The 56060-nt window shown below is 72.0% G+C and carries 55 protein-coding genes (2 of these 55 cut by a window edge); 33 read left to right on the top strand and 22 right to left on the bottom strand.

What is annotated here, in order from left to right; genetic code table 11:
* From HHX37_RS02815 to HHX37_RS02790, 6 genes are all read left to right on the top strand, one after another.
* Positions 1-261, top strand: the 3' portion of a protein-coding gene (locus tag HHX37_RS02815; RefSeq protein WP_182884398.1) for a sensor histidine kinase. It extends 1014 nt beyond the left edge of the window; only the last 261 of its 1275 coding nucleotides appear in the window; its start codon lies off the left edge, out of view; it ends in the stop codon at positions 259-261.
* Positions 249-908, top strand: coding sequence for a response regulator transcription factor (locus tag HHX37_RS02810; RefSeq protein WP_182884397.1), 660 nt, complete (start codon positions 249-251; stop codon positions 906-908). The genes HHX37_RS02815 and HHX37_RS02810 overlap by 13 nt, the downstream gene beginning before the upstream one ends.
* 495 nt (positions 909-1403) lie before the next feature.
* A complete protein-coding gene (locus tag HHX37_RS02805; protein ID WP_182884396.1) occupies positions 1404-2249 on the top strand; it encodes a DUF222 domain-containing protein in 846 nt (281 codons plus the stop codon).
* A gap of 495 nt (positions 2250-2744) precedes the next feature.
* Positions 2745-3194 carry an HNH endonuclease signature motif containing protein gene (locus HHX37_RS02800; protein ID WP_182884395.1) on the top strand — a complete coding sequence of 150 codons (450 nt, stop codon included), beginning with the start codon at positions 2745-2747 and terminating at the stop codon, positions 3192-3194.
* Positions 3195-3291: 97 nt separating this feature from the next.
* A complete protein-coding gene (locus HHX37_RS02795; protein WP_182881956.1) occupies positions 3292-3816 on the top strand; it encodes a DUF1697 domain-containing protein in 525 nt (174 codons plus the stop codon).
* A 13-nt stretch (positions 3817-3829) separates the two neighbouring features.
* The gene (locus tag HHX37_RS02790; RefSeq protein WP_182881955.1) at positions 3830-5458 is read left to right on the top strand and encodes an ABC-F family ATP-binding cassette domain-containing protein; all 1629 of its coding nucleotides are present in this window, start codon (positions 3830-3832) and stop codon (positions 5456-5458) included.
* Between the two features lie 4 nt (positions 5459-5462).
* Here the strand turns inward: HHX37_RS02790 and HHX37_RS02785 are convergent, their stop codons facing one another.
* Positions 5463-5975: an NUDIX domain-containing protein gene (locus HHX37_RS02785; protein WP_310740244.1), complete on the bottom strand. Its 513-nt coding sequence runs from the start codon at positions 5973-5975 to the stop codon at positions 5463-5465.
* A gap of 65 nt (positions 5976-6040) precedes the next feature.
* Positions 6041-7252, bottom strand: coding sequence for a cytochrome P450 (locus tag HHX37_RS02780; protein WP_182884393.1), 1212 nt, complete (start codon positions 7250-7252; stop codon positions 6041-6043).
* A gap of 159 nt (positions 7253-7411) precedes the next feature.
* On the opposite strand from HHX37_RS02780, the gene HHX37_RS02775 reads away from it, so the two are divergent.
* Positions 7412-8944, top strand: coding sequence for an MDR family MFS transporter (locus HHX37_RS02775; protein WP_220499370.1), 1533 nt, complete (start codon positions 7412-7414; stop codon positions 8942-8944).
* 37 nt (positions 8945-8981) lie between these two features.
* On the opposite strand, the gene HHX37_RS02770 is transcribed toward HHX37_RS02775, so the two are convergent.
* Positions 8982-10013, bottom strand: a complete 1032-nt coding sequence (locus HHX37_RS02770) for an aldo/keto reductase (RefSeq protein WP_310740243.1) — start codon at positions 10011-10013, stop codon at positions 8982-8984.
* 142 nt (positions 10014-10155) lie between these two features.
* Between HHX37_RS02770 and HHX37_RS37505 the strand changes: the two genes are divergently transcribed.
* Positions 10156-11010 (top strand): helix-turn-helix transcriptional regulator, encoded by an 855-nt coding sequence (locus HHX37_RS37505; protein WP_220502544.1) that lies wholly within the window; start codon positions 10156-10158, stop codon positions 11008-11010.
* Between the two features lie 51 nt (positions 11011-11061).
* Here HHX37_RS37505 and HHX37_RS02760 read toward each other — a convergent pair whose 3' ends face one another.
* The 4 genes from HHX37_RS02760 to HHX37_RS02745 form a co-directional block, all read right to left on the bottom strand.
* On the bottom strand, positions 11062-12552 hold the full coding sequence (locus tag HHX37_RS02760) for a flotillin family protein (protein ID WP_182884392.1): 1491 nt from the start codon (positions 12550-12552) through the stop codon (positions 11062-11064).
* A gap of 48 nt (positions 12553-12600) precedes the next feature.
* Positions 12601-12801 (bottom strand): hypothetical protein, encoded by a 201-nt coding sequence (locus HHX37_RS02755; RefSeq protein ID WP_182873007.1) that lies wholly within the window; start codon positions 12799-12801, stop codon positions 12601-12603.
* A gap of 52 nt (positions 12802-12853) precedes the next feature.
* Positions 12854-13984 (bottom strand): acyltransferase family protein, encoded by a 1131-nt coding sequence (locus HHX37_RS02750; RefSeq protein WP_182884391.1) that lies wholly within the window; start codon positions 13982-13984, stop codon positions 12854-12856.
* Between the two features lie 80 nt (positions 13985-14064).
* Positions 14065-14841 (bottom strand): SDR family NAD(P)-dependent oxidoreductase, encoded by a 777-nt coding sequence (locus tag HHX37_RS02745; protein ID WP_182884390.1) that lies wholly within the window; start codon positions 14839-14841, stop codon positions 14065-14067.
* Positions 14842-15016: 175 nt separating this feature from the next.
* Between HHX37_RS02745 and HHX37_RS02740 the strand changes: the two genes are divergently transcribed.
* Positions 15017-15877 (top strand): helix-turn-helix transcriptional regulator, encoded by an 861-nt coding sequence (locus tag HHX37_RS02740; RefSeq protein ID WP_182884389.1) that lies wholly within the window; start codon positions 15017-15019, stop codon positions 15875-15877.
* Here the strand turns inward: HHX37_RS02740 and HHX37_RS02735 are convergent.
* Entirely contained in the window at positions 15869-16681 is an 813-nt protein-coding gene (locus HHX37_RS02735; protein ID WP_182884388.1) for an SDR family NAD(P)-dependent oxidoreductase, read from the bottom strand. The genes HHX37_RS02740 and HHX37_RS02735 overlap by 9 nt on opposite strands.
* A gap of 235 nt (positions 16682-16916) precedes the next feature.
* Between HHX37_RS02735 and HHX37_RS02730 the strand changes: the two genes are divergently transcribed.
* The 4 genes from HHX37_RS02730 to HHX37_RS02715 are packed head-to-tail and all read left to right on the top strand — an operon-like array spanning position 16917 to position 20718.
* Positions 16917-19379, top strand: coding sequence for a sensor histidine kinase (locus tag HHX37_RS02730; protein WP_182884387.1), 2463 nt, complete (start codon positions 16917-16919; stop codon positions 19377-19379).
* Positions 19376-19783 carry a roadblock/LC7 domain-containing protein gene (locus HHX37_RS02725; RefSeq protein ID WP_030507694.1) on the top strand — a complete coding sequence of 136 codons (408 nt, stop codon included), beginning with the start codon at positions 19376-19378 and terminating at the stop codon, positions 19781-19783. The genes HHX37_RS02730 and HHX37_RS02725 overlap by 4 nt, the downstream gene beginning before the upstream one ends.
* 31 nt (positions 19784-19814) lie before the next feature.
* Positions 19815-20162, top strand: a complete 348-nt coding sequence (locus HHX37_RS02720) for a DUF742 domain-containing protein (RefSeq protein WP_244301666.1) — start codon at positions 19815-19817, stop codon at positions 20160-20162.
* Positions 20143-20718: a GTP-binding protein gene (locus tag HHX37_RS02715; RefSeq protein ID WP_111700339.1), complete on the top strand. Its 576-nt coding sequence runs from the start codon at positions 20143-20145 to the stop codon at positions 20716-20718. Before HHX37_RS02720 ends, HHX37_RS02715 begins: the two co-directional genes overlap by 20 nt.
* Positions 20719-20737: 19 nt before the next feature.
* On the opposite strand, the gene HHX37_RS02710 is transcribed toward HHX37_RS02715, so the two are convergent.
* The 3 genes from HHX37_RS02710 to xylA all read right to left on the bottom strand — a co-directional run bounded on the left by HHX37_RS02710 (position 20738) and on the right by xylA (position 24076).
* A complete protein-coding gene (locus HHX37_RS02710; RefSeq protein ID WP_111700338.1) occupies positions 20738-21385 on the bottom strand; it encodes a DUF998 domain-containing protein in 648 nt (215 codons plus the stop codon).
* 140 nt (positions 21386-21525) lie between these two features.
* Positions 21526-22896 (bottom strand): xylulokinase, encoded by a 1371-nt coding sequence (xylB, locus tag HHX37_RS02705; protein WP_138459572.1) that lies wholly within the window; start codon positions 22894-22896, stop codon positions 21526-21528.
* A 34-nt stretch (positions 22897-22930) separates the two neighbouring features.
* Complete coding sequence (gene xylA / locus HHX37_RS02700; protein ID WP_182884386.1) at positions 22931-24076, bottom strand: xylose isomerase; 1146 nt, start codon at positions 24074-24076, stop codon at positions 22931-22933.
* A 133-nt stretch (positions 24077-24209) separates the two neighbouring features.
* Here xylA and HHX37_RS02695 point away from each other — a divergent pair, with 133 nt between their 5' ends.
* The 5 genes from HHX37_RS02695 to HHX37_RS02675 all read left to right on the top strand — a co-directional run bounded on the left by HHX37_RS02695 (position 24210) and on the right by HHX37_RS02675 (position 31945).
* Positions 24210-25355, top strand: coding sequence for an ROK family transcriptional regulator (locus tag HHX37_RS02695; protein WP_244301667.1), 1146 nt, complete (start codon positions 24210-24212; stop codon positions 25353-25355).
* A 39-nt stretch (positions 25356-25394) separates the two neighbouring features.
* Complete coding sequence (locus HHX37_RS02690; protein ID WP_111700334.1) at positions 25395-25898, top strand: VOC family protein; 504 nt, start codon at positions 25395-25397, stop codon at positions 25896-25898.
* A gap of 189 nt (positions 25899-26087) precedes the next feature.
* Complete coding sequence (locus HHX37_RS02685) at positions 26088-26927, top strand: SAM-dependent methyltransferase (protein ID WP_310738211.1); 840 nt, start codon at positions 26088-26090, stop codon at positions 26925-26927.
* Positions 26928-27126: 199 nt separating this feature from the next.
* Entirely contained in the window at positions 27127-27474 is a 348-nt protein-coding gene (locus tag HHX37_RS02680; protein ID WP_182884385.1) for an STAS domain-containing protein, read from the top strand.
* 139 nt (positions 27475-27613) lie between these two features.
* The gene (locus tag HHX37_RS02675) at positions 27614-31945 is read left to right on the top strand and encodes a cation-translocating P-type ATPase (protein ID WP_182884384.1); all 4332 of its coding nucleotides are present in this window, start codon (positions 27614-27616) and stop codon (positions 31943-31945) included.
* Here the strand turns inward: HHX37_RS02675 and HHX37_RS02670 are convergent, their stop codons facing one another.
* On the bottom strand, positions 31946-34045 hold the full coding sequence (locus HHX37_RS02670) for an MMPL family transporter (protein ID WP_182884383.1): 2100 nt from the start codon (positions 34043-34045) through the stop codon (positions 31946-31948).
* 104 nt (positions 34046-34149) lie between these two features.
* Between HHX37_RS02670 and HHX37_RS02665 the strand changes: the two genes are divergently transcribed.
* A complete protein-coding gene (locus HHX37_RS02665; protein ID WP_220502543.1) occupies positions 34150-34632 on the top strand; it encodes a MarR family winged helix-turn-helix transcriptional regulator in 483 nt (160 codons plus the stop codon).
* A gap of 28 nt (positions 34633-34660) precedes the next feature.
* On the opposite strand, the gene HHX37_RS02660 is transcribed toward HHX37_RS02665, so the two are convergent.
* The 4 genes from HHX37_RS02660 to HHX37_RS02645 all read right to left on the bottom strand — a co-directional run bounded on the left by HHX37_RS02660 (position 34661) and on the right by HHX37_RS02645 (position 38258).
* A complete protein-coding gene (locus HHX37_RS02660; RefSeq protein ID WP_182884382.1) occupies positions 34661-35215 on the bottom strand; it encodes a hypothetical protein in 555 nt (184 codons plus the stop codon).
* A gap of 133 nt (positions 35216-35348) precedes the next feature.
* On the bottom strand, positions 35349-36035 hold the full coding sequence (locus tag HHX37_RS02655; protein WP_220502542.1) for a siderophore-interacting protein: 687 nt from the start codon (positions 36033-36035) through the stop codon (positions 35349-35351).
* A gap of 93 nt (positions 36036-36128) precedes the next feature.
* Positions 36129-37559 (bottom strand): aldehyde dehydrogenase family protein, encoded by a 1431-nt coding sequence (locus tag HHX37_RS02650; RefSeq protein ID WP_220502541.1) that lies wholly within the window; start codon positions 37557-37559, stop codon positions 36129-36131.
* Positions 37560-37643: 84 nt separating this feature from the next.
* Positions 37644-38258, bottom strand: coding sequence for a pentapeptide repeat-containing protein (locus tag HHX37_RS02645; protein WP_182884381.1), 615 nt, complete (start codon positions 38256-38258; stop codon positions 37644-37646).
* 159 nt (positions 38259-38417) lie between these two features.
* Between HHX37_RS02645 and HHX37_RS02640 the strand changes: the two genes are divergently transcribed.
* From HHX37_RS02640 to HHX37_RS02590, 11 genes are all read left to right on the top strand, one after another.
* A complete protein-coding gene (locus tag HHX37_RS02640) occupies positions 38418-39506 on the top strand; it encodes a L,D-transpeptidase (RefSeq protein WP_182884380.1) in 1089 nt (362 codons plus the stop codon).
* A gap of 66 nt (positions 39507-39572) precedes the next feature.
* A complete protein-coding gene (locus HHX37_RS37500) occupies positions 39573-40187 on the top strand; it encodes a trimeric intracellular cation channel family protein (RefSeq protein WP_138459579.1) in 615 nt (204 codons plus the stop codon).
* A gap of 329 nt (positions 40188-40516) precedes the next feature.
* Positions 40517-41395: a CDP-alcohol phosphatidyltransferase family protein gene (locus HHX37_RS02630; RefSeq protein WP_182881938.1), complete on the top strand. Its 879-nt coding sequence runs from the start codon at positions 40517-40519 to the stop codon at positions 41393-41395.
* Positions 41396-41470: 75 nt separating this feature from the next.
* Positions 41471-41929: a hypothetical protein gene (locus HHX37_RS02625; protein WP_182884379.1), complete on the top strand. Its 459-nt coding sequence runs from the start codon at positions 41471-41473 to the stop codon at positions 41927-41929.
* A 101-nt stretch (positions 41930-42030) separates the two neighbouring features.
* Positions 42031-42516: a DUF1992 domain-containing protein gene (locus HHX37_RS02620; protein ID WP_182884378.1), complete on the top strand. Its 486-nt coding sequence runs from the start codon at positions 42031-42033 to the stop codon at positions 42514-42516.
* A 110-nt stretch (positions 42517-42626) separates the two neighbouring features.
* Entirely contained in the window at positions 42627-44123 is a 1497-nt protein-coding gene (locus HHX37_RS02615; RefSeq protein ID WP_182884377.1) for a serine hydrolase domain-containing protein, read from the top strand.
* Positions 44124-44145: 22 nt separating this feature from the next.
* Positions 44146-44829 (top strand): response regulator, encoded by a 684-nt coding sequence (locus HHX37_RS02610; RefSeq protein WP_182882041.1) that lies wholly within the window; start codon positions 44146-44148, stop codon positions 44827-44829.
* Positions 44830-44832: 3 nt separating this feature from the next.
* Positions 44833-46380, top strand: coding sequence for a sensor histidine kinase (locus tag HHX37_RS02605; RefSeq protein ID WP_182884376.1), 1548 nt, complete (start codon positions 44833-44835; stop codon positions 46378-46380).
* 77 nt (positions 46381-46457) lie between these two features.
* Entirely contained in the window at positions 46458-47015 is a 558-nt protein-coding gene (locus HHX37_RS02600; RefSeq protein WP_182884375.1) for an RNA polymerase sigma factor, read from the top strand.
* Positions 47012-47899, top strand: a complete 888-nt coding sequence (locus HHX37_RS02595) for a hypothetical protein (protein WP_182884374.1) — start codon at positions 47012-47014, stop codon at positions 47897-47899. The genes HHX37_RS02600 and HHX37_RS02595 overlap by 4 nt, the downstream gene beginning before the upstream one ends.
* A gap of 110 nt (positions 47900-48009) precedes the next feature.
* Positions 48010-48579: a GNAT family N-acetyltransferase gene (locus HHX37_RS02590; RefSeq protein WP_182884373.1), complete on the top strand. Its 570-nt coding sequence runs from the start codon at positions 48010-48012 to the stop codon at positions 48577-48579.
* Positions 48580-48607: 28 nt separating this feature from the next.
* On the opposite strand, the gene HHX37_RS02585 is transcribed toward HHX37_RS02590, so the two are convergent.
* Positions 48608-49627, bottom strand: a complete 1020-nt coding sequence (locus tag HHX37_RS02585; protein WP_182884372.1) for an NADPH:quinone reductase — start codon at positions 49625-49627, stop codon at positions 48608-48610.
* Between the two features lie 10 nt (positions 49628-49637).
* Positions 49638-50531 carry an aldo/keto reductase gene (locus HHX37_RS02580; protein WP_182884371.1) on the bottom strand — a complete coding sequence of 298 codons (894 nt, stop codon included), beginning with the start codon at positions 50529-50531 and terminating at the stop codon, positions 49638-49640.
* 137 nt (positions 50532-50668) lie between these two features.
* Between HHX37_RS02580 and HHX37_RS02575 the strand changes: the two genes are divergently transcribed.
* Complete coding sequence (locus HHX37_RS02575) at positions 50669-51256, top strand: TetR family transcriptional regulator (protein ID WP_182884370.1); 588 nt, start codon at positions 50669-50671, stop codon at positions 51254-51256.
* A gap of 11 nt (positions 51257-51267) precedes the next feature.
* Here HHX37_RS02575 and HHX37_RS02570 read toward each other — a convergent pair whose 3' ends face one another.
* Positions 51268-51621 carry a winged helix-turn-helix transcriptional regulator gene (locus HHX37_RS02570; RefSeq protein WP_182884369.1) on the bottom strand — a complete coding sequence of 118 codons (354 nt, stop codon included), beginning with the start codon at positions 51619-51621 and terminating at the stop codon, positions 51268-51270.
* 91 nt (positions 51622-51712) lie between these two features.
* Here HHX37_RS02570 and HHX37_RS02565 point away from each other — a divergent pair, with 91 nt between their 5' ends.
* The gene (locus HHX37_RS02565; protein ID WP_182884368.1) at positions 51713-52369 is read left to right on the top strand and encodes an NADPH-dependent F420 reductase; all 657 of its coding nucleotides are present in this window, start codon (positions 51713-51715) and stop codon (positions 52367-52369) included.
* Between the two features lie 61 nt (positions 52370-52430).
* On the top strand, positions 52431-53381 hold the full coding sequence (locus tag HHX37_RS02560) for an NBR1-Ig-like domain-containing protein (RefSeq protein WP_259403805.1): 951 nt from the start codon (positions 52431-52433) through the stop codon (positions 53379-53381).
* 59 nt (positions 53382-53440) lie between these two features.
* Here HHX37_RS02560 and HHX37_RS02555 read toward each other — a convergent pair whose 3' ends face one another.
* The 3 genes in view from HHX37_RS02555 to HHX37_RS02545 are tightly spaced (at most 42 nt apart) and all read right to left on the bottom strand, a layout consistent with a single transcriptional unit that may run on beyond the window.
* On the bottom strand, positions 53441-54376 hold the full coding sequence (locus HHX37_RS02555) for a SpoIID/LytB domain-containing protein (protein WP_182884367.1): 936 nt from the start codon (positions 54374-54376) through the stop codon (positions 53441-53443).
* 33 nt (positions 54377-54409) lie between these two features.
* Positions 54410-55306 (bottom strand): peptidase inhibitor family I36 protein, encoded by an 897-nt coding sequence (locus HHX37_RS02550; RefSeq protein WP_182881925.1) that lies wholly within the window; start codon positions 55304-55306, stop codon positions 54410-54412.
* 42 nt (positions 55307-55348) lie between these two features.
* A protein-coding gene (locus tag HHX37_RS02545; RefSeq protein ID WP_182884366.1) for a peptidoglycan-binding protein crosses the window boundary here: on the bottom strand, positions 55349-56060 show its 3' portion. Its footprint extends 131 nt past the window's final position; 712 of the gene's 843 nt are visible here — the last part of the coding sequence; its start codon lies beyond the right edge, outside the window; it ends in the stop codon at positions 55349-55351.

The raw sequence follows: 56060 nt of genomic DNA, 5'->3' as shown, positions 1-56060 counted from the left end.
GCCTATTTCGTGACCGCCGAGGCACTCACCAACATCTCCAAGCACAGCCGGGCCCGGCACGCCACGGTGACCGTACGGCGTGAAGGCGACCGGTTGTCCCTGCGGATCGAGGATGACGGCGTCGGCGGCGCGGACGAACGGCACGGCTCCGGGCTCACCGGCATCCGCAGCCGGGTCGAGGCGCACGACGGCCGTCTCACCCTGACCAGCCCGCCCGGCGGGCCGACCGCACTCGAAGTGGAGTTGTCATGCGGATCGTGATAGCCGAGGACGATCCGCTGCTGCGTGAAGGCGTCGCGCTGCTGCTGCGCGCGGAGTCCTTGGACGTCGTGGCCACGACCGAATCCCCGGACTCCTTCCTGGCGGCCGTCGACGCCCACCGGCCCGACGTGGCCATCGTCGACGTCCGGATGCCTCCGACCCACACCGACGAGGGCATCACCGCGGCGGTCGAGGCCAGGCGCCGTCAGCCCGGCCTTGCGGTGCTCGTGCTGTCCGCCTACGTCGAGCAGGCGTTCGCCACCGAGCTGCTCGCCGGCGGAACCGACCGGCTCGGATACCTGCTCAAGGAGAGAGTCGGCCGCGTCGACCAGTTCCTCGACGCCCTGCACCGGGTGGCCGCGGGAGGCACGGCCATAGACCCCGAGGTCGTCGCGCAGTTGCTCACGCGCACCCGCACCGACAGCGGGCTGGAACGGCTGACCGCCCGGGAATTCGACGTGCTCGCCCTGATGGCCGAGGGACTGGGCAACACCGCCATCTCCGAACGGCTCTTCGTGAGCGAAGGCGCCGTCCACAAGCACATTCGCAGCATCTTCGCCAAACTCGACCTGGCGCCCACCGACCGGGCGGACCGGAGGGTCACAGCCGTCCTGCGCTACCTGGAAGAGACCCAGCGCCGCGGCTGACGTCGTACACACGCCGCACCCCGGCGTTGCGGCGTCTGCCTGATGGGACCGGTGGTCATCATGTACGCCCCGGTTGAGAGGGCCGCCTGAGGGGACCCGCACCTCCACTGGCTGTGACTCCAAGTAATCACCTCGATAGCTTGTTCTATACAGAGAGTGATGAAAGAATTAGGGCAAGAGTTCGAATTGCAGGAGTGGTGGGAGGAGGGGCGCATGGAGTCTCCGACGTTCGACGCGTCAGCGCCCCGTCCTCCGGCTGATCCCTGGTGGGCCAGGATCATCGACGGCCCTCCTTCCGGCACCGATGGGAGCGATGCGGGCTGTGACCGGCATCGGGATGCCAGTGGTGCGTCCGGTGACGTTCCTGGTGGCGCTGCCGGTGCTGCTTCTGACGGTGCCTTCGGCGGTGCTTCCGACGGTCCTCGTGGTGGCGCTTTTGGCGCGGTGTCGTCGTCATGGGTGGCGGTAGCGGCGCTTGCTGAGGCGGCTCGGGCGGTGGCGCTCGTTCCAGTGCCCGAGGCACCTGAGGTGTGTCTGGCCGAGGCCGAGGAGTTGCTGTCGGCCCGCGACCGCATCACCAGCGCGTTGGCTGCCCGGGTCGGGCGTGTCCATCGGGCCGGGGAGGCGAAGAGCCATGGGCATGCCTCCACCAAGTTGTGGTTGCGTTCCGCTGGGGGGATGACCCCTGCGGGAGCAGGCCGGTTGCTGACGATGAGCATGGAGCTGGTCCGCCTGCACGAGGTGCGCCGCCTGTTCGCGGAGGGCAGCTTGCCCGAGGGGATCGTGGAGGCGATCTGCACCGCCACCTCCGGGCTGACCGACGACCAGGCCTCCACCGCCGAGCGGATCTTGCTGCAGTTGGCCGGGTCGGCGGGTGCGGCGGAGGTGGCCAAGGCGGGGCGATATATGCGCGCGGTGCTGGACCCCGACGGCCACGAGAAGGACGAGCAGGCCGACTTCGACCGCCGGTTCTTCCGGGTGCGGCTGCGCAGGAACGGCGGGCTGGAGGGAGAGTTCTACCTCCCGGTGGAAGCCGCCGCGCGGCTGCAGCACTGGCTCGACGTCTACGCCAAGCCGAAGGCCGAGGGCGACGACCGCACCCCGAGCGTGCGAAACGCGGACGCGTTCATCGCGTTCCTGGAAAGCAAGATCGTCACCGAGCTTCTGGTGCTCGTCAACGCCGAATCCCTCCCCGACGACCCCGCGACGGCTCCCGGCAGCGAACCACACGCCGGTGATGCTCGGGGGCGTGACAGCGGGCGCTGCGAAAGCGACATACCCGAGTGTGACGGTGACCGGTTCGGGAGCGATGCGCCGATGCCGGGCGACGAGCACTGGTGACGCGCCTGTCAGCCGGGACCCTGGCGTGGATGCTCCCACCTGCGGCGACGAGCGTCCCGATAAGGATTGCTCGGCCACGGGCAGCCCGAACGTCGCCGAACCGCACTCCCACTCGGCCCACGGCGACGAGCACGCCGAGCCGCGTGGCGGCGGGAACTGCACTGGAAACCGACGTGCGTCCGGCTGTCCCGATGAGGACCGCCCTGCCGGTGACCGCCCTGCCGACGACTGCACGGCAGGGGACTACCGGCATGCCTTCATGCCGGGTGAGGCGCCGCACGGGATGTCGAGGGCGGGAGCCGACACTCCGCCGGGTGCGGAACACGGCAGCGACACCTGGCCGGGAGCTGACGCCTGGCCGGAAACGACGCCCGGCCTGGAAGCGACGCCCGGCCTGGAAGCGACGCCCGGCCTGGAAGCGACGCCCGGCCTGGAAGCGACGCCCGGCTGGGAGGTGAGTCCTGGGCGGGGGCGGGAGCCGACTCTCCTCCAGGGTTGGGGGGCAACAGTCCGCCGGGGGTGTGGTTGCGGGGGTTGCCGGGGTTGATCCTGGCGACCGGGCATCTGCTGCCCGCCTCCAGGGTGCACCGGCTCGCTCGCACCAGCACCCTGGTCCGGATCGTGATGAACGCCGCCGGGCAGGTGCTGGACATGGGCCGCAAGGTCCGTCTGGCGACCCCGGCGCAGCGGCGGGCGGTCTTCGCGCGGTATGCGACCTGCTGGGTGGACGGCTGCCCGCTGCCGGCCACGATGTGCCAGGTCGACCACGCCGAGGACTGGTGCAGCGGCGGGCTGACCGACCTCAAGCTGCTGGGGCCGGCGTGCCAGTTCCACAACCGCGACCGCTACCGCCACCCGGCCCGCTACACCCGCCGCAAGATCGGCGACGACCGCTGGGCCTTCACCTACCGCAACCCCCGCACCACCCGGCGAGCGAGGACATGACGGGAGAAGGGGGCGATGGCTGCCGGCGTCGCGGCCTGATACCTGACGGTTGTTGACATGATCGGGGGATAGTCTCCCGCCGGAAGGAGGCGATGCGATGCGTTACGTAGCGCTGTTGCGCGGTATCAACGTCAATCCCGCCACCGCGGTGGCGATGGCCGATCTCAGGGCGCTGCTCGACCGCCTCGGGTACGGGGACGTGCGTACGCACCTGCGCAGTGGAAACGCCCTGTTCACGGCCGGCGGTGACGCCGATTCGATCGCCGCCGCGATCGAGCGCGGGCTCCAGGAGGAGCTCGGCCTGTCCACAACGGTGATCCTCCGTACTGCTGAGGAGCTTCGCGGCGTGGTGGAGCGCAATCCCCTGGAGGTCAGGGACCCCGCGCGGTTCGCCGTGGTCTTCCTGGCCCGGCCGCCGGACCGGGAAGGGCTGGCGAGCATAGAGCCGGCGGCGTACGCCCCGGAGGAGATGCGGATCGGCGAGCGGGAGCTCTACGTCTACTTCCCCGACGGACTGCGGCGTCCCAAGCTGCCGCCGCTGCTGGAGAAGCATGCGACCGGCCCGGCGACCATGCGCAACTGGAACACGGTCACCCGCCTGCTCTCGCTCGCCACCCAGTAGGGTCGGTGTCCTGATGAGCGCCACTCTTGTCGCGAAGGAACTCGCCGCCGGGCACGGCGACCGCGTCCTGTTCACGGATCTCGATCTGGTCGTCGCGCCCGGGGACGTCGTGGGGCTGGTGGGGGTGAACGGCGCGGGCAAGTCGACGCTGCTGCGCCTGCTGGCCGGCCTCGACGCCCCCGAGCACGGCAGCGTACGGCTCAGCCCGCCTGCCGCCAACGTCGGTCATCTGCCGCAGGAGCCCGAACGGCGGCCCGGGGAGACGGTCGCCGCCTTCCTCGCCCGCCGTACCGGGGTCGCCGCCGCACAGCGGGCCCTCGACGCGGCGACCGAGGCGCTCGTCGGCGGCGATCCCGGCGACGCGTACTCCGAGGCCCTCGATCGCTGGCTCGCCCTCGGCGGCGCCGACTTGGAGGAGCGGACCGCCGAGGTGGCCGCCGACCTCGGGCTCACGGTCGGCACGGAGCAGGAGATGGCGTCCCTGTCCGGCGGGCAGGCGGCCCGGGTGGGGCTGGCCGCGCTGCTGCTCAGCCGTTACGACGTGTTCCTGCTCGACGAGCCCACCAACGACCTCGACCTCGACGGCCTGGACCGGCTCGAACGCTTCGTGACGGGACTGCGCGCCGGGACCGTGGTCGTCAGTCACGACCGCGAGTTCCTCGCCCGCACGGTGAACAGGGTGGTCGAGCTCGACCTCGCCCAGCGGCAGGTGCGCGCGTACGGCGGCGGGTACGACGCCTACCTGGAGGAGCGCGAGGTCGCCCGCAGGCACGCACGCGAGCAGTACGAGGAGTACGCCGACACCAGGTCTTCGCTGGAGGCCCGGGCCAGGGGCCAGCGCGCCTGGATGGAGAAGGGCGTCAAGAACGCGCGCCGTAAGGCCACCGACGGCGACAAGCTGGGGCGGAAGTTCCGCACCGAGGCGACGGAGAAGCAGGCGGCCAAGGCCCGGCAGACCGAGCGGATGATCGAGCGGCTGGAGGTCGTCGAGGAGCCGCGCAAGGAGTGGGAGCTGCGGATGGAGATCGCCGCCGCGCCCCGCTCCGGGGCCGTCGTCGCGACGCTGCGCGGCGCGGTCACGCGACGTGGCGCCTTCACGCTCGGGCCCGTCGACCTGCAGATCGACTGGGCCGACCGGGTCGCGATCACCGGCGCGAACGGCTCGGGCAAGACCACCCTGCTCGGCGTGTTGCTCGGCCGGGTAACCCCGGACGAGGGGACGGCGACGCTCGGCCCCGGGGTGGTCGTCGGCGAGGTCGACCAGGCCCGCGCCCTCTTCGAAGGCGACGAGCCGCTGCTCGACGCGTTCGGCGCGCTCGTCGACCTGCCGCCCGCCGACGTCCGCACGCTGCTGGCCAAGTTCGGCCTGCGCGCCGACCACGTGCTGCGCCCGGCGGCCACGCTGTCACCCGGTGAGCGCACGAGGGCGGCGCTCGCTCTCCTCCAGGCCCGTGGGGTCAACCTGCTCGTCCTGGACGAGCCCACCAACCATCTCGACCTTCCCGCGATCGAGCAGCTGGAGTCGGCGCTCGCCTCGTACACGGGGACCCTGCTGCTCGTCACCCACGACCGGCGCATGCTGAAGGCCGTCCACACGACGCGCCGGGTCGTCGTCGAGTCCGGCCGGGTCCGCGAAGACTGAACCGCTACGGCTGCGGAGCCTCACGGCCGAAGTAGCGGGCCACGACCTGCGTGTGGAGCGGGAACGCCAGCTCCTGAGGGGCGTCGATCACCAGCCACTCGCTGGTCTCCGCGGTGGGGACGACCGGCGGGAGGGCGTCCGCGGCTGTGCGCGGCCCGAGGCCGAAGATCAGCACGGTGCCGTCGGGCGCGCTGAGCACGTCGAACAGCCGCACTCCGGCCGCGTCGACGACGACGCCCGTCTCCTCGCGGACCTCCCGTACGGCGGCCTGCTGCCAGGACTCGCCGATGTCGATGAAGCCGCCGGGGAGGGCGAGCAGGCCGCGGTGCGGCTCGACCGTCCGGCGGACCACGAGAAGGCCAGACGTACGCGCACCGTCCACCGGAAGCACCAGGACCGCGACCGGCAGGGGGTTGAGATAGCCGGTGTTGCCGCACTCCTGGCAGGTCCTCGGCCAGGGCAGGCCGGGCGCGTAGGCCGCTCCGCAGAAGGAGCAGTGGGAGTTCCTGATCGCCACGCTCGCGAGGGTAGCACCGGCCGGCCCGACGTTGATCACGGATCGGTGCCGCGCCGGGAACCGTCTCATCCCTCCGAGGTGACGTGCAGGGCGACCGGCCGCAGGACCAGGCCGTCGGCCCACTTCACCGACTCGGGCGGAGTGGCCAGGCGGAGGTTCGGGCGCCGGGTGACCAGGGCTCTGAACGCCTCGGTGAGCTCGACCCTGGCGAGGCTGGCGGCCAGGCAGCGGTGCGGGCCGTACCCGAACGCCACATGCGGGTTGGGCGGGTGGCCGGTGAAGCGGTGGATGTCGAACCGGCCGGGCTCGGGAAACGCCCGCGGGTCGTGGTTGGCGGCGTTCAGGTTCGGCATGACGACCGTCCCCGCGCTCAGCGGGCCGCTGGGCAGGTCGGTGTCCGCGGTGACGCGGCGCATGAAGGCGTTGGCGGGCGGCCCGTCGAAGCGCAGGACCTCCTCGACGGCGGTGGCCGTCAGGGCGGGGTCCGCGACCAGTTCGTCCCACTGGCTCCGGTGCAGCAGCAATCGGAACACGCCACGGGCGATCATCGAGGCCGTCGTCTCGTACCCGGCCGTGATCAGGGAGAAGACGGTGTTGACGAGTTCGCCCTCCGACAGCCGGTCGCCTTCGTCCCTGGCCTGGATGAGCAGGTCGATGAGGTCCTGCCCGGGCGAGAGGCGATGCCGGGCGACCAGTTCGGCGGCGTAGGCCATGAAGTCGGTGTAGGCCTCCTGGCGCACCTGCCCGTCGGCCGTGGAGGTGGTCAGGAACATGTCCGTCCACCGGACGAACTGCTCGTAGTCGTCGATCGGCACGCCGAGCATCTCGCAGATGACATGGGCGGGTAGCCGCAGCGCGTATCCCTGGACCAGGTCGAAGTCGTCGCCCAGGCCGTCGAGGAGATCCTCGGCGATCTTCGCGATGCGGGGCCGCCACGGCTCGATCTGGCGCGGAGTGAAGGTGCCGTGCATGATCCGGCGGTACCGCGTGTGCTCCGGCGGGTCCTGGTTGACCAGCGCGTCCGGGTCGTCGTCGATGCCGACGCCGCTCACGAACCGCGGCAACCCGGGAAGGCGGAGATTGCGGCTGGATGTGGGCGAGGCCAGCAGGGCGCGGACGTCCTCGTACCGGACGACCATCGGGACGCGGTCGCCGCTGGGCATGGTCGCCGGCTCCAGCGGCCCCGACTCGCGCCTGCGGGCGAGTTCCGGCGACGGCGTGGCGAGCGGACCCGGCACGATGTCCGGCCCCCCGCTTGGACTCGGCTCGGTGGCCATCGCAACCCCTTCCCGGTCTGGGGCGCCCGGGGGGCGGCCTACGCGGAACGTACGGAATGTCGCCCGGCCCGTCAACAGGCCCGGAATGTTCTGCCATACGGTGACAGTTGCGCATGACGAAACCGCTGTGCCGAGGGCGTTCTTGAGGGAGTCTCATTCGTGACCACGACGACGACATCGAAGGGCATCGGGCTACGGTCGGAACGCGGTCCCGTCCTCGCCGCCATCATGCTGTGCACCGGCTTGGTGGCGCTGGACAGCACGATCATCGCGACCGCGGTGCCCTCGGTCGTCGGCGACCTCGGCGGGTTCTCCCAGTTCCCGTGGTTGTTCTCGATCTACCTGCTCACCCAGGCCGTCACCGTGCCCATCTACGGCAAGCTGGCCGACGTCTTCGGGCGCAAGCCGGTGATGTTCTTCGGCATCGCCGCGTTCCTGCTCGGGTCGGTGCTGTGCGGGGTGGCCTGGAGCATGCCCGCGCTGATCGCGTTCCGGGCGATCCAGGGCATCGGCGCCGGAGCGGTGCAGCCGATCAGCATCACGATGGCCGGTGACCTCTACTCGGTCGAGGAACGGGCCCGGGTCCAGGGCTACCTCGCCAGCGTGTGGGGCATCTCGGCGGTCGTCGGCCCGACGCTCGGCGGCGTTTTCTCCGAGTACGTCTCCTGGCGCTGGATCTTCTTCATCAACCTGCCGCTCGGCGCGGTGGCCGCCTGGGTGCTCGCCCGCCGGTTCGAGGAGCGGGTCGAGCGCGGCTCCCACCGGATCGACTACCTGGGCGCCGTGCTGCTGACCGGCGGTTCCTCGCTGCTCATCCTCGGCCTGCTGGAGGGCGGCGTGGCCTGGGAGTGGAACTCGGCGCCCAGCCTGCTGATCTTCGGGGCGGGGGTGCTGCTGATCGCCGCCTTCGTCCTCGCCGAGCGCCGCGCGGCCGAGCCGGTGCTGCCGCTGTGGGTCTTCCGCCGCCGCACGCTGACCGGCGGCAACCTGGTCTCCGTCGGCGTCGGCGCCCTCACCATCGGGCTCACGTCGTATGTCCCGACGTACGCGCAGGGGGTGCTGGGCACCGGCGCGCTGGTGGCGGGCTTCGCCCTGGCCGCGCTCACCATCGGCTGGCCGCTCGCGGCGACGTTCTCCGGCCGCCTCTACATGCGCATCGGATTCCGCGACACCGCGCTGATCGGGATCGTCGTGGTGGTGGCGGGTACCGTGCTGTGCGCGCTGCTCGGCCGGAACGCGATGATCTGGCAGGTCGCCGCCGTCTGCTTCGTGGTCGGCGTCGGCCTCGGGCTGTCGGCCAGCCCCACGATGGTCGCCGTGCAGTCGGTCGTCGGCTGGGAGCGCCGCGGCGTGGTCACCGCGACGAACATGTTCTCCCGCTCGATCGGCAGCACGGTCGGCGCCGCGATGCTGGGCGCCATCTCCAACGCGACGCTGTCGGACCGCTTCGCCCACCCGCCCGCCTCCCTCGCCGACTCCGCGGCGGGGCGCCTGCCCGACAGCCTCGACGCCACGAGCCTGGTGCTGAACGCCCAGGGCGCGGCGGCCCACTCGGCCGCCGCGTCCTTCGTGCGGGGCGCACTGTACGACGCCGTCCACCACATCTTCATCGCGCTCGTCGTCGTGGCCGTGCTCAGCGTCGGCGCGCTGCTGCTCATGCCCCGCCGTACGACGGAGCTGTCGTTCGACTGACCGAACGCCCCGGCCGAGACGTCAGGCGGCCGAGCTGTCAGGCGGCCGTGCGTTCGCCGAGGGGGCGGCGGCGCAGGCTCGTCCGCTGGAGAGCCGGCGGCACGTACGCCTGGTCGAGCACGCCGACGTCGGTGCCGGGCGGGACGATCGCGTCGATCCGGTCGAGGATGTCGTCGGTCAGAGCGACGTCGACGCCCGCGAGCAGGTCGTCGAGGTGGCTCATCGTGCGCGGCCCGAGGACGGCGCTGGTCACGCCGGGATGAGCGATGGCGAAGGCCATGGCGAGGTGGGTCAGCGGCAGACCCGCCTCCTGGGCGAGCGAGATGAACCGTTCGACGGCCTCGATGCGGTGCTCGTCGTTGACGTGCTTGAGGAAGCCGGCGCGGCGGAGCTCGTTCTGCCGCCCCTTGCGGACCTGTCCGGTGAGCAGTCCCTGCCCGAGCGGGCCCCACACGAGCGTGCCCATTCCGTAGCGCTGCGCGGCCGGCAGCACCTCGCGTTCGATGCCGCGGTTGAGCAGCGAGTAGGGCGGCTGCTCGGTGCGGAATCGCTCCAGGCCGCGCCGCTCGGCGACCCACTGGGCCTCGACGATGTCGGACGCCGGCATGGCGGACGTCCCGATCGCGCGGACCTTCCCACTGTGGATCAGGTCGGAGAGCGCGGAGAGCGTCTCCTCGACGTCCGTGGCGGGGTCCGGCCGGTGGATCTGGTAGAGGTCGATGTGGTCGGTCCCCAGGCGGCGCAGCGAGTTCTCGACGGCGGTCATGATCCAGCGCCGCGAGGCGCCCTGCTGATTGGGATCGTCACCGACGGGGCGGCTCACCTTGGTCGCGAGCACGACGTTGTCCCGCCGTCCCTTGAGCGCCTTGCCGACGATTTCTTCCGAGTCGCCGTAGGCGTCGGCGGTGTCGATGAGGTTGATCCCGGCGTCCAGCGCCTTGTGGATGATGCGGGCCGAGTCGCCGGGATCGGGGTTGCCGATGGACGTGGCGAACATCAGTGCGCCGAGCCCATAGGGGCTGACCTTGATGCCGGTGCGGCCGAGCGTGCGGTACTGCATGCGAACCATGCCTTCCTTCGTCGAACAGCCGGGGTCATCCGTAGCGTCGGCTCCCAGCCTCCGGCGGCGCGGGCGTGGGCGGGAGAGACGCCCTTATCCCGGGACAGGCCGTCCCTGGCAACGTCCGGCGCACCGGGGCATGGTGAGGGGCATGGTGAAGGGTGTGGACAGAACCGAACTGGCCGACTTCCTGCGTCACTGCCGTGCCCGAGTCACCCCTGCCGATGTGGGGCTGTCGCACGGCGCGCGGCGGCGCACCCCGGGACTGCGCCGTGAGGAGGTCGCGCAGCTGGCGAGCATGTCCACCGACCACTACACGCGGCTCGAACAGGCCAGGGGCTCGCACCCGTCCCGCCAGATGCTCGCCGCCGTCGCCCGCGCGCTGCGGCTGACCGGCGACGAACGGGACCACCTCTTCCACCTGGCCGGCGAGGAGCCGCCGCGGGACCGGTCGGCCACGGAGCACGTCCGGCCCGGCCTGCTGCTCATCCTCGACCGGCTGATCGACACGCCCGCCCAGGTGGTGAACGACCGCGGCGACGTCCTCGCGCAGAATTCGATGGACAGAGCACTTCACGGTGACATGTCCGCCCGCCCCGAGGCGGAGCGCAACCTCATCTGGCGCTACTTCACCGACCCGTCCGCGCGGGAGCTCTTCCCTCCCGGGGATCGTGACCTCGCCGCCCGCACGGCGGTGGCGGATCTGCGCGCCACCTCCGCCCGCCGCCCGGACGACGCCCGGCTGGCAGAGCTCGTACGCCGGCTCCGCGCCCGCAGCGAGGAGTTCTCCGCGCTGTGGAACGCCCACGACGTCGCCGTACGCCGCGCCGACGTCAAGCGCTTCCAGCATCCGGTCGTCGGCCTGCTGGAGCTGGACTGCGAGGTGATGCTGAGCCCGGAGCACGACCAGCGGCTGGTCGTCTACACCGCCCGCCCGGGCAGCGAGTCCCGCGAGCGGCTGGAACTGCTGCGCGTGATCGGCCTCCAGGACCTGATCCGCGGCTGAACGCACGAGACGTTCGTCCCCGTCCGAAGGGACGGGGACGAACGCGGGCCGTCAGGAGGCGGCGTCGACGGCGTTCTTCGCGGTGGGCTCGGCGCCGTTCACGCTCGCCCCGCCCTGCTGGACCGCCGCCTGAGCCGCCGCGGGAGAGCCGCCGGCCAGGAGGGTGCGCGCCAGGCCCAGCCCGGTGCCGCCCAGCGTGAGCGCCTTGGCCAGCATCTCCTCGATGCCCTGGGCGCCGTTGAGCACCACCATGTGGTCGACGTTGCCGAACGCCTTCGCCCCGGCCTCGACGATCTGCGGCCAGTTCTCGGCGAGCTGCTGGGCGATGACGGCCTCCTGGTTCTCCCGCAGCGCCTCGGAGCGGGCCCTGATCGCCTCGGCCTCGGCCAGGCCCCTGGCCTTGGCGGCCTCGGCCTCCGCGAGACCCCGCGCCTTGGCGGCCTCGGCCTCGCTCAGACCGGTCGCCCTGGTCGCGGCCGCGGCGGCCTCACCGCGCAGCCGCACCGACTCGGCGTCGGCCGCGGCCGCCTGCTTGACCTGCGACGCCTGCGCGACCGCCCGCAGCTCGGTCTCCTTCGCCTCCGCCTCGGCCTGCGCGATGCGCGCGTCGCGCTCGGCCTGCGACAGCGTCACGGTCTCGTACGCCTTGGCGTCGGCGGGCTTGCGCACCTGCGATTGGAGCCGCTGCTCGGAGAGCTGGGCCTCCAGCTCGGCCGTACGGGTCTCCTGGACGACGACCTCCTGACGGGCCGTGGCCTCCGACAGCGGACCCGACTGCCGCGACCGCGCCTGCGCCTCGTCGATCTCCGCCTGGTAGGAGGCCTGCTTGATCTGCGCGTCGCGCCAGGCGGCGGCCTTGTTCGCCGCCGCGATCTGCTCGGCCTCGGTGGCCTCCTGGTCGCGCTGCGCCTCCGCGATACGCGCGGACGCGGCGATCTTCGCGGCGTGCGGCTTGCCCAGGTTCGTGATGTAGCCGGTCTCGTCCTCGATCTCCTGGATCTGCAGCGAGTCGACCACCAGGCCGAGCTTGCTCATCTCGTCGGCCGCGGAGCTGCGGGTCTCGCTGGTGAGCCGCTCCCGGTTCAGGATGAGATCCTCGACGGTCAGGTTGCCGATGATCGAGCGCAGGTGACCGGTGAACAGCTCGTGGATGGCGCCGTTCATCGAGTCCTGCTGGTCGAGGAAGCGCCGGGCGGCGTTCGCGATGCTGGTGAAGTCGTCGCCCACCTTGTAGATGATCACGCCGCGCACCTGGACCGGGATCCCCTGCTGGGTCACGCAGTTGACCTGGAGGTTCGTGGCCCGGCTGTCGAGCCGCAGCCGCCGGGAGGTCTGGAAGCCGGGCAGCACGGCGGTGCCCTTGCCGGTCACGATCTTGAAGCCCAGGCTGTCGGCGAGCTCGTTTCTCGTGTGGGCCCCGAGGCCCGAGATGATGAGCGCCTCGTTGGGCTCGGCCACCCGCCAGATGGCCTTGAACAGCATGGTGAGGACGATGAGGGCGACGATGGCGACGCCGCCCACGACCAGGATCTCCGAGGGCATGGGAGCCTCCGTCCTAGTGGGGGGAAAGTGAGAGGAGGAGGGTGCCGGTCAGACGATCGCGCGAGCGACGTAGACAGTGCGCGGGGGCGAATACTCCACGACGACGACGATGGACCCCACCGGGATCTCCTCGTCCGGGACGCTCGGATAGGCGTAGAACGCCTCGACACCCCCGCGGATGGGCACCATCACCTCGCCGACAAGGCCGGGACCGATCCTGCCCGTGACCCTGCCCTGTCTGCCGACCACCCGCGTCACCCCGTCGTTTTCACCACATCTGGCCGCACCGCGAATGCGTACGCTACCCCGGATTGCGCGCTTCGCCATGTTCAGCACCATCGCCCGGAAAACGTGCGTACGGACGCTGGAGTTCCGCCCTGCGCCTACCGGGCCGGTGACCGGGCCGCCGGCTGGGCCGGCGCAGCGTCGTGAACGCCCAGGAGACGTCCGGCTCCACCGCCCACCGGAAGGCCCGCCGTACCGGGGAGGTGCACAGCAGGGCCGCCAGTACGGCGCCCAGCAGGACCATCGCCGCCACGCCGAGCGGATTGACGAGCGCGTCGTGGAAGCGCTCCGTCACCTTCACCGCGAAGCCGTGCAGCAGATAGGCGTACATGGTGGCGGCGCCGAGGCCGGAGAACCAGGTGCGGCGGTCCGGGGTGAGCGCGAGGAACGCCAGGACCAGCAGGAAGCCCGCCGCCAGCATGGCGAGCCTGATCAGGGTGCCGGTCAGGTCGTCCACGCCGATCTGGTGGTTGGAGTGGCGCCAGCGGATCCACTCCGTCGGCACGAGCCGGTGCACGGCGAAGGCCCCGGCGAGCGCCGCGGCCAGCACGGCGCCACCCGTGATCGCGGCGACCCGCCCGCGCAGCAGCTCCAGGTGGCCGGGGGTGAGCATGAGCCCGAGCACGTAGAACGGCAGCAGGCCGAACGTGCGGTTCATCGACAGCTCGTCCGGCAGCGCGCTCGTCCCCGACAGCAGCGAGAGCCCGACCGCGACCACCAGAGGATGCCGCAACTGCTGCCAGACCGGAGTGGACAGCCGCCAGAGGAACAGCGACATCAGGAACCAGGTCAGGTAGTACGGATCGAGCAGGCTGATCTCCAGCTTGCCGTACAGGAAGTAGCGGGGCAGCGAGTAGGCCACCTCGAAGATGACGTACGGCACGGCCAGGCCGCTGATGAGCTTGCGCGCCTTGCCGGCGGAGAACGTGAAGTTGCGCGACAGGTAGCCGCTGATCACGATGAACAGCGGCATGTGGAAGAGGTAGACGTAGAAGTAGAGCGCGTGCGCCGCGGGGACGTCCCGCAGGTCCTCCACGAGGTGCCCGGAGACGACGAGCACGATGGCCAGGAACTTGGCGTTGTCCAGCAGCGGGTCGCGGGCGGGGGCCGCCGTGCCGGACGTGCGCGCGGGAACGGTCACGGTCATGCGGCCGGACCCTAGTCACCCGTCCGTGAGCACCGGCGCAACCCCGGGCGAACACTCCCCGAACTCTTGGGCCCGAACTCTTAGGCCCGGTAGCGCGTGGCGAGCTCGGGGCTCTGCCCTCCGAAGGCGGCGAGCTCGGCCCGGAAGACCGCGTCCAGGAGACCGGCGTCCTCGACGCCGGGGGCGCAGACGACCTCTCCCAGCTCCAGCCCGCGCAGGCAGGCCGTCACGACGTCGTCGGCGCTCATCCGCGGCACGGCGCTCAGGTCGAGGCCCTGCCGCTCGTGGAACTCGGTGGCCACGACGCCCGGGCACAGCACCTGTACGGCGACTCCCGTACCCTCCAGCTCCGCGCTCAGGGTCTGGGACATCGCGACGAGGTGGGCCAGGGTCCCGGCGTAGACGGCGCGGCGGGGCATCTGGGAGTGCGGGGCCGGGCCGCTGAAGGCGATCATGCCGGCCACGTTGACGATCGCGCCTCCGCCCCGCTCCCGCATGCCCGCGACGGCGGCCCGGGCGAGCATGGTCGGGGCGACGACCTTGACGTGCACGAGCTCTCCGGCCTTGTCCGCGGGAAGTTCGGCCAGCGGCATGTAGTGGGCGACGCCGGCGTTGTTGACGAGCAGGTCGAGCGGCTCGTCCGCGCAGATCCCGGCCACCGTGTCGATGCCCTCGTCGGTGGACAGGTCGGCGGCCACGGTCCGGATCGCGGCCCCGGGATGCGAGGCGGCGAACTCCTCCAGACGCTCCTGCCGCCGGCCCACGACCACCAGGTCGTAGCCGTCGGCGGCCAGGCGCGCGGCGAAGGCCCTGCCGATCCCGGAGGTGGCGCCGGTGACGAGTGCGAGCCTGCTCATGACCGCGTGTTCCTTTCGTTGCCGTGTCCGTGCTGCCGTGTCCGTGCTGCCGTGTTCGTGCTGCCGTGTTCGTGCCCCCAGCCTCCGGGGCGACTCCGCGGCCGGGCCAGTCGTCCGGTCTTCCTGGGACTGCCGGTACCACGCGGGTCCTGGCCGGAACGGGCAGACTGGCGGCATGGCGACGTCGGAGTTCGGGCAGGCCGTGCGCCGGTGGCGCGACCGGGTCGCACCGGAGGCGGCGGGACTCCCCACAGGGGGGCAGCGGCGCGCGCCGGGGCTCCGCCGCGAGGAACTGGCCCTGCTGGCCGGGATCTCCGTGGACTATGTGACCCGCCTGGAGCAGGGCCGGGCCGCCAATCCGTCACACCAGGTCGTCGAGGCCCTCGCCCGGGCCCTGCGGCTGCCGGACGCCGAGCGCGCGCACCTCTTCCAACTGGCCGGGCTCCGGTCGCCGGGGCCCGGCACCGTGCCCACGCACATCACCCCGAGCGTGCAGCGCCTGCTCGACCGGCTGACCGGCTCCCCCGTCGCGGTCTTCGACGCGACCTGGACGCTGCTCCAGGCGAACCAGCCCTACGCCGCGCTCATGGGCGACTCCTCCGGCCGGCTCGGCCGGCGGCGCAACGGGGCGTGGCGCACCTTCCTGGGGCTGAACGACCGGGTGCGGCACACCACCGTCTCACGGCGCGAGCTGGAGGCGGCCCTGGTGGGCGACCTGCGGGCGGCCACCGCCCGCTACCCCGCCGACCAGCGGCTCAAGCGACTGGTGGCGGACCTGCTCGCGAACAGCGACAGGTTCGCCCAACTGTGGGAGACCGGCATCACCGGGCACCACCAGGCCGCCCGCAAGACGATCGACCACCCGGAGGCGGGCGCCGTGACGCTCGACTGCGACGTGCTCACCGTGGCGGGCGGCGACCTGCGCGTCATGGTCTACACGGCCGAGCCCGGCACCGAGGACGCCGAGCGCCTCGCGCTGATCACCGTCCTCGGCACCCAGGATCTGAACACTCGGTCTCTCGGCAGCTCAGCCTGAAAGTCCGGTGGCGGCGGCGCTGGAGTCCCAGAGGGCGGCCGCGAGGGCGGGGTCGGACATCGTCTTCGGCACCCGCGCAGGGGCGTTCTTGACGAAGTAGCGGCCCGGGTGGTCCACGCCGTCGGAGTGGGTGGCGAGGTGGACGATCCTGGCGGCGCCGGCCTCGGGCGGCTCGCCCACCCCGGGAACGCGCCACACCATCTTCATGAAGAGCGTGCCGTCCGCGAAGGACGTCTTCAGCACTCCCGGGTGCAGGCAGGTGGCGGCCAGCCCGCGCTCGGCGAGCGACACGGTGAACAACGCGTTGGCCTGCTTGGAGTCGCCGTACTGCAGCCAGCCGTTCCAGCGCCGCCGTTCCCTGGACAGGTCGGCGGGGTCGAGGCGGCCGGTCTTGGCGGCCCGCGACGAGGTGGTGACGACCCGGGCGGACGACGCCGCGAGGCGGTCGGCGAGCAGGTTCGTGAGCAGGAACGGCGCCAGATGGTTGACCTGCATCATCAACTCGTTGCCGTCCACCGTCGTCCGCCGGTCGGGCGACATGACGCCCGCGTTGTTGACCAGCACGTCGATGCGGTCGTACCGGGCCAGCAGTTCCGCGGCCAGCCGGCGCACCTCGTCGAGGGAGGAGAAGTCGGCCACGAGGGTGTCCGGGCGGGCGCCGCCGGCCTCCGCGGCCCGGTCCGCGACGGCGCGCAACCTCTCGGGGGTACGCCCGATGAGCACGATTTGGTGACCTCGCCGAGCGAGATCAAGGGCGGAAGCTGCACCGATTCCGGCACCAGCCCCAGTGATCACTGTAATCATCGTTTCCTCCCCCTGCGCGGCGAGTGTATCGGTGCTAGCCTTCTGTGCGATCTTCCGGAGGTGCATTCCCCCATAAATGCGGCACAGCCTCCAGCACTGCAGGAGTGGCCATATGGGTTCAAAAAACCGCTCGATTCGGTTCAAGATCTTCTTACTGCTGCTCCTACCATTGCTCATGTTGAGTGCTATGTGGGGGTTTGCCCTAAAACTCACGGTCGGCGACGGTGTCATCCTCATGCGTTCCAAGACGCTGTACGACACCGTGGGCATCGCCTCCACCGACCTCGGGCTGCAGATCCAGGCCGAACGCGCACTCACCGCGGGAGTGCTGAGCAGCGGCCAGACGAACTCCGCCGCGCTCACCGCCCAGCAGGCCAAGACCACCGCCTCGGTGGACAGGTTCCGGAGGACAGCCGGCGAGGACTCCACCCGTGACGCCATGGGCGAGGACCTCGTGGCGCCCCTGGAGTCCCTGCTGTCCTCCCTCGAACGCCTGCCCTCGATCCGGGAGTCCGTCTCGCTCGGCCAGATGGACCGGCTGTACGCCATCAACTCCTACAACGCGATCATGGATGACATGTTCGCGCTGTACGAGAGGCTGGTCTCGGTCCCCGACCTGACCGTCTTCCAGCAGGCCAGCGCGATGCAGGGGATGGGCAACGCGCACGAGATGATCAGCCGTGAGGACGCCCTCATCCGCGGCGCGCTGGCCAGCGGCGTGATGACCGGCGAGGAGCAGACCGCGTTCAGCGAGTGGGTGTCCACCCGCCGCTTCCTCTACCGGAAGAACCGCACGGTCCTCACCGGCGACATGCGCGCGCCGTACGAGCAGGAGCTCACCTCGCCGCTGTTCGACCGCTTCACGGCGCTGGAGAACCTGCTCGTCAACCGGGTGCGCACCGGCGGGCCGGTCCCGCCGGAGGCCCAGAAGTGGTCGCCGACCGTCGACCAGTTGATCCTCAGGCTCGACTCGGCCCGGGTGAAGGCGTCGGACGCGCTCAACACGAACGCCACCTCGGTCGCGACCGGGATCCTGCTCCGCATCCTGGTCGCCGGAGGGCTCGGCCTCGTCGTCATCGTGACGACGATCATCTTCTCCGTGCGGTTCGGCCGCCGCCTCGCCCGCGACCTCGCCGGGCTGCGCGACGCCGCGCTCGACCTCGCCGACGTACGGCTGCCGCGCGTCGTCGAGAAGCTGCGGCGCGGCGAGGAGGTGGACGTCGAGGCCGAGGCGCCCCCGATCAACGCGACGGGGTCCAGCGAGGTCGAGGACGTCGCCCACGCGTTCGGCTCCGTGCAGCGCACCGCCGTCGAGGCGGCCGTCGGTCAGGCCGCCCTCCGCCGCGGCGTCGGCCAGGTCTTCCTCAACCTGGCCCGGCGCAAGCAGACCCTGCTGCACCGCCAGCTCACGCTGCTCGACTCGATGCAGCGCCGGGCCGAGGACCCGGAGGCGCTGGAGGACCTGTTCCGGCTCGACCACCTCACCACCCGCATGCGGCGGCACGCGGAAGGCCTGATCATCCTCTCCGGGGCCACGCCGGGACGCGCCTGGCGCAAGCCGGTGCCGCTCATCGACGTGGTCCGGGCGGCGATCTCCGAGGTGGAGGACTACACCCGGGTCACGATGGCGCCGATGCCGGCCGCCACCCTCATGGGCGCGTCCGTGGCCGACCTCGTCCACCTGATCGCCGAGCTGATCGAGAACGCCACCGTCTTCTCGCCGCCGCACACCCGGGTGGAGGTCCGCGGGGAGCTCGTCGCCAACGGGCTCGCGATCGAGGTCGAGGACCGCGGGCTGGGCCTCTCGCCCGAGGAGTACGACGAGATCAACGCGCGGCTGACCGACCCGCCGGAGTTCGACCTGGCCGACAGCGACAGGCTCGGGCTCTTCGTCGTCAGCCAGCTCGCCGCCCGGCACGGAATCAGGGTGGTGCTGCGCGGGTCGCCGTTCGGCGGGACGACCGGGATCGTGCTCATCCCCCGCACCCTGGTCGTGGAGGACGGCGCGCCCGCGGCGATCGAGGGGCCGCCCGCCCCCCGTGGCGCCCACGCCAAGCCGATGCCGAGGGCCGTGCACGAAACGGTGCCGGACAGGGTGCCGGACACCTTCCCGGAGAGATTCCCGGAGACCGCGCCCGAGACCACGCCGCCGACGCTGCGCGAGGCCGTCGCGGGACGGGTGTGGGAGCCCGACGGAGCCTCGGAGTTCCCCGAGTCGTCCCCGTTCTTCACCCCGGCCGCCCTGCGGACCGAGGCCGTGCCCTCCTCGATGCGCGAGGCTCCGCCCGCCCCAACGCCCCTCCCGACACCGTTCCCCACACCCGTCCCCACGCCCGTCTCCATGCCGGAGTCGGCCCCCACGAACGGTGCGGGCAACGGCTCGGGGAATGGCGCGGGGAACGGCGCACCGAACGGCAGCACCGCGTCCCGGGCCAGGGGGTCGGCGCCCAACGGAACCCACGCCGGTCTGCCGCGCCGGGTCCGCCAGGCCAACATCGCTCCGCAGCTACGCACCCCGTCCACGCAGCCGCCGCTGTCCGCCCCTCCGATGGAGGAGCGGTCGCCCGAGGAGGCCAGGGCCGTGTTCGCCGCCTTCCAGAGCGGAGCGCGCCGGGGCCGGGAGGACTCCGACCAGCCGGGTGGGGTAGCACCCGGTGACCACGCACACAACACGCACGGCGAGAAGGGTGACGCATGACCGGCAAAGCGACGTCGACCGGCGAACTGAACTGGCTGCTCGACGATCTCATCAGCAGGGTCGCCGCCGTCCGCCAGGCGGTGATCCTCTCCACCGACGGCCTCGTCGTGGGAGCCTCCCAGGGGCTGAGCCGGGAGGACGCGGAGCACCTGTCGGCGGTCGCCGCCGGGTTCCAGAGCCTGGCCAGGGGTGCCGGGCGGCACTTCGGCGGCGGCGAGGTGCGGCAGACCATCGTGGAGATGGAGGCGGCGTTCCTCTTCGTCACCGCCGCCGGGCAGGGCACCTGTCTGGCCGTCCTGGCCGCCTCCGACGCCGACGTCGGTCACATCGCGTACGAGATGGCGATGCTGGTCAAGCGCGTGGGCCAGCACATCTCCACCAACCCGCGCCGGATCTCCCCGTGAGACGGGCGCGCATATGACGGGACCCCAATGGATGGACGAGGAGGCCGGGCCTTTGGTCCGGCCCTACGCGCTGACAGGGGGCCGGGCGCGGCCCTCCGGCGCGAAACTCGATCTCATCACGATGGTGACCACCACGGGTTCACGCAGGGACCTGTCCGGGATAGGTCCCGAGCAGCGGCGGATCCTCGACCTCGCGCGCCGCGGCGCGTCGGTGGCGGACATCGCGTCCGACATCGACCTGCCCCTGGGCGTGGTCCGCGTCCTGATCGGGGATCTGCTCGATCTGGGACTCGTCGAGGCACGGGCTCCGGGCAAAGTGGCGCCGCTGCCAAGCGAGCGCATTCTCAAGGAAGTGATCAATGGCCTTCGCGCCCTCTGAGGAGCCGGTCGCCCTCAAGATATTGGTGGCCGGCGGCTTCGGCGTCGGCAAGACCACGCTGGTCGGCGCGATCAGCGAGATTCGCCCCCTCCGTACGGAGGAGGTGCTGTCCGACCGCAGCGTCGGCGTCGACGACACCGACGGCGTGGAAGCCAAGACGACCACCACGGTCGCGATGGACTTCGGACGCATCACCATCAGGGAAGGCCTGGTGGTCTACCTGTTCGGCACCCCCGGGCAGGAGCGCTTCTGGTTCATGTGGGACGAGCTCAGCTACGGCGCGCTCGGCGCGGTCGTGCTGGCCGACACCCGGAGGCTGACCGACTGCTTCCCGTCCATCGACTACTTCGAGCAGCGCGGCACGCCGTTCATCGTGGCGGTGAACTGCTTCGACGGGGCGGACCGGCACGAGGCCGACGACGTGCGGATCGCCCTCGACCTCGATCCGGAGGTGCCCGTCCTGCTCTGCGACGTACGGCGGCGCGCCTCGGCGAAGGTCGTGCTCGTCACCCTCGTGGAGCACGCGCTCAAGATGCTGACGGCCGCCCAGCGCTGAGCGGCCCGATCCCGGCGGATCAGCGGTGGGCCGCGAGGTCGGCCCGCCGCCCGCCGATCCACTCACGGAGCGGCGGCCCCCAGGTGAGCTGGACGAGCCGCAGGGCGAACAGCCCGAGGACGGACACCTCGGCGGTCAGCAGCAGCCGCTCCACCAGGCCGATCATGACGCCGTGGCCGGGCAGCGCCACGTAGGTGATGGCGGCGAGGCCGAGGCCGGAGGCGAGCGCGAGCCATTCGAGCGGCCGGGCGACGGCCTGCCACCGCTCGTCCTGGCCGAGCCGGCCCACGAGCTGGATCGCGGCGGCGGGCACGCTCACGAAGGCGGCCGCCGACAGGAGTCCGTGCAGGTCGCCCTGCCAGCTCGTGTCCGACGGGACGACCGCCGCGCCGATGAGGGAGGCGCTCCACAGGCCGATCAGGCGGGCGGGCCAGCCGTCCACGGGCGCGTGCACGGCGCGCATCCCGGCCAGCAGGGCGAGGGAGGCCAGGCCGAGGACGGCCATGGCGGTCTCGATCACGCCGCCGGCGTCGCGCGCCGCGTACTGGCTGATCGTCATGGAGACGGGGTCCAGCGAGGGCTCCCCGCCCACCTGCGCCGCCACGACGGTGACGACGGCGAGCAGGATGCCACCGCCGGCGAGCAGGGGATAGATCCTCTTGGCCATACCTTGAGGATCCCGCGTACGGCCCGTTTCTAACATCCGGGACAACGCGTACATCACCCCGATAGGGGGTCAGGGTCGTCTCAGGGTGGGGTCTCCGGGGTCACGTGGACCCCACCCCGGACGTCTACTCCTGCGCGCCTCTACTCCTGCGCCGCCTCGTGGTAGCGCTCGCGCAGGCCGGGAGTGGGGTCGCCCTCGTACCGCTCGGTGCCGCCCGACTCCCAGTGGGGCGGCTCCGGCTCGCCGGACAGCAGCCAGGCGGCCTGCTTGGCGGCGCCGTCCGCGACGTACTCCCCGGGGGTGGGGACGAGCACCGGACGCCCGAACACGGTGGGCGCGATCCGGCGCACCGCCTCCGAGCGGGCGCCGCCGCCGATGAGCAGCACCCTGGCCGGCTCGACGCCGAGCGCGTCCAGCGCGTCGGCGAGCCCGCACAGCATGCCCTCGACCGCGGCCCGGGCCAGATGCTCGGGGCTGGAGTTGGACAGGCGCAGCCCGTGCAGGGAACCGGTCGCGTCGGGCCGGTTGGGGGTGCGCTCTCCCTCCAGGTATGGCACGAGCACCAGCCCGCCGGAGCCCGCGGGCGCCCGCAGGGCCAGATCGCTCAGGCCCTGGGGGGTGACCCCGAGCATCCGGGCCGCCGCGTCCAGCACCCGCGCCGCGTTCAGCGTGCAGACCAGCGGGAGGTACCGCCCGGTGGCGTCGGCGAACCCGGCGACCAGCCCGGCCGCGTCCGCGGACGGGGTCTCCGAGCAGGCGAACGCCGTCCCCGACGTGCCGATGGACACCACCACGTCACCGGGCCGCATGCCGACGCCGAGCGCCGCCGCCATGTTGTCCCCGGTGCCGGGCGCGAGCAGCGCGCCACCGTGCTCGGCCGTACCCGCCTGTTCGGCCGGGCCGAGCACGCGGGGCAGTTCCGGCACCCGGCCCATGGCGAGTTCCAGCAGGTCGGTGCGGTACTCGCCGGTGGCGGGCGACCAGTATCCGGTGCCGGAGGCGTCTCCCCGGTCGGTCGCGATCGTGTCCGGCCGCCCGGCGAGGCGCCAGGTGAGCCAGTCGTGCGGCAGGCAGACCGACCGCGTACGGCGGGCGTTGTCCGGCTCCTCGCGGGCGAGCCAGCGGAGCTTGGTCACCGTGAACGACGCCACCGGCACGCTGCCGACGGCCTCGGCCCACGCCTTCGGGCCGCCCAGCTCGGCGACCAGGTCGGCCGCGGCCCCGGCGGACCGGGTGTCGTTCCACAGCAGCGCGGGCCGGACCACCTCGCCGTTCTCGTCGAGGCAGACCATGCCGTGCTGCTGTGCCCCCACGCTGACGGCGGCGACGTCCGCCAGGCCGCCCGCCTGCTCGATCGCGCCCTGCAGGGCGGTCCACCAGTGGTCGGGATGGACCTCAGTGCCCTCCGGGTGGGGGGCACGGCCCTCGCGCACGAGGGCCCCGCTCTCCGCGTCCCGGATCACGACCTTGCAGCTCTGGGTCGACGAGTCGACCCCTGCCACGAGCGTCACAGTCGTCCCCTCACTCTGTCTTCCGGCCGGGCGGTCAGCCGCGGACGCCGAGGAGGTGCTCCAGCGCGAGCTGGTTCAGCCGGGTGAAGTGGAAGCCGCGGGCGGCCACCTCGTCGACGTCGATCGACTCGGCGAGGACGTCGTCGTAGGTCTCGCCCTCGGCCAGGGTCGGCTGGGCCAGCTCGGTGAGCTTGCTGGCGGCCAGCGCCTCCTGCACCTCGGGGTCGGCGCGGAAGGCCTTCGACTTCTCCTTGAAGATGAGGTAGGTCCGCATGTTCGCGGCCGCCGACTCCCAGACGTCTTCCTTGTCCTCGGTGCGCAGCGGCTTGTAGTCGAAGTGGCGCGGGCCGTCGTAGCCGCCGTTCTCCAGCAGGTCGACCAGGAAGAACGCGCTCTTCACGTCGCCGTGGCCGAAGACGAGGTCCTGGTCGTACTTCGGGCCGTGCTGGCCGTTGAGGTCGATGTGGAACAGCTTGCCGTGCCACAGCGCCTGGGCGATGCCGTGCACGAAGTTCATGCCGGCCATCTGCTCGTGGCCGACCTCGGGGTTGAGGCCCACCATCTCGGGGTGCTCCAGCGAGTTGATGAACGCCAGGGCGTGCCCGATCGTCGGAAGCAGGATGTCGCCGCGCGGCTCGTTCGGCTTGGGCTCGACCGCGAAACGGATGTCGTAGCCCTTGTCGATCACGTACTGACAGAGGAGGTCGAAGCCCTCCTTGTAGCGGTCGAGCGCGACCCGCACGTCCTTGGCGGCGTCGGACTCGGCGCCCTCACGGCCGCCCCAGCACACGTACGTCGTGGCCCCGAGCTCGGCGGCGAGGTCGATGTTGCGAATGACCTTGCGAAGGGCGTACCGCCGGACGTCGCGGTCGTTGCTGGTGAACCCGCCGTCCTTGAAGATCGGGTGGGTGAACAGGTTGGTCGTGGCCATCGGCACCTTCATGCCGGTCTCGCTGAGAGCCTTCTTGAAGCTCTCGATGGCCTTGGTCCGGTCCTGCTCCACCGCGAGGAGGTCGTCGTCGTGGAACGTCACACCGTACGCGCCGAGCTCGGCCAGGCGGTGCACGCTCTCGACCGGGTCCAGCGGGGCCCGGGTGGCGTCGCCGAACGGGTCGCGCGCCTGCCAGCCGACGGTCCACAGCCCGAACGTGAAACGGTCCTCGGGAGTGGGGGTGTACATGAGTCGCCTCCGAATTAGTCTATGTTGTGGACTAAATATCCGACGTGGCGGGCTCCGGGTCAAGAGGGCGTGTCCAGGTTCTCAACCCCCGATAGTGGAGGGTGTGATGTCGCAGGCCGTACGACACGACGCGATGCGCGCCCGGAATCTGGCGCTCGTACTGGGTGAGGTCGGCGCACGCGGCGCGGTGACGCGCGCCGCTCTCGCCGAGATAACGGGCCTCACCAAGACGACCGTCTCCAAGCTGGTCGGAGACCTCATCGAGGGTGGGCTGGTGGTGGAGACCGGCGCCGTCCGGGACGGCGAGCGGGGCAGGCCCGGCGTCGAGATCCGGATCAGCGGGCGCCATGTGGCCGCCCTCGGCCTGGAGGTCAACGTCGACTACCTGGCCGTGTGCGTGGTCGACCTCGCCCGGACCGTGCGGCTGCGCCGTACACAGGCTGTGGACAACCGCGCCGCACTCCCTGTGGACAGCATCGCGCGACTTGGGGATCTGGCCGCGAACGTTGTGGACGAGGCTGTGGAGAAGGGCCTCCGGGTGGTCGGCGGGGTGCTGGCCGTGCCCGGCCCTGTGGACAGGGCCACCGGCGACGTCCGGAACGCTCCCAACCTGGGCTGGCGCGACGTCCCGCTGGCGTCGCTCCTCCAGCACTTCCCCTTCCCCGTACGCGTCGAGAACGAGGCGAACCTGGCCGCGCTCGGTGAGCTGTGGTTCGGGTCGGGACTGCCCGATTTCCTGCACGTTTCAGGGGAGATCGGCATCGGCGCCGGACTCGTCGTCCGCGGCCGGCTCTTCCGGGGGGCGCACGGCTTCGCCGGCGAGCTCGGGCATGTCGTCGTCGCGCCCGACGGGCCGCAGTGCCGCTGTGGCGGCCGGGGATGCCTCGAACAGTACGCCGGGCAGGACGCGCTGCTGGCCGCCGCCGGGGGCGTCCGCGGCCAGCTGGGCGTCGCGCAGGTGGCCCAGCGCCTGCGGGAGGGCGACGAGAGGGCGCGGGCGGCCTGCGAGCGGGCGGCGTGGGCCCTCGGGGTGGCCCTGTCGTCGGCGATCAACCTCGTGGACCCCGGCGCCATCGTCCTCGGCGGGATCTACGCGCCGCTCTTCCGCTGGATCGGCGACGTGGTCGGGGACACGCTGCGGGCCCGCCTCGGCCAGATGCGCGGCACCGTGCCGCCGGTGATCGTGTCGCGGCTCGGCGCGGAGGCGGCCGCCCTCGGCGCGGCCGGCCAGGTGATCGAGCAGGTCATGGCCGACCCCGCCGCTCTTTTACACACCTGAGCTAGTCTTACTTGAGAGCTCAAGTAACGGGAGGGCGTCATGCCGGTCCAGCGACTCAACCACGCGGTTCTCTATGTGCGGGACGTCGACCGCAGTGTGGCCTTCTACCGGGAGGCTCTGGGCTTCCGCGTCGTCAACGCGCTTCCCGGGGCGGCGTTCCTGCAGGCCGAGGGGTCGTCGAACGACCACGACCTCGGGCTCTTCCAGATCGGCGCGCAGGCGGGGCCGTCGTCGGCGGGCCGGGCGACGGTGGGCCTCTACCACCTCGCGTGGGAGGTCGACACGCTCGCCGAACTCGACCGCGTCGCGACCCGGCTGGCGGCGATGGACGCCCTGGTCGGCGCGTCCGACCACGCCACCACCAAGGCCCTCTACGCGAAGGACCCCGACGGACTGGAGTTCGAGGTCTCCTGGCTCGTGCCCGCCGACCTGATCACCGACGAACTCCTGGCCGGACGCACCACGATCAGGCCGCTCGACCTGGCCGCGGAGCTGGAGCGATACGGTGCGCACACGCGCGGCGGGGTCGGCGTCAGCGTCTGACATCAGCGGCCGACTCTGAACCTGACCGAAACGCCTACATACGGCAGGCCAAAAGGGCTGAATGTAACGGGTTTGTCTTCATTGACCGACCTATCCATACCACTTATCGCGAATCCCCTCCCTCACCCCCTCGTCGGCCTCTAGCATGATCGCGGTCTGCACCGGTACGGCGAGGGGACAGGACGAGTCGTGGACGACGAGGCCCAGCGCGAGGCCGCCGCGAGAGCGGCCCGAATCGACACGAGCAAGCCGAGCATCGCCCGTGTCTACGACTTCTTCCTCGGCGGCAAGGACAACTTCGCCATCGACCGCCAGATCGGGGAGGCGACCCTGAAGATCGCGCCGGACGCCCCCGCGGCCGGCCGGTCGAACCGGGCCTTCCTCCGGCGCGTCGTCCACTATCTGGCTGCCGAGGCGGGCATCCGGCAGTTCCTCGACATCGGCTCCGGCCTGCCCACCCAGGGCAACGTGCACCAGGTCGCCCAGGCGGCCGCTCCCGAGTCGCGGGTCGTCTACGTCGACAACGACCCCATCGTGCTCGTCCACGGCCGGGCGCTGCTCGCCACGAACGGGAGCACCACGGTCATCGAGGCCGACATCCGCGACCCGGAGTCGATCCTGAACCACCCCGGGGTGCGCGACCTCATCGACTTCACGCAGCCGGTGGCCCTGCTGCTGTTCGCGATCCTGCACCACCTCAACGACGACGAGGACCCCCACGCGATCGCCGCCCGCTTCCGGGACGCCCTGCCGTCCGGCAGCTATATGGCGCTGTCCCACTTCCACAACCCGGGCCCGTCCATGCCCGAGGTCTCGGCCCAGGCGACCACCGCCGAGAAGCTGTTCAACGAGAACCTCGGCACCGGCCGGTGGCGCACGCACGACGAGATCGTCGCGTACTTCGGCGACATGGAACTCCTGGAGCCCGGCGTGGTCCCGCTCGCGGAGTGGCGGCCGGACCCCGGCGAGCCGGTAGACCGCGGAATCACCTATCACACGTTCGTCGGTGGCCTGGCCCGCAAGCACTGAGATCGTCCCGGCCGAATAAACGTGAGTTAGGTCACTGTCCCCGCGCCGGGCCGTACGGGTATCAGTGCAGGCGGCGTCACGTCCGGCGACGGACGGGCGGCCGCCCTGGTCCCCGTACGGCCGGTGGCTCGGTTGACACCGGTCGGTGAGGACGGTGATGCTCGGAGGTGGCTGCCCCTCTACAGGAAGGCGGCACCGCATGATGACCGTCAATGGGTCGTTCGAATCCACTCGCAACAAGAATCTGCTCTACACGGACTCGCAAATCAGCATCCGCACCTCCGTGGACGGGTCCGTCCGCCTGATCGGCCAGATCGATCTCACCAACGGCGACGCCATCGCCGGCGCTCTCAACAAGGCCTGGACGAAGTCCGGCGCGCAGGGCGTGGACGTCGCCGAACTGAGGTTCATCGACCTCTACGGCCTGCGCGCCCTGGCCGTGCTGTCCGACTCGCCGGTCGGCCACCCCATCCAGCTCAACAACGTGCGGCCCGCGCTGCGCAAGCTGCTGCTCATGCTGGACTGGCCCGCCTTCACGATGGCCTGAGCCGGTCGGCCCCTGCCCCTCTGCGCGTTTCCGCCTGCGCGTTTCCGCCGTCGCCGATGGAGGAAAAGTAACGGAGGACGGTCGTCCGGCCGTTTTGCCGTCATTCGTGAGTTGCCCCCGACTCTCGCGAGGAGGGGTGATGATCCTCACTCAGGGGCTCACGACATCGGTGGCCCTCTTGCGGAGCGTGCTGCCCGAACCACTCCGCGAACTGCTGCCGTGCACCCGTGAGGTGCGCCTCTGCCCGGGAGGGCTGCGCATCGGCCTGCACGGCATCGGCCGGCCGGGCTCCGAGGAGGCCGCCACACGGCTGGAGACGCGGCTGGGCGAGGTCGCGGGCGTGGAACGGGCGGAGGTCAACGGCCGCATCTCCTGCGTCTTCGTCGCCTGCGACCCCGAGCTGACCGACCAGGACGAGCTCCTGAGGCTCACCGCCGAACTCGACTCCCTGGAGGAGCACGCCCGTGAGACCCCCGTCCACCTCGCGCACGAGCACCTGAGGGCGACCGTACGGCTGGGCGCGGGCCTGGCCGGGATCGGGTGGGTCTTCCTCGCCAGGGCGGTGCGGGTGCCCCGGCTCCCCGCCGCCGTGCCCTCGCTGGTGCAGCTCGTCAACGCGACGCCCGCGCTCCGCGAGGAGCTCGACCGGCGCCTCGGCCGGCGTCCCGCCGAGGTCCTCTTCACCACGGCCAACCTGGTCACCCAGACGCTCACGCTCCGCCCGGCGGGACTGCTGGTGCAGGCGGCGGCCTCGTTCGGCCGCTACGTGGAGACCAAGGCGGGCCGGTACGCCTGGAAGGACCTGGAGGAACGGCTGGCCGAGCGGCCGGGCGCCTACCACCATGTCAGGGCGGGGTCGCGGCCCCGGCCCTGCCCTCTCCCGCACGGCCCGATCGAGCGGTACGCCGACGTGGTCGGCCCGATAAGCGCCGCGGGCTACACGGTGGCCCGGTTCCTCACGCGGGGCGAGCGGGCGGTGTCCGTGCTCGTCTCGGCCACCCCGCGGGCCGCCGACCTCGGCCGGGAGGCGTTCTCCGGCGCCGTCCTCCGCGCGCTCGGCAAACACGACACCGTCGTCTTCGACGCCGACTCCCTGCGCAGGATGGACCGCGTCGACACCGTGATCCTCGACGCCGCCGCCCTCACGACCGGCTCGTGGACGATCGACCGGGTCGAGCCTCTGGTGGACGGACTCGACACCGACGAGCTGTACTCCCGGCTCTACTCCCTCATCGACTTCGCCGACCCCGGGCACATACGGAACGGGGACGGGTGGTCCGCGCGGCCGCTGCCGGACCCCGCGCGGCTCGTTCCCGGCGGCGACGGCTGGCGGAGCCGGGGACTGCGGGCCGTGGAGGTGGCCAGGGACGGCGCCCGGGTCGCCGTCGCCGGTCTCGCCCCGGAGATCGACGCCCTGGCCGTGCCCGTCGTCAGCGCGGCCAAGGGGGCCGGCACCGTCTTCCTCGCGGGCGGCGACGAGGGCCTGGCACGGCGTCTCGCCATCTCCCGGATGCTGCCCGGCGGCGCCGAGCTCGCCGGGCGCGTCTACGAGCTTCAGGCGGAGGGCCACTGCGTGGTCGTCGTGTCCGCGGGCGCCCGGCACGCGCTGGCCCAGGCCGACGTCGGCCTCGGGGTCGTCGATCCGAAGGGGATCGTGCCGTGGGACGCCGACGTCGCCGGGGAGCTGCACGGCGTCCACCTGTTCCTGCGCTGCCTGCCCCGCGCGCGCCGCACCAGCGCGAACGCCGTACGGCTCGGGGCCGCGGGCGCGGTCGTCGGCACCCTGCTCGCCGTCGCGGGCCCGGCCGGCACGGCCCTGCGGCGGGCGCAGATCGCGGGCGCCGCCGTCTCCGGAGCCGCCATCGCGCTCGGCGAGTGGGCCGGGCGCGGCGCGGGCCGGATCCCTGTCCCGCCCCGCGCCGACACCACCCCGTGGCACGCCATGTCCGCCCGGGAGGTCCTCTCCCGGCTCGGCTCCTCGCCCCAGGGCATCGCCGGGCAGGAGGCGGAGCAGCGGCGCGCGCAGGCCGCGCCCGAGGAGGAGGAACGGCCGCACTCGCTGACCCGGGCCACCGTGGAGGAGCTCGCCAACCCGCTCACGCCCGCCCTCGCCACCGGTGCGGGCATCTCCGCCATGGTCGGCTCGATGCTGGACGCCGTGCTGATCGGCGGTGTCATGATCGTGAACGCGTTCCTCGGCGGGGTGCAGCGGTTCAAGGCCGACCAGGCACTGCACCGCCTGACCGAGTCGACCGAGGTCCTCGTACGGCTGCGCCGGCCCGAAGGGGTGGTCGAGGCCACCAAGGACGACCTCGCCCCCGGCGACGTCATCGAGCTGCGCGCGGGCGACGCCGTACCCGCCGACGCCCGCGTCATCAAGGCGGTCGGGCTGGAGCTCGACGAGTCCAGCCTCACCGGGGAGTCCCAGCTGGTCGCCAAGACCGCCACGCCGACCATGGCGGCGGCCGTCGCCGACCGCGTCTCGATGGTCTACCAGGGGACGACGGTCGCGGCCGGCAGCGGCCGGGCGGTGATCGTCGCGACCGGCGACCTGACGGAGGCCGGGCGCAGCGCCCGCCTCGCCGGCGAGCCCGGCCCGCCGACCGGTGTCGAGCTGCGCCTGCGGGAGCTGAGCCGGCGGATCCTCCCGCTCTCGATCGCCTCGGGCCTGGTGCTGCTCGTGACCGACCTCCTGCGCGGCCGGTCCCTCGCCCAGGCGCTGACCCCCGCCGTCAGCCTGACGGTCGCCGCCGTGCCCGAGGGGCTGCCGTTCGTGGCGACCGTGGCGGAGCTGGCCGCCGCCCGGCGGCTGTCCAGGCGGGCCGCCCTGGTGCGCAACCCGTCCACGATCGAGGCCCTGGGCCGGGTCGGCGTGCTGTGCTTCGACAAGACGGGCACGCTGACCGAGGGCCGGATCAGCCTGCGTCACATCTCCGACGGACGCGCGGGCCGCCCGGTCGAGGCGGCGGACGCGGACGTCGCGTTGCGGCGCGTCCTCGCCGCGGCCGTGCGGGCGAGCCCCCGGTCCGGCGCCGGGCGGGTGATCGCCCACCCGACCGACCGCGCCGTGCTGGAGGGCGCCCACCGGCTGGAGGTCATCCCCGAGGAGGGGTTCGAACGCTGGGAACGCGTGGACGAGATGCCGTTCGAGCCCGGCCGGGGATACCACGCCGTGCTCGGACGCACCGAGCACGGCCATCTGCTCAGCGTGAAGGGCGCCCCCGAGGTCGTGCTCACCCACTGCACCACGGTCCACCGCGAGACCGGTGCGGTGCCCTGCGACGAGTCCGTACGGCTGGAGCTGGAGCAGGAGGTGGAGCGGCTGGCCCGGCAGGGTTACCGGGTGCTCGCCGTCGCGCAGCGGCCCGCGTCCGACCGGAGCGACCTGGACGAGTCGCGCATCGAGGAGCTGTGCTTCCTCGGCTTCCTGGGCCTGGCCGACCCGGTCAGGCCCACGGCCGCGCAGAGCGTCGGCCGCCTCATGCGGGCCGGGGTCAGGGTCGTCATGGTCACCGGCGACCACCCCAGCACCGCCGAGGCGATCGCGGTCGAGCTGAACGCGCTGAACGGCGGGCGGGTGATGACCGGCCCGGCGCTGGACGAGCTCGACGACGAGACGCTGACCAAGGTGCTGCCCGAGGTGTCGGTCTTCGCCCGGGCCACCCCCGCCCACAAGGCCAGGATCGTCACCTGCCTGCGCCGGGCCGGAGAGGTCGTCGCCGTCACCGGCGACGGCGCGAACGACGCGCCCGCCATCCGCACCGCCGACGTCGGCATCGCCCTGGGCTCGCGGGCCACCCCCGCCGCCCGGGCCGCCGCCGACCTCGTCGTGACCGACGACCGCATCGAGACGATCGTGGACGCCATCGTCGAGGGCCGGGCGATGTGGAGCTCGGTGCGCGACTCGCTGAGCATCCTCCTCGGCGGCAACATCGGCGAGATCGCCTACACCGTGGGGTCCTCCCTGCTCGCCGGCGGCAGCGCGCTCAACGCCCGGCAGCTCCTGCTGGTCAACCTCCTCACGGACATGGTGCCGGCCATGGTGGTCGCCGTACGGCCGCCGGCCTCGACCGACCCGGAGAGACTGCTCGCCGAGGGCCCCGAGGCGTCGCTGGGCGCGTCGCTGACCCGCGACATCTACCTGCGGGCCGCGGTGACGGCGGGCGCGGCCACGGTCGCGTGGCTCGCCGGCCGCCTCAGCGGCACCCGCACGCGGGCGAACACGATCGGTCTCGTCGCGCTCGTGTCGGCCCAGCTCATGCAGACCATGGTGGAGGGCGGGCGGGACCGGGTGATCGCGCTGGCCGCCCTGTCGTCGCTCGCCGTCCTGGGGTTCATCGTCACGGTCCCGGGGGTCAGCACCGTCTTCGGGTGCCGGCCCCTCGGACCGGTGGGCTGGGTCATCGGCCTCAGCAGCGCCGCGGCCGCCACCTTCGTGGGCGTGCTCGCAGGGCGACCGGCCGTACGGTGATCAGGGGCGGGCCGCCTCCGCCTGCCGTACGGACGTGCGCGTGGGCGTCGCCCCGGCGGCGGGGTCGCCGGGCCACCAGAAACGGTCGCCCAGCAGCGTGACCAGCGCGGGGACGAGCACGCTGCGCACGAGGACGGTGTCGAGCAGCACGCCGAACCCGACGATCACCCCGATCTGGGTGAGCGTGATCAGCGGCAGCACGCCGAGCACGGAGAACACCGCCGCGAGCAGGACCCCGGCGCTCGTGATGACCCCGCCGGTCACCGCGAGGGCGGTGACCACCCCCTCGCGGGTGCCCTGCTCCGCCGCCTCCTCCCTGGCCCGGGTGGCGAGGAAGATGTTGTAGTCGATCCCCAGCGCCACGAGGAACAGGAAACTCAGCAGCGGGACGTCGAGGTCGAGCGCCGGGAAGCCGAACAGGTGCCTGAAGGCGAACCAGCCCGCCCCGAAGCTCGCCCCGAAGCTCGCGATCACGGTCAGCACCAGCGTCACCGCCGCGACCACCGAGCGGAGCAGGGCGAGCAGGACGAGCAGCACCACTCCCAGCACGAGCGGCATGATCAGCTTCTGGTCGCGCGCGGCCGCGTCGCGTTCGTCCAGGTCGACGGCCGGCTGCCCGCCGACGACGGCCTGCGCGTCGGGCACGGCGTGCACCGCGGCGCGCAGCGCGCGGACCGCCGAGAAGGCGGCCTCCGTGCCCGGTTCCGCCCGTAGCACCACGTCGGCCCGGGCGTACTCGGCGGTCCGGTCGCCCGGCGTGACCCGCACGACCCCGGGCACCCGCGAGGCGGCGGCCTCGACCTCTTCGGCCGCGGAGGCGCGGGAGATCAGCACGAGCGGCTGCGCGCTCCCGGCCGGGAAGGCGCGGCCGAGCGTCTCCTGCCCCGCGATGGCCTCCACCTTCTCCCGGAACTGCTCCGTCTGCGACAGGCCGACCTTCAGCCCGGCGACGCCCAGGGCCAGCACGGCCAGCACGGCCACGCTCACCGCGGTCATCAGAGCGGGCCGCCGCGACACCGCGCCGCCCACGCGCGCCCAGACTCCGTCGCGGGCCGGGTCCGGCTGCCCCGTCTTCGGGGCGAACGGCCAGAACAGCCCCCGGCCGAACAGCACGAGCGCGGCGGGCAGGACCAGCAGGGCGTAGCAGACGGCGGTCACGATGCCGATCGCCCCGGCCAGCCCGATGCCGCGTACGGCCGGCGAGTCCGCGAGGACCAGCGTCACCAGGGCGAGCGTGACCGTCGCCGAGCTGGCCAGGACGGCCGGGGCCGCCGAGCGGACGGCCCGCGCCATGGCCAGGTGCCGGTCGTCGTGGACGCGAAGCTGCTCCCGGTAGCGGGCGATGAGCAGCAACGCGTAGTTGGTGCCCGCACCGAACACCAGCACGGAGGTGATGCCGAGGGTCGAGTCGTCCACGGTCAGCCCGGCCGTGCGGGTGAGCACGGCGACGATCTTGGCCGCGACCTGGTCGGCGACGCCGATGACACTGAGGGGGACCAGCCACAGCCACGGGCTGCGATAGGTGATCAGCAGCAGGAGCGCGACGACCGACGCGGTGACCGCCAGCAGGGTGAGGTTCGCGCCGTCGAACACCGCCGCGAGGTCGACCTTGAACCCGGCCGGGCCGGTGACCTGCGCCCGCGCCCCCGCGGGCAGGCCGGCCGCGGCCTCCTCTCTGACCTTCCGTACGGCGTCGGTGAGATCCGCGAGCGGCAGTGCGCCGCGCAGCGGCACGCTCAGCAGCGCCACGTCGCCCTTGTCCGAGTAGACAGGCGGCGGCACCCGCCCGCCCGCCGCCAGCGCCGTGAGCCGCCGCGCGTCCGCGTCGATCGACGCCCGGTCCTGCGGAGACAGCCCGCCGTCACGGCTGTAGACGACCAGGGCCGGCGCGAGCTGGCCGCTCGGCAGCCGCTGCTGCAGCCGGGCCACCGTCGCCGACTCCGCGCCCCTGGGCAGCGCGGCGGCCGGGTCGGTGTTCACCTTCGACGCGCCGCCGAGCGCCAGGGCCAGACCGGAGACGACGATCGCCAGGACGACCGCGAGCCACTTGCCCCGGGGACCCCAGAGCGCCGCCCATCCACTAGTATCTGCTCGCCTCATCCGCCATCTCTTTCCATGGTGAAATATTTCAGACGGTGGAATATTTCTACCGTGGAAAGATTAGGTGGAGCCGGGGGTGGTTGGCAACGCGGGAGGTGGTGCGTGTGGCCGAGGAGACCATCGATCCCTTCGAGCTGATGAACCTGATGCGGCGTCTCAACGTCGAGGTGGACCGGTTCGCCGAGCAGTTCGCCGTCGACCACGGACTGCACCGCACGGACCTCGACGCGCTCACCGTGATCATGGACGCCTCACGCGAGGGGCGGCCGCTGACCCCCGGGGCACTGGGCGCGGCGCTCAACCTGAGCGCGCCCGCCACCAGCGCCCTGATCAACCGGCTTGAGCAGGCCGGCCATCTCACGCGGCATCGGAGCACCGGCGACCGGCGCAAGGTGGAACTCGCCATGCACGAGCAGGCGGCGGCCCTCGCGGGCCGGTTCTTCGCACCGCTCGGACGGCGGATGTCGGCGGCGCTCGAAGAGTTCACCCCGGAGGAGCGCCGGGTCATCGGGCGCTTCCTCGGCCGGAGCATCGAGGCCACCGTCGCGGCCCGGCAGGAGACGGGGGCGCCTGAGAAGGGCTCGTGAGAGGGCGCCTCTCGCGCTGGAGCGTACGTCAGCGGCGGCGGTGCGCCCTGCCGCCGTGGTGATGCCTCCTACCCTGGTGCCGCCGCGCCGCGTGGACCCGCGGCCGGTGGGTGCGCGGCTTGTCCGTCACCTTGAACTTCTGGAAGCCGAAGTCGGGCAGCGCGATCGGCTTGGAGGGGTCGTCCGAGATCGGGACGACCACCACGTCGTGCCGCACGCCGTCCTTGCCCTTCAGGTGGTAGACGGCCTGCTCGGGCTGGCCGGCCTGGCCGGCCTGTCCGGTGAAGGAAGCGGGCGCGACGACCGGCACAGTGGCCGGCCCGGCGGCCGGCACGGTGGCCGGTGCGTACGCCGGGCTGTAACCGGTGCCGTCCCCGGGGTTGTCGTCCGGGCCTGAGGGACCGTATCCGGGGTCGCCGACCACCGTGTCGGGCTGTTGCGCCGGCGCCTCCCCGCCCGTCTTGCCGGCGGTGGTGCCGCCGTTGGGGCCGGAGAGGGCCGCGGACGGCCCGGGGTCGGCGAACGTGGCCGGTCCGGCGATCAGCGTCGCGGCGAGAGCGGCGGCGGCCGAGAAGATGATCATGAGTCTCCCCCGAGGTCACGGATCCCTACGAGGAAGACGGTAGGCAGCGCGTCCGCGCCGATCACGCCGCCCACGCCCAATGTCGGGTCAAGCCTGGCGAGCCCGCCAACCCGTGCCCGTCAATCCATATCCGTCAGTCCATGCCCCGCCGTCCGGGAGCCCAGAAGGGCTTCATCACGATGTCTCCGCGCGACCAGCCGCGTTCCCGGACGAGATGGTCGCGCACCGCCTGGCAGTCACGGACCTGCCCGGCCAGGTAGGCGACGCCCGGCGTGGCGGGGAGGTCCAGCGAGCGGATCGCGCCGACGAGATCGGCCGGCCGGTAGGACCAGCCGAGGCGGTCGGCCCGCTCCAGGGGAAGACGGTCCCCGGGGCTCTCCGCGGAGATCGCGCCGTACACGGTCGCGGCCGGAGGCAGGGCGCGCAGCATCGCCCCGAACGCGCCGGCCGCGGTCTCGTCTCCGGCGAAGAGGTGGTACGGCGCGTCCGCGCGCACGACGAACCTGCCCTGCGGGGCGAGGAACGCGACCGGATCGGCGACGCGGACCTCCCTCGACCACAGCGCTCCCGGCCCCGCCGAGGGGTGGTCGAGGACGCACAGGTCGAGATGCCCGTCGGGCGAGTACTGCCAGATCGAGTAGGTGCGCAGCAGCCCACGCAGCCACGAGCGCGGCGAGCGCGGGTCGCCCACCCGTACCCGGATGTGGTTGCCCGGTTTCCAGGTGAGGCCGCGCAGGCCGGGCCCGGCGATGCGAACGCGGCGCATGCGCTCGGCGACCTGCTCGATCTCCGCGACGGTGCCGTGCAGGAAGAGGCTCACGGCGCGGCCTCCCGACTTGAGTTCATGGGGTCAACAGTGCCGGTTGAGGTGCACCTGAAGTCAAGCGGGAGGCGTCGCCGGCCCGCCGGCAGCTCAGGCCAGCGGGCTGAGGTGGACGACCTTGGTGTGGGTCATCTCGTCGAGCAGCTCGGGGCCGTAGCCGAAACCGTGCCCGCTGCCGCGCAGCGGCTGCGCGGCGCCGCCCGGCGCCCCGCCGAACACGGCGTTGATCTTCACGGTGCCCACCGGCAGCTCCCGCCAGGCCCGCTGGGCGTTGGCCATCGACGGCGTCAGGACCGTGGCGGCGAGGCCGTACCGCGACTCGCGGGCCAGCTCCAGCGCCTCGTCGAACGACCCGGCCACCCGCACCGCCGCGACCGGGCCGAACGTCTCCTCCCACATGACGTCCATGTTCTCGGTGCAGTCGGCCAGGACGGTCGGCGGATAGAAGGCCCCAGGACCCTCGGGGACGTACCCGCCCGTCAGCAGCCGCGCGCCGGCCTCGATCGCGCCGCGCACGTGCCGGTCCACGATGTCGCGCTGCGCCCGGTCGACCAGCGGCCCGAGGGTGGTCTCCTCGTTCAGGCCGGGGCCCATGCGCAGCTCCTCGGCCCGCTGCACGAGTGCCGCGAGGAACTCCTCGGCGACGTCCCGGTGGACGTAGACGCGCTCGGCCGAGGTGCAGATCTGCCCGGCGTTGGCGAAGCAGCCGGTCGCGGCCTGCCCCGCCGCCCACTTCGCGTCCACTCCGGCGTCCACGATCAGCGGGTCCTTGCCGCCGTTCTCCAGCAGGGTCTTCGCGCCGGTGCGCGCGGCGACCGCGGCGATGGCGCGGCCGGCGGCGGTCGAGCCGACGTGCGCGACGAGGTCGATCCCCGGATGCGCGGCCAGCGCCTCCCCCGCGTGCCGGTCGCCCGGCACCATGGTCAGCACGCCCGGCGGCAGCTCCTCCGCCATCAGCCCGGCGAGCAGCGCCCCCGTGTGCGGCGTGCGCTCGGACGGCTTGTGGACGACCGTGTTGCCGGTCACGACGGCCGCCCCGACGAGCCCGCAGGCGATGGCCACCGGGTCGTTCCACGGCGTGATCACCGCCACGACGCCGCGCGGCTCGTGCACCATGAGGTCGGTGGCGTCCCAGCCGCCCTGCAGGCTGCGCCCCCGGTGCAGCGGCCCCAGCTCGGCGTACTGCCTGAGCGTGCCGGCGCCGGCCGCCACGCCGCCGCGGCTGTCGCCGATCGGCTTGCCCATCTCCCTGGTCACCAGTTCGGCGAGCTCGTCCGCGCGGGCCTCGATCCGGTCGGCGATCCGGTGCAGGCACGCCGCCCGTTCGGCGGGCGCCGTACGGGCCCAGCCCGCCTGGGCGCGGCGGGCCGAGTCGACGGCGCGCTCCACGTCCTCGGCGCAGCCTGCGGGGAAGTCGCCCAGCGGCTCCCCGGTCGCGGGGTCGGCGACCGTGCGGTCACGCTCGCTCGCGCTCGCCGTCCACTCCCCGTCGGTCAGCACCCAGCGATCCCTGTCCCGCACCCCGGTCTCCTCCCGCGACTCGTGCGACGTGGTCGCTCTACCCCCCGGTGCGTACGGTTATCACCACGGTTCCCGGACTTCCCGTCAGCGCACCTCCAGGCCGAGCGACGTGGCGACGACGATCGCCTGATGCGGGTCGACGACGGCGCCCGCGATCTCGGCCGTGCGCGGATCGAGCGCGGACAGGTCGCTGCCGCGCAGGTCGCAGCGGGAGAAGTCGGCCCGGTGCAGCCACGCGCCGGACAGGTCCACCCCGCGGATCGTCGCCCCGGCGCAGTTGGCTCCGGTCAGGTCGGCCTCGCGCATCCGCACGCCGGTCAGGGACGCGCGGCGCAGGTCCGCGCCGGGCAGGGCGGTCAGCGACCAGTCGCCGCCCTCCACCTTCATGAGGTCGTGGCCGCAGCGCTCGAAGACGCTGCCGACGAGCTTGCACCCCGTGAAGGTGGTGTCAAAGAACGAGCACCGGACGAACGTGCAGCTCACGAATGCGGAGTCGGTGTGCGTGGACACGTTGAACCGCACGTCCCGGAAGACGCACTCGAAGAACTCCGCGCCCCGGCTCGACGCCTCGGTCATGTCGACGTCGGTGAACTCCACCCTGCGGTGGCTCTCCCCCGACAGGTCCCGGCTGTCCCAGTCCTCGGACTCGACCGTGCGCTCCGTGGGCGGAGCCTGTCTGCCGTACGCGCGCTCAACCACGGCGGCCCCCACTGCGGCCCCTCTGACAACACATGCGCCGACCGTATCGCCCGGCCCCGACAGTTACTTGATCGTTATGGTCTCGGACGCACAAAACCGGCTTTTCATACGTTCCAAGAGAGTGCAAATCGCAGTGAAACCCTCTTTGAGGAGTAGACCGTGAACATCCTCCGGCGGGCGGCCCACGTCACACTGACCGTCGCCGCCATCGCCGTCGCAACGGCCTGCTCGGCGGAAGGCACAGCCCCACAGACCGAAGCAGCACAGACCGCGGCGGCACAGACCGCGGCCACACAGACTCCGGCCGCGCAGGCCACCGAAGCCACCGGGACCGCCGCCGGGCTCGCGCCGCACGCGGCGTCCAGGACGGCGCGCAGGGCGGGCAAGCCGAAACTGGGCATCGCCGACATCACGCCGATGGGCGAGAAGGTCGAGCGGGTCGGCGTCGGCTTCCCGATCATCGTCACCTTCGACCGGGCCGTACGCGACCGGGCGGCCGCGGAGTCCGTGCTGCTGGTCCAGGCCGAGAAGCCGGTCGAGGGCGCGTGGCGCTGGGTCTCCGACCGCAAGGTCGTCTACCGGACCAAGACGTACTGGAAGCCGCACCAGAAGGTGCTCTTCAAGGCCCTGCTGAGCCGGATCCCCGGCAACGAGGCCGCCAAGGACGTCTCGCGCCGCTTCGCGGTCGGCACCGCCAACATCGCGGTCGTCGACACGAAGAAGCACGTGATGAAGGTCCGCCGCGACGGCAAGCTCGCCAAGACGATCCCGATCAGCGCGGGCCGCGGCGGCCTGGTCAAGAACGGCGTCGACGTCTACCTGACGACCAGCGGCGTCCACCTGGCCATGGGCAAGAAGCGGGTCGAGACGATGACCTCGTCCTGGCTCGGCGTCACCGACCCGAAGGACCCGCTCTACTACAAGCTGGAGATCCCCTGGGCGGTCCGGATCTCCGACAGCGGCGAGTACGTCCACCAGAGCGCGGGCGACTACCAGTTCCTCGGTAAGTCGAACCAGAGCCACGGCTGCGTGCGGGCCACCCCCGCCGGGGCCAAGTGGTTCTACGGCATCAGCCAGCGCGGCGACGTCGTCCAGGTCACCGGCACCAAGCGCAAGCTCGACTGGCGCAACGGCTGGAGCTACTGGCAGCTGAACTGGACCCAGTGGAAGCGCGGCAGCGCCCTGCCGGCCGGTTCCCCGGCCCCCTCCGCGTCCCCCTCCCCGACCTCGGGCGGCCTGGAGGGGTGACGTACCCCAGGTAGGCCTGTCGGCCACTGAGAGCCGCGTGAGAGCCGTGTGGGAGACTCCACACCTGTGACTCCCGCCCTCGACCTCGCCGGAATCTTCGTCTTCGCCCTTTCCGGCGCGCTGCAGGGCGTACGCAAACGGCTCGACGTGGTCGGCATGGCGGTGCTGGCGTTCTTCACCGCCGTCGGCGGCGGGATCACGCGCGACCTGTTCATCGGCGTGCAGCCCGCCGCCTTCCGGGACACCGGATATCTCCTCGTGCCGATCGCGGCCACCGCCATCGCCTTCTTCTGGCATCCGCAGGTCGAGCGGGCGATGCCCGGCGTGCTGGTCTTCGACGCGGCGGGCCTCGGCCTGTTCTGCGCGGTCGGCACCGCCAAGGCGCTGGCGTACGGCCTCTCGCCGCTGCACGCCGTGCTGCTCGGCGTCTGCACCGCGGTCGGCGGCGGTGTCATCCGCGACGTCCTGTCCGGCGAGATGCCGACCCTGCTCTACGACCGCCAGCTCTACGCCGTGCCGGCGATGCTCGGCTCGACGGCGATGGCCGTCCTGTACGCGCTGGACATCCGCGGTTTCGCCGCCACCCTCTCCTCGGCCGTACTCGCCTTCGCGCTCCGCATCCTCGCCATGCGGTACGGCTGGCGCGCTCCCCTCGCCCGGGGCGTCGGCGGACCGGTCTGAGCCGCCCTGACGCCGGCCTCACGCGCCCGGCCGCTTAAATCCAGATTTATCACTATTAAGTGATTTCGCATGCCCGGGCACCCCGGGAAAAAGTCGCGGAAGGCGGCCGACGGGTGCTTTGATGAGTCGCGGGAAAAAGAACACCGAAGGAATTCCGAAGAAATGCCGACCTGAGGGCATGGACATGCTCAGGACTCTTCTCCTGCCGACGGTCGCCCTGCTCGGCGCCGGCGACCCGCGTCCGGGCGACGACTCGCACGCGCTCGGCCTGGACGACGAATTCTGACATTTCTCCCGCGACTTGCCAGACAACCAGAAAGCCCCCCGAAATGACGTTCACATTCCAAGACGTACGCTCGCAGACGTACAAGGCGCGGGACGCCTGGTGGACCGTGTTCCTGGTGGATCCCCTGGCCGGCCGGCTGGTCGTCGGAACCGCCAACCGCACGTCCGTCACCCCCAACCAGATCACCTGGGGCGCGTTCGCCCTCGGCCTCGGGTCGGCCTGGTGCTTCCTGCGGGCGGAGTGGGCGTGGCTGGTCGCGGGGGCCGTGCTCTACCACCTGAGCTTCGTCCTCGACTGCATGGACGGGAAGATCGCCCGGCTCAAGGGGACGGGCACCGTCCTCGGCGGCTGGCTCGACTACGTCTTCGACCGCATCAGGGTGCTGACCTGCACCGTCGCGCTGGTGTGGGGGCAGTACCGCGTGACCGGCGAGGACGTCTACCCGCTGCTGGGCATCACGGTGGTGTTCCTCGACATGCTCCGCTACGTCGACGCCCTGCAGATCGCGAAGGTCCGCCGGGAGATGCGGCGCAGGGTGCGGCGGGCCTACTGCGAGTCGTCCGGCGGCCCCGCGCCCCTTCCGCGGGCGCTGCTGCGCGAGGACCCCGAGGACGACCCGGACGAGATCAGGGTCCGCCTGGCCGCGGCCGTGGACCTGCAGGAGGAGTTCCGCACCCGTTTCTCCTGGTATCCGCGGCTACGCGAGTGGCTGCGCGCGCACCGGGTCCGTACCCATCTGATGAGCGGCATCGAGTTCCAGATGGCGGTGTTCATCGTCGGGCCCATGACGGGCGCGATCGTACCGGTGACCATCGGCGCGGCGGCCCTGCTGCTGCTGTTCGAGGCCGCGATCATGTACAAGCTCCTGCTGTCGTCACGCGACCTGTCCCGCGTGCTCGCCGTGATCCGCGCCTCCGGATGACGCCGCGTCGTGACCGGCAGAGACGCCGGTAGAGACGCCGGTAGAGAGGCGGGTGCGGCGGGTAGCGGTGGGGACATGACCGAACGCGACGAATCCCGTGAGGACCTCCCTGCCCGGCCCGATCCGGGCCACCGCCGGCCACCCGGTCTCGACGACGTCACCGTCGACGCGCTGGGCAGGCTCAGCAAGGCGCTGGAGACGATCCACCGCGCCAGGGGCCACCTGTACGCCTTCCACCAGCTCACCGGCACGGCGGACTTCGAGCTGGACGACGCCGTACGGCTGCTGCGCCAGGCCGGGCACGACAAGTGGGCCGACCGGATCGAACGCGAGCTCGTCGGCCGCAACGTCCTCCCGGGGCGCTGGACCTTCCAGATCGTGGAGGAGTACGACGACGGCTACTACACGCTCTTCCAGGAGCTGGAGCGACAGGCGCGTGACGAGCTGGCCGGCGGCCGCCGCCATCTCTTCGAGGCGGAGCTCAAACAGCAGCGCCGCACCCCCGGGCAGCCCGGCCACGAGACGATGCCGTGAGGCGAACGGCGGCGCGGGCGGCCGGCCGAGCGCCGGTTATCCTGCGGGGAGGATGCCGACCGTACCGTGCGAGACCGTACGAGACCGTGCGAGGTGAGGCCGTGACGGACCGCAGACCCCTCGGGACGAGCTTCGAGTCGTGGATCGACCGGCAGATCCGCGAGGCCGCCGAGCGCGGGGAGTTCGACAACCTGCCGGGCGCCGGCAAGCCCATCCCCGGCGCGGGCGAGCCGTACGACGAGATGTGGTGGATCAAGCAGAAGATGCGGGCGGAGAACCTGTCGTTCCCGCTGCCGGAGACGCTGGCGCTGCGCAAGGAGGCCGAGGAGGCCAGGGCGGCGGCGCTGGGCGCGCGGACCGAGACCGACGCGCGCCGGATCGCCGAGGAGATGAACGACAGGATCCGCGAGAGCTACCGCAGGCCCCTGTCGGGCCCACCGGTCGTGCAGCCGCTCATCGACGTGGACGAGGTCGCCGCCGGATGGCGGGCCGCCCGCCCGGTCGCCGACCGGGCCGCCGAGACGGAACCCGCTCCTCCGCCCGCCCCGGCCAGGCGCTCCTTCCTCCGCCGCCTGTGGCGCCGTTGAACACCTGACGAAAGTCGGGTGAGAGACCTTCCGATCGTCCGCTGTGCCGCCCCCCTGAGGGCTCATACCGTACGTGACCTGCGTACACGTGAGAGATCGGGGAGAAGACGGTGCGGACACGGAGAATCGCCGCGGTCGCCGGCCTGCTGGCGACACTGACGGCGGGGACGGCGCTGGGGACAGCGGCGGCGGCGAGCACCTCGGCGGGAGCCGTCGCCGAGCGGCCGGGCGAGGTGACACCGGCGGCGATCGACCACTACGTGCGGTCGTACATGCGGCGGACCGGCCTGCCCGGCGCGATGGTGACGGTCGTCCGCGGCGATCGGGTGGTGTACGCCGCCGGGCACGGGCACACGGCGGGCGGCGAGGCGATCACCGCGGACACGCCGATGCCGCTCGCCTCGATTTCCAAGTCGTTCACCGCCCTGGCGGTGCTCCGCCTCGCCGACGAGGGCAGGATCGACCTGGACGCCCCGGTGCGGCGGTACCTGCCGGACTTCACGATGGCCGATCCCCGGGCCGGTGCGATCACCGTGCGGCAACTGCTCCAGCAGACCTCGGGCATGAGCGACCGGACCTTTCCCGAACTGACGCTCCCCGCGCCGGACGACCTTGAAAGCGCCGTCGCGATGCTCGGGAACGCCCCGCTCGCCGCGACGCCGGGCACCCGGATGATCTATCACAACCCCAATTACGCGGTCGCCGCGCGGCTGGCCGAGGTGGTGTCCGGGAAGCCGTTCGCCGACTGCCTGGCCGCCACGGTGCTCACCCCGCTCGGCATGACGTCCACCCGGACGGTGAACACGACGGAGGAGTTCCCCGGCGCGGGCGCCGGGTACGTCCGGGCGTACGGCCGGCTGATCGAGCGTGCGCATCCGAAGTGGTTCGTCAACGGCTCCTACGGAGTCGTCAGCACCGCCAACGACATGGCCAGATGGCTCATCACGCAGGACGGCGCGGGTCACGTCCTCCCGCCGGGCACCGTCAGGACGGCTCAGGCCCCCTCGGGCGTGGGCGGCAGCACGTACGGCATGGGCTGGTCGGCCGGCCGGACCGGCGGGGGAGCCCCCATGCTGCGGCACACCGGCTGGCTGCTGACGCACAACTCGGCGCAGACGATCCTGCCCGCGAGCGGGTACGGCATCGCCGTCGTCACGAACACCGGCATGGTCTCCGGGGACGACGCGTTGATCATCAGCGACGGCGTCACCGGGATGATCGAGGGCAGGCCGGACACGGACGCGGCGCCCTTCACGATGTCGGCGGACTACTGGCTGGCCGGCCTGTCGCTGCTCAACCTCGCGCTCGGCGTGGCGGGGGTGCTGCGCTCCGGCGGCTGGGCGCGCCGCCGTACGGGCAGGCCCGCATGGCGGCTGGCCGCGCGGCTGGTCCCGTACGCGCTGCCTCTCGCGCTCTATCTCGGGCTCGCGGACCTGGCCGGGCTGTTGCTGAACCGGGTGGGCACGCTGGACCAGCTGACGTATGTCTGGCCCGCGCTGTACGTCTGGGCCGCCACCGGGGCGCTGGCCGCCGTCGCCGTCGTGGTCGCCCGCCTCACCCGCACCGTGCTCACCCGCACCGTGCTCGCCCGCCGCGCGCTTCGGTAGCGTCCCCGTCATGAGGTCAGACATGATCCGGGTCCTGCTGGCGGACGACGAGGCGCTGATCCGGGCCGGCATCAGGAGCATCCTCGGCACGGCCGGCGACATCGACGTGACCGCCGAGGCGGCCGACGGGCGCGAGGCCGTGGACCTCGCCCTGCGGCACCGCCCGGACATCTGCCTGCTCGACGTGCGGATGCCGCGGCTCGACGGGCTCGGAGCGGCCGCCGAGCTGCGGCGCGTCCTCCCCGAGATCGCGGTCGTGATGCTCACGACGTTCAACGAGGACGAGTACGTGACGAGCGCGCTCGGCTCCGGGGCCTCCGGGTTCCTGCTCAAGTCGGGCGATCCCCGGGAACTCATCGCGGGGGTCCGTGCCGTGGCCGCCGGCGGCGCGTACCTCTCCCCTGCCGTCACCCGCCAGGTGATCGCCCGCCTCCGTACGCGCCCGCACGGCGTGCCGGGGACCGCCCGCGACCGCCTGGACGAGCTGACCGAGCGGGAGCGCGAGGTGCTCGCGCTGGTCGGGGCCGCGCTGTCCAACGCCGAGATCGCCCGGCGGCTGCACCTCGTGGAGGGGACGGTCAAGGGATACGTCAGCCAGATCCTCACCCGCCTCGGCCTGAGGAACCGGGTCCAGGCCGCGATCCTGGCGTACGAGGCCGGTCTCGTGCCCGCCGCACCCGGCGCGCCGGCCGATCGGAGGCCCTGAGCCGTGCGGACGCCCCGGCTCCAGGACCTCGCGCTGTGGGCGGCGGTGTGCGTGCCACCGGCCGCGGCGGCGCTGGACCCCGACGGGCGGACCCTGACACCGCTGATCGCGGGTGTCCCGTCGTTCGCCGTCGCGACCGCGCTGGGACGCGCCCGGCCGCTGACCGCGCTCGCCGTGCCGGTGACGCTGACGCTGGCGCTGGACGCGCGGATGCTGACTCCTCTGTACTGGACGTGGGCGGCGCTGGCGCTGTTCGGTTACCTGGCCGGGCGCCGGGCCGAGAGCGGGCGCGCGGCCCTGTGGTTCTTCGCCGCCGTCGCCCTCTCCGGGCTGCCGCTGTCCGCCCTCGTCCTGCGTGACCTGTGGGGCTGGCCCACCCAGCTCCTCACGTTGCTGCTCGCGGTGGTGCTGCCGTGGCTGGCCGGCCGCTGGCATCGCCAGTACGCCGAACTGGTGGACACGGGCTGGCGCCTCGCCGACCGGATGGAGCGTGAACAGCGGGCCGTCGCGGACCGCGCCCGGACCCGGGAGAGAGCCCGCATCGCCGGAGACATGCACGACTCGCTCGGTCACGACCTGACGCTCCTCGCGGTGCGCGCCGGAGTCCTCGAACTGGATCCCGGGCTCGACGCGCGGCAGCGCGACGCCGTACGCGAGCTGCGTGAGGCCGCGGCGGAGGCCACGCACCGGCTCCGGGAGATCATCGGCGTGCTGCGGGAGGACGACTCCCTCGTGCCGCCCCGGGAGGAGAGCGTGGAGGGCCTCGTCGAGCGCGCCCGCGACTCGGGCATCCCGGTCGTCGTCGAGCAGACGAGCGACACCGACGGCCTGCCCCCGATGGCGGCGCTCGCCGTCCGCCGCGTGCTCCAGGAAGCCCTGACGAACGCCGCCAGACACGCCCCTGGCGCGACCGTGCGCGTCCGGCTCGTACGGGACGAGACCGCGTTCGGGGTGCGGGTGGTGAACGACGCCGCCCCGGCGGTGAGCGCGCCCGGACGGGTGCCGCCCGGGGCCGCGCCGGGAGGGTCCGGGCTGGTGGGGCTCGACGAGCGGATCCGGTTCGCGGGCGGGACCCTGCGCAGCGGTCCGACCCCGGCGGGCGGTTTCGAGGTCTGCGCCGAAGTTCCGATCGCCGGACGTGACGGGAACCCCCTGGTTCCGGAGTCCGAGGAGGGGCGTGCGGGCACCCACGCCGCCGCCGGGGAGCTGGCCCTCGCCCGGCGGCGGGTGCGGCGGCGGCTGGTGGAGGCGGCCGGGGTGCCCGTGGCGGTGCTCGCCGTGATCGCCCTGATCATGGTCCCTCTCGGCTTCGTCGGCTCGTCCCTCTCGGTCCTCGACCGGGAGACGTACGAAGGGCTGCACGTGGGTGATCCGCGTGACGACGTGCGGTCCGGGCTTCCCGTGTTCACCAGGGACGGGCCGCCGGACGGAGCGCCGGTCCCGCCTGAGGGACAGGACTGCCTGTACTACACGGTGAAGAACGCCGACCGGCTCGCCTACCGGCTGTGCTTCCGCGAAGACCGGCTGGTCTCGAAAGCCGTGGTGCCCTGAGCCGGAAAAGCCTGAAACGCGTCCGGGTGAGCCGGACATGTGCGGGGCCGACGACCTCCCACAGGAAGGACGGCCGCATGGGCCCCCCGGAACGCAGAAGGCTTTTCGAGGAGATCTACGAGGCGCACTACTCCGACCTCCTGACCTACGTGTGGCGGCGCACCGGCTCTCCCGACGACGCCGCGGACGCCATCGCCGAGACGTTCACCACGGCGTGGCGGCGCATCGACGAGCTTCCCGAGGGGCGGGAGGCCAGGCTCTGGCTGTACGGCGTGGCCCGGCGGGTGCTCGCCAACCAGCGGCGTGGCGCGTCCCGGCGCACGGCGCTCGCCACCCGGCTCCGGGCGGAGCTCACCGCCTGGCAGGACCCCGCCCCCACCCCCGGCCACGACCGCGACGCCGTACGCCGGGCGTTCCGGCTGCTCGGAGAGCGGGACCGCGAGCTGCTGGCCCTGGTCGGCTGGGAAGGCCTGGACACGGCCGAGATCGCCACCTTGCTGGGCTGCTCCCGAGGCGCCGTGCGCCTCCGCCTCCACCGCGCGCGCCGACGGCTGGCGCGCAACCTGAAACTCGTCGGATCCGACCTTGCCACCTACGGCGTACGCGCCACCGAGCCGGCGAAGGGAACGTCATGAGACGCGACATCGACCACCTGCTCGCGGGAACCGCCCCCGCGCCGGGCCCGGGGATGACCACGGGGGCCCGGGAACTGTTCGAGGAGATCACGTCGCACGTGGTGGTGGAGCCCGAGACCGCCGGGGCCGAGCCGGGGGCCGGGGGCCCGCGCCGGTGGAGGCGCTGGGGCCTGTCCGTCGTGGCCGCGCTCGTCGCCGCGCTCGGCCTGGCCGGGCCGGGGTTCCTCGGCCTGGGCGCGGGCCCGGCCGCCGCCGCGCTCGACATCAGGCAGGAGAACGGCTTCTACGTCGTCATGGTGAGGGACCTCTACGCCGATCCCGAGGTGTACCAGGAACAGCTTCGCGGCCTCGGGCTGAACGTCTCGCTGCGCCTGGTCCCCGCGTCGCCGAGTCTGGTCGGCCGCATCTGGGAGGGCACGGTGCGTACCGGCGGCGAGCGGACCTCGGAGGGGGGACGCCGTAAGGACGCGATCGAGACCATCGACGGCTGCCTCACAGCGGACTTTCCCTGTGCGATCGGCCTGAGGATCCCCGTCGGCTACAGGAAGAAGATCGACATCACACTCGGACGCCGGGGGCGGGAGGGCGAGCGGTACACCCTGATCGCGTCCGTCGACGCCCCCGGGGAACCGCTGCACTGCACCGGTTTCCGCGGCGAGCGCGTGGACCGGGTCATCGCGCTGCTGCGCTCCAGAGGAGTGCCCGACGCGGTCTTCGTCACCGCCGACGGTGATCGCGCCACCGTGCCCGGGTCCTGGTACGTCCACGAGGGCGTGCTCAGGTCGGCGGGCAGCGTCCGCCTGCTGGTGGGCCCCACGCACAGTCGCCCCGACGTCCCCGGTCCCCGCATGCGGGGCGACGACTGCGTGAAGGACTCCTCCTGATCGTCCGGATGCCCCGGTCGTCTGTCGCAAGGAAATGCGATGATCGCCGTATCGTTCTCGGAGGAGATTCACATGAACGACCGGTTCGACGACGTCGCCGACCTCAACGCATGACCGTCGTACTCCACGGTCCTCCGGACGAAGAGGGCTCCTCTCTGCTGCTCCGGCTCTGGACGGAAGAGGACATCCCTGAACTGATCGACGCCTACCGTGACCCCGTCATGCGCCGCTGGACCAGGTTCCACGTCGACGACGAGCAGGACGCCCGGCGGTGGATCGAGCTCCAATGGAGAGGCTGGCATGACGGTGACCGGCTGAGCTTCGCCGTCGTGGAGCCGGAGCCTGGGCGTGGCCGCTCTCGTCTCGTGGGCAACGTGGTGGTCAAAGGTCTCGTCGCCGGCGGAGACTCCGCCGAGGTCGGTTATTGGACCACCCGCGAAGCACGCGGCCGGGGCATCGCCGGCCGGGCTCTCGAGTCGCTCACCACCTGGGCTTTCGACAGGTTCGCCAGGCAGGGCCTGGACTTCCTCAAACTGCTCCACCTGGTGGACAACCACGCGTCGTGCCGCGTGGCGCAGAAGTGCGGCTACGTCCTGGAAGAGGTCGTCCCGGCTCGCCCGCCGTTCCCCAGCGGGGGACACGTGCACGTCAGGCGCGCTCCTCAGGATTCTTCTCAGTGAGATTGACGGGCGCCGTCCCGCGCGTGGTTCATCGGGTGACGTCGACCAGGACCTTGCCGACCACGCCGTGCTCCACCGCCCGGTGCGCGTCGGCGGTGCGGTCGAGCGGGAAGCGGACCAGCGGCAGGCCGTGTTCCTCGCCGACCGGCAGGGCGCCGTCGCGGACCGCGGCGGCGACGTCCTCGGCGGCCGCGGCGCGCGCCGCGGCACCGGCCGTGTAGAGCACCAGGAACTGCAGGCGTGTGTTCAGCACCATGTTCTGCGGCACGTTCAGTTCGACCGGTCTGCCGCCTTCGTTGGCGTACGTCGAGATCGTGCCGCGCGTACGCAGCACGGCGAGGTCCAGCGCGAGGTTCGCGCCGAGCGCAACCTCGGCGACGATGTCGACGCCGTCGGGGGCGATCGTACGGATCTCGGCGGCCGGGTCGCCCCCGCGGTAGTCGACCACGTGGTGGGCGCCGGCCGCGGTGGCCAGCCGGGCCTTCTCCGGACCGCTGATCGTGCTGATCACGGTGGCGCCGGCCCATCGGGCGAGCTGGATCACCGCGTGCCCGACCGCTCCGGCCCCGCCGGCGGCGAGCACCACCCTGCCGTCGAGCGCACCCGGCCGCAGGCGGCGCGGTCCGTCCTCGGCGACGGTGAGCGCGCGGTGCGCGGTGAGCGCGGGGACGCCGAGCGCGGCGCCGACGTCGAAACCGGCCTCGTCGGGCAGCGGGACGGCCTGGTCGGCGGGTACGACGGTGAACTCGGCGGCGGTGCCGGTGGGCCGCCCCGCGGCGGCCAGGAACAGCCAGACCCGCTGACCGATCCGGCTCCGGTCGACCTCCTCGCCGACGGCGTCGATCACACCGGCGCCGTCCAGGTGCGGAGTGACCTCCGGGAAGCGCTTGGGGCCGGTGACGCCGGAGCGGGCCTGCAGGTCGGCCGGGTTGACCCCGGACACGGCGACCCGGACGCGAACCTCGCCGCGGCCGGGCGCGGGCAGGTCACGCTCGACGAGCCGGAGTACGCCGGGCCCGCCGTTGTCGCGGTAGACGATCGCCTTCATGATCCGTCCCCTAGCCGAGCGAAAGTTCGCTGGAGCGGGACTCGACCGCGTCGAGGACGGCAAGGGTGGCGTCGTCGAAGGCGATCTCGCCGGCCGCCATGTTGGCCTCCAGGTGGCCGCGGTCGGCGGTGCCGGGGATGAGCAGCACGTTCGGGGCGTGGTGCAGCAGCCAGGCGAGGCCGACCTGGGCGGGCGTGACCCCCAGCGACTCGGCCACGGTGTGGACGACCGGCTCCTCGGCGACCTTGGGCAGACCCGGAAAGGCCCCGCCGAGCGGGAAGAACGGCACCCACGCGATGCCCTCGGCCGCGCACAGCCGCAGCATGTCCTCGTCGTCGCGGGAGACGAGGCTGTAGGCGTTCTGCACGCAGACGATGCCGGCCGGCAGGGCGCGGCGCAGGCCGTCGAGGGTCACGCTGCCCAGGCCGATCGCCCCGACCTTGCCCTCGTCGCGCAGGGTGATCATGGCGGCGAGCTGGTCGTCGAGGTCGACCACCTGGTCGCCCTCGGGACGCAGCCCCGGGCCGGAGTCGAGGCGGCGGAGATTGACCACGGGGAGCCGGTCGACGCCGAGGCTCCGCAGGTTGTCCTCGACGCTGGCCCGCAGTTGTTCGGGCCGCTGCGCCATCCGCAACGGCAGGCGCCCGCCCGGGTTGGGGTCGGCGCCGACCTTGGTGACGACGACAACGTCGTCTTCGGGGCGTACGGCTTCGCGGATCACCGCGTTGGCGAAGCCGAAGCCGTAGAACTCGGCGGTGTCGACGTGGTTCACGCCCAGCTCGACCGCCCGGCGCACCAGCGCGACGGCCTCGGCGCGGTGGTCTCCCAACCGGCCGAGCTGGGCCGCGCCGTAGCCCACCCGGGCCACGGTACGGCCGGCGAAGGAAGCAGTAGGAGTGCTCATGACCACACCGTACAAACAGCAAATGACAGATTTCAATAGTTGTCATCTGTCGACCATGGTTTGACGGCCGTCAGTCCGCTGACGTACGTTCCGCTGCGGGGCCCGGAGGCCTCGTACCAGCTCGACAGGGAGATCCGATGCGCGGAGAGCCACTCGACGCGGAGACGATCGTGTCGGCGACCGAGGAGCTGCTGCGCCGCCACGGTCCGGAGAAGACCACGGTGCTCGACGTCGCGCGGCTGCTGGGAGTGAGCCACGGCAGCGTCTACCGGCACTTCCCGTCCAAGGCGGCGCTGCGCGAGGCCGTGATCCGGCGCTGGCTCGACCGGGTGCGAGACGATCTCGTCGCGGCGGTTCAGGACGCCGGACTGACCCCGCCCGACCGGCTACGCGGCCTGCTCACCGCCATGTTCGCCGTCAAATGGGCGAAGGCGAGGGAGGACCCGGAACTGTTCGCCACCTTCCGGGTGCTGGCGGCGGAGCACAGCGCCGGGTCGCGGTCCCATCTCGCGTTCCTGCTCGACCAGATCCGCGCCGTCGTCGCCGACGGGGTGGCCGGCGGCGACTTCGCGCCCTGCGATCCGGAGGCGACCGCGCGAGCCGTCTTCAACGCGAGCACCCGGTTTGTCGATCCCAGGCACGCCGCGGAGTGGCAGTCCCCCGAGATCGAGGCGGAGGCCGCGAGCGTCGTCTCGCTCATCCTCGACGGCATCCGGGCACGGTGACGGCCGTCAGGTCAGGACGTCGCCGACGAGGCGATGAGGTCGTCCAGGTTGTCGGCGGCCCACTGCGCCAGTTGCGCGAGGGGGCCGTTCGCGAACGACTCGCCCAGCGGGGAGAGCTGGTAGACCGCGCCTGCCTGGCCGGCGCCACCGCTTCTCACGATGAGTCCGCGCGCCAGCAGACGTCGCAGGGCCTCGGTCAGGACCTTGTCGCTGACCCCCGCGATACGCGTGAGTAGTTCTCTGCGTCGCGTCGGGCCCAGGCGTAGGGCTGAGAGCACGACGGGATCCCAGGCGTGGCTGATGAGCTCGGCCGCGGCGCGTACCTGGCAGTCGGAGACGAATGTCTCACAGGACCCCTCGATCACGGATCCAGTCTCGCATCGGTCGCCTACCGGATGGTAGGAGCCTCGTTCGTAGCGTCTCCCACGAAGCTTTTTCGAGACAGAGGAGATCGCTGTGAATCTGGGGATCTTGGGCACCGGGAACCTCGCCGTGACGCTCGGCCGAGCCTGGGCCGCGGCCGGGCATTCGCTGCTGGTGGCAGGGCGCAACCCGGCGCACGCCCGCAGGGCGGCCGACCGGATCGGCCCTGCGGCGGAGGCCGCCGACCCCGCCGGCCTCGCGGCCCGGGTCGATGCGCTCGTGATCGCGATCGCCTGGGAAGGGCTGGAGACCGCGGTGTCCCTCGTCGGCGGCCCCCAAGGGGCGTTGACCGGCATGACCGTGATCGACTGCACCAACCCGGTCGACTACGCGACCGGTGAACTGAAGCCGGCGTCCGGCTCGGCGGCGGCACTCGTGGCTCAGGCGGCTCCCGGTGCGCTCGTGGTGAAGGCGCTCCACCTGTTCGCCGGAGCTTCATGGCCATACGTGGGTCCGCGGGAGTCGGCGCCGGTCGTGGCGATCTGCGGCGACGAGCCGGAAGCCCTCGACCGCGCCGCGACACTGATCCGGGATCTCGGCGGACGGACCGCGGTGGTCGGCGGGCTGGGCAGCGCCCGGCAGTTGGAGGAGGCCGCCGGATTCGTCATGAGGGTCGTCGCAGCGGGCCACAACCCGAGACTCGCCGTTCCCGACGTGGACCCGGCGCTCCTCCGAGCCTCGGGGTCATGATCGCGACTCCCTGAGCTTGAGCGAATACTGTGAGCGCTGTTAGCTTCACCCGGTGGACGACATGCCTGCACGGGCGAAGGCGATCGAGGACTTCGCGGCGGCACTGCGAGAACTCCGCAAATCGGTCGGCAACCCACCTTTCCGAGAAATGTCCGGCCGGTCGGGGGCGATCTCACACACGACGTTGCACGAGGCGACGAAGGGCAACCGGCTCCCCAGTTGGGAGACCACCGTCGAGTTCGTCAAGGCGTGCGGCGCGGACCCGGCCGCGTACCGCGAACGCTGGGAGAGGGCGAACCTGGCGGTCAGATCGGCGGGCGCCGGACCCGAAGCCTCCGCCGCGAACGTCGCGGAAGGCCATAGCGCGCCCAGCGCTCCCGAGTCGCGAACCTCACGGCCGGGCGGTGAGATCGCGGGCGACGTCCGGCCGGTCCCCTCCGCGCCAGAGGACCGAGGACGATTCCGGCGGATCCGCCCGGCCGCGCTCGCGGTAGCGGCCGTCGGTGCGGTGACAGCGGTCCTCATCGCGGTCGCCGTCAGTCGTGGCTCCGGGGCCGACGGGCACAGCTCGAACCCGTCCGGGAGCCCGTCGAACTCCGGGCTGTCGGCGGCCGACTGCCCGATACACGCCACCAGCCCGCCGTGGAGCCCACCCGCGCACGAGGGTGATTCGGCGAAGTTCATCGGGGACATCACGCTCACCGACTGCACGCGCGTCGGCCCCCGCCAGACCGTGACCAAGGTGTGGCGGCTCAAGAACGCCGGGACGGTGCCGTGGAAGGGATATTCGTTGCATCGCCTCGACCTCCCGCAGCGACCTGATCAATGCCAGACCGTCTCCGACATACCGATCAAGGACACACGACCCGGAGAGACGGTCGACATCCGGACCGAAATCACCACGCCGAGCAAGCCGGGCCTGTGCTACGTGCGGTTCAAGATGATGGAGGGTTCGGGACGGGTCGCGTTCCCCGGAGGCCGGCCGCTCAACTTCCAGGTCATCGTCGGCTGACGCCTGTTCCCCGCCGTACGCGGCACGGCGGGGAACAGGGGCGGACGGTCTCCGGGGGTTCAGCTGAGAACGATCCCCTTGTAGTAGTACCTGAGGATCCTGGCGTAGCTCCAGCCCGCCTCGGCCTTGTCGCGAGAGCCGTTCTGCGACATCCAGTCGCCGGTGACCCAATGGCCGCAGGCCGTCGTCGTGGAGCAGTACTGCGCTTTGAAGATCTTCCCATCACGCGTCATCCGGATGCCCCACGTGGCGTCCACCGCGGCGTTCGTCGCCGCCGTCGCGGAGCCGGGCTTGTACATCTGGCTGGACGTGTGGTCGGTGACGTCGTAGCACTGGCCGCTCGGCGTCCTGCTCGCCGACCTCAGCGCCCAGTACCAGCCGAAGTTCTTGACGGCGATCGCCCCGGCCTTGAGGGACTCCTTCGGCCAGTGCGACCGCCACTCGTTGGGCAGGACGTTCTTGATGTAGGTCTTGAACTCCACCCGGTCCACGCGGTTGAGGGATTTCCGATAGACGAGGATCGTCGTGGGCAGCCTGCTGTGCGTCCCGTCGGTCTTGCACCCGGTCGGCGGTGCGGAGCTCAGGAACCGGTGGGAGGCGTTCTGGTTCTTGAGGCCGGGCTTGAGGTTGCCCTTGGCGCCGGGCGCGAAGTCCTGGTAGATACTGCCGCCGTAGTTGCTGTTGAAGTAGACCCGGACGGTCTTGCCGCTGCGGTTCCAGACCGACGCGGCGGCGTTCTTGACGCACTTGCCCTTACCTGCGCCCGGACCCTTGAAGTCGAAGCAGGAGGGCTGCCGGGTGCCGTAGTCGGGGACGGACCCGGTGAAGTCGGACAGCGATCCCTTGGTGCCGCTGTTGAAGTAGTAACAGAACTCGCCGGTCTCGCACACCCCGTTGCGGGTGGCCGCCGAGGCGGGCGAGGCGGCGACGAGCACCGCCCCGCCGAGCGCCATCGCGGCCAGAGGCGAGATCAGCCGTGCGGTTCGTGGAGACACAGTTGCCTTCCTCCTCGTCAGAGGCCCCGGTCGCTAGCGGACGTTGTAGCCCTGGGAGATCCAGAACGAGTTCGGGTTCGGGTTGCTCAGAGTCGAGTCGCCGACGCTCTTGGCGGCCCGCGTCTGCCGTCCGGGGCGCATCTCCACGTGGGTGTGCGCTTTGTTCTCGGACGACACCCCGTGCCACGCCTCTTTCGCGATGACCTGGCCACGGGAGATCTGCTGACCCACCCGCAGCGAGGACAGCGGAGCGGAGTGCAGGTAGATGATCGTCTTGTTCAGCGAGGCGTTGTAGACGGCGATCGTGGAAAGCCCCGAGCCGCCGTTGCGCCCGTACACGACGTTGATGATCTGACCACTCGTCAGCGCGTGGACAGCCGAACCGACCCTGCGGGTGATGTCGATGCCCTCGTGCCGGCCGGAGGTGTGGACGTAACCGTCGAAGCCGCAGCTGATATAGCCGCCGCCGGCCTTGTACAGCGCGTACGACATGTTGACGCGCACCGATGACGACGGGCCGAACTGGTGGGAGGCGTTCTGGTTCTTCAGGCCGGGCTTGAGGTTGCCCTTGGCGCCGGGCGCGAAGTCCTGGTAGATACTGCCGCCGTAGTTGCTGTTGAAGTAGACGCGGACGGTCTTGCCGCTGCGGTTCCAGACCGAGGCGGCGGCGTTCTTGACGCACTTGCCCTTACCTGCGCCCGGTCCCTTGAAGTCGAAGCAGGAGGGCTGCCGGGTGCCGTAGTCGGGGACGGACCCGGTGAAGTCCGACAGCGATCCCTTGGTGCCGCTGTTGAAGTAGTAACAGAACTCGCCGGTCTCGCACACCCCGTTGCGGGTGGCCGCCGAGGCGGGCGAGGCGGTGGCCAGCACCGTCCCGCCGAGCACCGTCGCGGCGGCCGCCGTGGTGAGGATCCTGTTGAGCGTTCCCATGGTGTTCTCCTTCGTTGTCTGTGCAGCCTGGGTTTCGGATGGTCAGCGGCGCCGGTACTCCTCCCAGGTGCGGATGGTCACCTTCGGGCCGTCGTCCGGGCCACGGCCGGCGAGCCCGTTCAGGCCGAGGTAGTAGTCACCGATCTGGTGCTGGGCCTGGCTGGAGAGGTCGGTGTCGTTGATTGCGGCGGCGTGGATGTGCCACGGCCAGTCGGCTTGATCGGGGTTACGCACCCAGGCGGCGAAGCCGACACGTCGCAACGCGCGGACGACGGCGGTGCGGGTGGCGGAACCCATCCCCTCGACCGAGATGTCGACGACGCCTCCGCCGTCGTGGGTACCCGCGGACGTGGGGTCGCCGCCGCGGTTGTACGACCCCTGCAACAGCACGAGGTCGCGGCCGAGCAGCCGCTCCGCCTCGGCCAGCATGCGCCGCGTGCGGGCGTCGACGACGACGCCCCCGACGGCCACCCGAGCGCCCGGCCCGATGATGCGGGTGACCGTGAAACGACCGGCTCCGAGCCTGGTGAGCGACGCCTTTCCCGGAAGTCCGTTGGCGGCGAGACCAGTGAGGCCGAGCGACCTCTGGAACTTCGTGAAGGCGACGACCGTCGTGGCGCCGAAGTAACCGTCCACCCACTTCGCGTCGAGCAGGTGCCGGTCGCGCAGCGCCCGCTCGACAAGGAGCACGCCGGCCTTGGCGCCCGGGGTCGGCCTGTCGTCGGACCGCCGCGGGTCGATCTGGGCCGCCTTG

Source organism: Microbispora sp. H10885 (genome assembly GCF_014161415.1).
Lineage (GTDB): Bacteria > Actinomycetota > Actinomycetes > Streptosporangiales > Streptosporangiaceae > Microbispora > Microbispora triticiradicis.
This window is presented reverse-complemented; position numbering and strand designations above follow the sequence as displayed.

Excerpts from the sequence above, each read along its gene's own strand:
- HHX37_RS02680 (WP_182884385.1), top strand. The coding sequence starts at position 27,127 with ATGATGACCGTCAATGGGTCGTTCGAATCCACTCGCAACAAGAATCTG.
- HHX37_RS02790 (WP_182881955.1), top strand. The coding sequence starts at position 3,830 with ATGAGCGCCACTCTTGTCGCGAAGGAACTCGCCGCCGGGCACGGCGAC.
- HHX37_RS02610 (WP_182882041.1), top strand. The coding sequence starts at position 44,146 with ATGATCCGGGTCCTGCTGGCGGACGACGAGGCGCTGATCCGGGCCGGC.
- HHX37_RS02760 (WP_182884392.1), bottom strand. The coding sequence starts at position 12,552 with ATGCCCTCGGAGATCCTGGTCGTGGGCGGCGTCGCCATCGTCGCCCTC.
- HHX37_RS02550 (WP_182881925.1), bottom strand. The coding sequence starts at position 55,306 with ATGGGAACGCTCAACAGGATCCTCACCACGGCGGCCGCCGCGACGGTG.
- HHX37_RS02625 (WP_182884379.1), top strand. The coding sequence starts at position 41,471 with ATGACCGAACGCGACGAATCCCGTGAGGACCTCCCTGCCCGGCCCGAT.
- HHX37_RS02770 (WP_310740243.1), bottom strand. The coding sequence starts at position 10,013 with ATGGTTCGCATGCAGTACCGCACGCTCGGCCGCACCGGCATCAAGGTC.
- HHX37_RS02720 (WP_244301666.1), top strand. The coding sequence starts at position 19,815 with ATGGACGAGGAGGCCGGGCCTTTGGTCCGGCCCTACGCGCTGACAGGG.
- HHX37_RS02735 (WP_182884388.1), bottom strand. The coding sequence starts at position 16,681 with ATGATTACAGTGATCACTGGGGCTGGTGCCGGAATCGGTGCAGCTTCC.
- HHX37_RS02795 (WP_182881956.1), top strand. The coding sequence starts at position 3,292 with ATGCGTTACGTAGCGCTGTTGCGCGGTATCAACGTCAATCCCGCCACC.
- HHX37_RS02560 (WP_259403805.1), top strand. The coding sequence starts at position 52,431 with ATGCCTGCACGGGCGAAGGCGATCGAGGACTTCGCGGCGGCACTGCGA.
- HHX37_RS02630 (WP_182881938.1), top strand. The coding sequence starts at position 40,517 with ATGACGTTCACATTCCAAGACGTACGCTCGCAGACGTACAAGGCGCGG.
- HHX37_RS02740 (WP_182884389.1), top strand. The coding sequence starts at position 15,017 with ATGGCGACGTCGGAGTTCGGGCAGGCCGTGCGCCGGTGGCGCGACCGG.
- HHX37_RS02710 (WP_111700338.1), bottom strand. The coding sequence starts at position 21,385 with ATGGCCAAGAGGATCTATCCCCTGCTCGCCGGCGGTGGCATCCTGCTC.
- HHX37_RS02595 (WP_182884374.1), top strand. The coding sequence starts at position 47,012 with ATGAGACGCGACATCGACCACCTGCTCGCGGGAACCGCCCCCGCGCCG.
- HHX37_RS02715 (WP_111700339.1), top strand. The coding sequence starts at position 20,143 with ATGGCCTTCGCGCCCTCTGAGGAGCCGGTCGCCCTCAAGATATTGGTG.
- HHX37_RS02690 (WP_111700334.1), top strand. The coding sequence starts at position 25,395 with ATGCCGGTCCAGCGACTCAACCACGCGGTTCTCTATGTGCGGGACGTC.
- HHX37_RS02780 (WP_182884393.1), bottom strand. The coding sequence starts at position 7,252 with ATGGCCACCGAGCCGAGTCCAAGCGGGGGGCCGGACATCGTGCCGGGT.
- HHX37_RS02590 (WP_182884373.1), top strand. The coding sequence starts at position 48,010 with ATGACCGTCGTACTCCACGGTCCTCCGGACGAAGAGGGCTCCTCTCTG.
- HHX37_RS02575 (WP_182884370.1), top strand. The coding sequence starts at position 50,669 with ATGCGCGGAGAGCCACTCGACGCGGAGACGATCGTGTCGGCGACCGAG.
- HHX37_RS02810 (WP_182884397.1), top strand. The coding sequence starts at position 249 with ATGCGGATCGTGATAGCCGAGGACGATCCGCTGCTGCGTGAAGGCGTC.
- HHX37_RS02725 (WP_030507694.1), top strand. The coding sequence starts at position 19,376 with ATGACCGGCAAAGCGACGTCGACCGGCGAACTGAACTGGCTGCTCGAC.
- HHX37_RS02745 (WP_182884390.1), bottom strand. The coding sequence starts at position 14,841 with ATGAGCAGGCTCGCACTCGTCACCGGCGCCACCTCCGGGATCGGCAGG.
- HHX37_RS02585 (WP_182884372.1), bottom strand. The coding sequence starts at position 49,627 with ATGAAGGCGATCGTCTACCGCGACAACGGCGGGCCCGGCGTACTCCGG.
- xylA (WP_182884386.1), bottom strand. The coding sequence starts at position 24,076 with ATGTACACCCCCACTCCCGAGGACCGTTTCACGTTCGGGCTGTGGACC.
- HHX37_RS02600 (WP_182884375.1), top strand. The coding sequence starts at position 46,458 with ATGGGCCCCCCGGAACGCAGAAGGCTTTTCGAGGAGATCTACGAGGCG.
- HHX37_RS02750 (WP_182884391.1), bottom strand. The coding sequence starts at position 13,984 with ATGACCGTGACCGTTCCCGCGCGCACGTCCGGCACGGCGGCCCCCGCC.
- HHX37_RS02695 (WP_244301667.1), top strand. The coding sequence starts at position 24,210 with ATGCGCGCCCGGAATCTGGCGCTCGTACTGGGTGAGGTCGGCGCACGC.
- HHX37_RS02730 (WP_182884387.1), top strand. The coding sequence starts at position 16,917 with ATGCGTTCCAAGACGCTGTACGACACCGTGGGCATCGCCTCCACCGAC.
- HHX37_RS02580 (WP_182884371.1), bottom strand. The coding sequence starts at position 50,531 with ATGAGCACTCCTACTGCTTCCTTCGCCGGCCGTACCGTGGCCCGGGTG.
- HHX37_RS02675 (WP_182884384.1), top strand. The coding sequence starts at position 27,614 with ATGATCCTCACTCAGGGGCTCACGACATCGGTGGCCCTCTTGCGGAGC.
- HHX37_RS37505 (WP_220502544.1), top strand. The coding sequence starts at position 10,156 with ATGGTGAAGGGTGTGGACAGAACCGAACTGGCCGACTTCCTGCGTCAC.
- HHX37_RS02670 (WP_182884383.1), bottom strand. The coding sequence starts at position 34,045 with ATGAGGCGAGCAGATACTAGTGGATGGGCGGCGCTCTGGGGTCCCCGG.
- HHX37_RS02660 (WP_182884382.1), bottom strand. The coding sequence starts at position 35,215 with ATGATCATCTTCTCGGCCGCCGCCGCTCTCGCCGCGACGCTGATCGCC.